General features: G+C 45.0%; 40 protein-coding genes and 6 tRNA genes. 31 read left to right on the top strand and 15 right to left on the bottom strand.

Translation table 11 applies throughout. The annotated features are described in order from the left end of the window. Window positions 1–573, bottom strand: a 573-nt coding sequence (locus ACRBG0_RS12530) for an alpha/beta hydrolase (protein WP_431487218.1), incomplete at its 3' end; no start/stop codon positions are given. A gap of 131 nt (window positions 574–704) precedes the next feature. On the opposite strand from ACRBG0_RS12530, the gene ACRBG0_RS12525 reads away from it, so the two are divergent. Then, window positions 705–1,997 carry an aspartate aminotransferase family protein gene (locus tag ACRBG0_RS12525; RefSeq protein WP_431487217.1) on the top strand — a complete coding sequence of 431 codons (1,293 nt, stop codon included), beginning with the start codon at window positions 705–707 and terminating at the stop codon, window positions 1,995–1,997. Window positions 1,998–2,055: 58 nt separating this feature from the next. On the opposite strand, the gene ACRBG0_RS12520 is transcribed toward ACRBG0_RS12525, so the two are convergent. The 8 genes from ACRBG0_RS12520 to ACRBG0_RS12485 all read right to left on the bottom strand — a co-directional run bounded on the left by ACRBG0_RS12520 (window position 2,056) and on the right by ACRBG0_RS12485 (window position 11,241). Then, on the bottom strand, window positions 2,056–3,417 hold the full coding sequence (locus tag ACRBG0_RS12520) for a foldase protein PrsA (RefSeq protein WP_431487216.1): 1,362 nt from the start codon (window positions 3,415–3,417) through the stop codon (window positions 2,056–2,058). A 74-nt stretch (window positions 3,418–3,491) separates the two neighbouring features. After that, complete coding sequence (locus ACRBG0_RS12515) at window positions 3,492–4,358, bottom strand: hypothetical protein (RefSeq protein ID WP_431487215.1); 867 nt, start codon at window positions 4,356–4,358, stop codon at window positions 3,492–3,494. 79 nt (window positions 4,359–4,437) lie between these two features. Then, the gene (locus tag ACRBG0_RS12510; protein WP_431487214.1) at window positions 4,438–6,408 is read right to left on the bottom strand and encodes a peptidylprolyl isomerase; all 1,971 of its coding nucleotides are present in this window, start codon (window positions 6,406–6,408) and stop codon (window positions 4,438–4,440) included. Between the two features lie 408 nt (window positions 6,409–6,816). Next, window positions 6,817–7,365: a hypothetical protein gene (locus tag ACRBG0_RS12505; RefSeq protein WP_431487213.1), complete on the bottom strand. Its 549-nt coding sequence runs from the start codon at window positions 7,363–7,365 to the stop codon at window positions 6,817–6,819. Between the two features lie 151 nt (window positions 7,366–7,516). After that, window positions 7,517–8,527: a S41 family peptidase gene (locus ACRBG0_RS12500; protein ID WP_431487212.1), complete on the bottom strand. Its 1,011-nt coding sequence runs from the start codon at window positions 8,525–8,527 to the stop codon at window positions 7,517–7,519. A gap of 145 nt (window positions 8,528–8,672) precedes the next feature. After that, entirely contained in the window at window positions 8,673–9,479 is an 807-nt protein-coding gene (locus ACRBG0_RS12495; RefSeq protein WP_431487211.1) for a hypothetical protein, read from the bottom strand. Between the two features lie 157 nt (window positions 9,480–9,636). Beyond that, window positions 9,637–10,761 carry a helix-turn-helix domain-containing protein gene (locus tag ACRBG0_RS12490; protein ID WP_431487210.1) on the bottom strand — a complete coding sequence of 375 codons (1,125 nt, stop codon included), beginning with the start codon at window positions 10,759–10,761 and terminating at the stop codon, window positions 9,637–9,639. A 36-nt stretch (window positions 10,762–10,797) separates the two neighbouring features. Then, window positions 10,798–11,241 carry a nucleoside deaminase gene (locus ACRBG0_RS12485; protein ID WP_431487209.1) on the bottom strand — a complete coding sequence of 148 codons (444 nt, stop codon included), beginning with the start codon at window positions 11,239–11,241 and terminating at the stop codon, window positions 10,798–10,800. A 106-nt stretch (window positions 11,242–11,347) separates the two neighbouring features. Here ACRBG0_RS12485 and ACRBG0_RS12480 point away from each other — a divergent pair, with 106 nt between their 5' ends. Both ACRBG0_RS12480 and ACRBG0_RS12475 read left to right on the top strand, forming a co-directional pair. Continuing rightward, window positions 11,348–14,107 carry a CotH kinase family protein gene (locus ACRBG0_RS12480; RefSeq protein ID WP_431487208.1) on the top strand — a complete coding sequence of 920 codons (2,760 nt, stop codon included), beginning with the start codon at window positions 11,348–11,350 and terminating at the stop codon, window positions 14,105–14,107. A gap of 164 nt (window positions 14,108–14,271) precedes the next feature. Continuing rightward, on the top strand, window positions 14,272–14,799 hold the full coding sequence (locus tag ACRBG0_RS12475) for a DinB family protein (protein ID WP_431487207.1): 528 nt from the start codon (window positions 14,272–14,274) through the stop codon (window positions 14,797–14,799). Window positions 14,800–14,814: 15 nt separating this feature from the next. Here the strand turns inward: ACRBG0_RS12475 and ACRBG0_RS12470 are convergent, their stop codons facing one another. Further along, on the bottom strand, window positions 14,815–17,517 hold the full coding sequence (locus tag ACRBG0_RS12470) for a hybrid sensor histidine kinase/response regulator transcription factor (protein ID WP_431487206.1): 2,703 nt from the start codon (window positions 17,515–17,517) through the stop codon (window positions 14,815–14,817). 357 nt (window positions 17,518–17,874) lie between these two features. Here ACRBG0_RS12470 and ACRBG0_RS12465 point away from each other — a divergent pair, with 357 nt between their 5' ends. Together ACRBG0_RS12465 and ACRBG0_RS12460 are read left to right on the top strand one after the other, a co-directional pair. Then, window positions 17,875–20,676, top strand: coding sequence for a tail fiber domain-containing protein (locus tag ACRBG0_RS12465; RefSeq protein WP_431487205.1), 2,802 nt, complete (start codon window positions 17,875–17,877; stop codon window positions 20,674–20,676). A 488-nt stretch (window positions 20,677–21,164) separates the two neighbouring features. Next, window positions 21,165–21,656, top strand: a complete 492-nt coding sequence (locus ACRBG0_RS12460; RefSeq protein ID WP_431487204.1) for a T9SS type A sorting domain-containing protein — start codon at window positions 21,165–21,167, stop codon at window positions 21,654–21,656. 55 nt (window positions 21,657–21,711) lie between these two features. Here ACRBG0_RS12460 and ACRBG0_RS12455 read toward each other — a convergent pair whose 3' ends face one another. After that, entirely contained in the window at window positions 21,712–23,664 is a 1,953-nt protein-coding gene (locus ACRBG0_RS12455; RefSeq protein WP_431487203.1) for a caspase family protein, read from the bottom strand. Between the two features lie 151 nt (window positions 23,665–23,815). Next, window positions 23,816–25,450 carry a caspase family protein gene (locus ACRBG0_RS12450; RefSeq protein WP_431487202.1) on the bottom strand — a complete coding sequence of 545 codons (1,635 nt, stop codon included), beginning with the start codon at window positions 25,448–25,450 and terminating at the stop codon, window positions 23,816–23,818. A gap of 245 nt (window positions 25,451–25,695) precedes the next feature. On the opposite strand from ACRBG0_RS12450, the gene ACRBG0_RS12445 reads away from it, so the two are divergent. From ACRBG0_RS12445 to ACRBG0_RS12435, 3 genes are all read left to right on the top strand, one after another. Further along, complete coding sequence (locus tag ACRBG0_RS12445; RefSeq protein ID WP_431487201.1) at window positions 25,696–26,205, top strand: DUF4920 domain-containing protein; 510 nt, start codon at window positions 25,696–25,698, stop codon at window positions 26,203–26,205. 142 nt (window positions 26,206–26,347) lie between these two features. Then, complete coding sequence (locus ACRBG0_RS12440; RefSeq protein ID WP_431487200.1) at window positions 26,348–26,935, top strand: HD domain-containing protein; 588 nt, start codon at window positions 26,348–26,350, stop codon at window positions 26,933–26,935. A gap of 225 nt (window positions 26,936–27,160) precedes the next feature. Continuing rightward, the gene (locus tag ACRBG0_RS12435) at window positions 27,161–29,044 is read left to right on the top strand and encodes a S8 family serine peptidase (protein WP_431487199.1); all 1,884 of its coding nucleotides are present in this window, start codon (window positions 27,161–27,163) and stop codon (window positions 29,042–29,044) included. Window positions 29,045–29,063: 19 nt separating this feature from the next. Here ACRBG0_RS12435 and ACRBG0_RS12430 read toward each other — a convergent pair whose 3' ends face one another. Continuing rightward, entirely contained in the window at window positions 29,064–29,744 is a 681-nt protein-coding gene (locus ACRBG0_RS12430; protein ID WP_020534589.1) for a rhomboid family intramembrane serine protease, read from the bottom strand. A 134-nt stretch (window positions 29,745–29,878) separates the two neighbouring features. Beyond that, window positions 29,879–30,508 (bottom strand): viroplasmin family protein, encoded by a 630-nt coding sequence (locus tag ACRBG0_RS12425; RefSeq protein WP_431487198.1) that lies wholly within the window; start codon window positions 30,506–30,508, stop codon window positions 29,879–29,881. Window positions 30,509–30,601: 93 nt separating this feature from the next. Here ACRBG0_RS12425 and ACRBG0_RS12420 point away from each other — a divergent pair, with 93 nt between their 5' ends. The 6 genes from ACRBG0_RS12420 to ACRBG0_RS12395 all read left to right on the top strand — a co-directional run bounded on the left by ACRBG0_RS12420 (window position 30,602) and on the right by ACRBG0_RS12395 (window position 34,150). Then, window positions 30,602–31,375, top strand: coding sequence for a TatD family hydrolase (locus ACRBG0_RS12420; protein WP_431487197.1), 774 nt, complete (start codon window positions 30,602–30,604; stop codon window positions 31,373–31,375). A 154-nt stretch (window positions 31,376–31,529) separates the two neighbouring features. Beyond that, window positions 31,530–31,617: transfer RNA gene (locus ACRBG0_RS12415), tRNA-Ser, on the top strand. 52 nt (window positions 31,618–31,669) lie between these two features. Continuing rightward, window positions 31,670–32,500: a MotA/TolQ/ExbB proton channel family protein gene (locus ACRBG0_RS12410; protein WP_431487196.1), complete on the top strand. Its 831-nt coding sequence runs from the start codon at window positions 31,670–31,672 to the stop codon at window positions 32,498–32,500. Window positions 32,501–32,522: 22 nt separating this feature from the next. Further along, window positions 32,523–33,035 carry a hypothetical protein gene (locus ACRBG0_RS12405; protein ID WP_020534585.1) on the top strand — a complete coding sequence of 171 codons (513 nt, stop codon included), beginning with the start codon at window positions 32,523–32,525 and terminating at the stop codon, window positions 33,033–33,035. 8 nt (window positions 33,036–33,043) lie between these two features. Next, the gene (locus ACRBG0_RS12400; protein WP_020534584.1) at window positions 33,044–33,598 is read left to right on the top strand and encodes an ExbD/TolR family protein; all 555 of its coding nucleotides are present in this window, start codon (window positions 33,044–33,046) and stop codon (window positions 33,596–33,598) included. Between the two features lie 84 nt (window positions 33,599–33,682). Next, window positions 33,683–34,150 carry an ExbD/TolR family protein gene (locus tag ACRBG0_RS12395; RefSeq protein ID WP_020534583.1) on the top strand — a complete coding sequence of 156 codons (468 nt, stop codon included), beginning with the start codon at window positions 33,683–33,685 and terminating at the stop codon, window positions 34,148–34,150. Between the two features lie 195 nt (window positions 34,151–34,345). Here ACRBG0_RS12395 and ACRBG0_RS12390 read toward each other — a convergent pair whose 3' ends face one another. Continuing rightward, a complete protein-coding gene (locus tag ACRBG0_RS12390) occupies window positions 34,346–34,795 on the bottom strand; it encodes an energy transducer TonB (RefSeq protein ID WP_431487195.1) in 450 nt (149 codons plus the stop codon). A gap of 78 nt (window positions 34,796–34,873) precedes the next feature. Here ACRBG0_RS12390 and ACRBG0_RS12385 point away from each other — a divergent pair, with 78 nt between their 5' ends. From ACRBG0_RS12385 to ACRBG0_RS12305, 17 genes are all read left to right on the top strand, one after another. Then, entirely contained in the window at window positions 34,874–35,764 is an 891-nt protein-coding gene (locus ACRBG0_RS12385) for a tyrosine-type recombinase/integrase (protein WP_431487194.1), read from the top strand. Window positions 35,765–35,832: 68 nt separating this feature from the next. Then, window positions 35,833–36,135 carry a ribosome hibernation-promoting factor, HPF/YfiA family gene (gene hpf, locus ACRBG0_RS12380; protein WP_431487193.1) on the top strand — a complete coding sequence of 101 codons (303 nt, stop codon included), beginning with the start codon at window positions 35,833–35,835 and terminating at the stop codon, window positions 36,133–36,135. Window positions 36,136–36,510: 375 nt separating this feature from the next. Next, a tRNA-Thr gene (locus ACRBG0_RS12375) sits at window positions 36,511–36,584 on the top strand. 23 nt (window positions 36,585–36,607) lie between these two features. Then, a tRNA-Tyr gene (locus ACRBG0_RS12370) sits at window positions 36,608–36,692 on the top strand. 6 nt (window positions 36,693–36,698) lie between these two features. Then, a tRNA-Gly gene (locus ACRBG0_RS12365) sits at window positions 36,699–36,771 on the top strand. A gap of 35 nt (window positions 36,772–36,806) precedes the next feature. Then, window positions 36,807–36,878 (top strand) — tRNA-Thr (locus ACRBG0_RS12360). Window positions 36,879–36,974: 96 nt separating this feature from the next. Beyond that, window positions 36,975–38,177 carry an elongation factor Tu gene (tuf, locus tag ACRBG0_RS12355; RefSeq protein ID WP_431487192.1) on the top strand — a complete coding sequence of 401 codons (1,203 nt, stop codon included), beginning with the start codon at window positions 36,975–36,977 and terminating at the stop codon, window positions 38,175–38,177. Between the two features lie 143 nt (window positions 38,178–38,320). After that, window positions 38,321–38,393: transfer RNA gene (locus ACRBG0_RS12350), tRNA-Trp, on the top strand. Between the two features lie 106 nt (window positions 38,394–38,499). Beyond that, entirely contained in the window at window positions 38,500–38,688 is a 189-nt protein-coding gene (gene secE, locus ACRBG0_RS12345) for a preprotein translocase subunit SecE (protein ID WP_431487191.1), read from the top strand. A 36-nt stretch (window positions 38,689–38,724) separates the two neighbouring features. Further along, complete coding sequence (gene nusG, locus ACRBG0_RS12340) at window positions 38,725–39,273, top strand: transcription termination/antitermination protein NusG (protein WP_431487190.1); 549 nt, start codon at window positions 38,725–38,727, stop codon at window positions 39,271–39,273. A gap of 114 nt (window positions 39,274–39,387) precedes the next feature. Then, a complete protein-coding gene (rplK, locus tag ACRBG0_RS12335; RefSeq protein WP_020534576.1) occupies window positions 39,388–39,828 on the top strand; it encodes a 50S ribosomal protein L11 in 441 nt (146 codons plus the stop codon). Window positions 39,829–39,899: 71 nt separating this feature from the next. Beyond that, on the top strand, window positions 39,900–40,592 hold the full coding sequence (gene rplA, locus ACRBG0_RS12330) for a 50S ribosomal protein L1 (protein WP_431487189.1): 693 nt from the start codon (window positions 39,900–39,902) through the stop codon (window positions 40,590–40,592). A 19-nt stretch (window positions 40,593–40,611) separates the two neighbouring features. Continuing rightward, complete coding sequence (gene rplJ, locus ACRBG0_RS12325; protein WP_020534574.1) at window positions 40,612–41,139, top strand: 50S ribosomal protein L10; 528 nt, start codon at window positions 40,612–40,614, stop codon at window positions 41,137–41,139. Between the two features lie 82 nt (window positions 41,140–41,221). Further along, window positions 41,222–41,599, top strand: a complete 378-nt coding sequence (gene rplL, locus ACRBG0_RS12320; protein WP_431487188.1) for a 50S ribosomal protein L7/L12 — start codon at window positions 41,222–41,224, stop codon at window positions 41,597–41,599. 318 nt (window positions 41,600–41,917) lie between these two features. Then, window positions 41,918–45,739: a DNA-directed RNA polymerase subunit beta gene (gene rpoB, locus ACRBG0_RS12315; RefSeq protein WP_431487187.1), complete on the top strand. Its 3,822-nt coding sequence runs from the start codon at window positions 41,918–41,920 to the stop codon at window positions 45,737–45,739. 99 nt (window positions 45,740–45,838) lie between these two features. Next, entirely contained in the window at window positions 45,839–50,146 is a 4,308-nt protein-coding gene (rpoC, locus tag ACRBG0_RS12310; protein ID WP_431487186.1) for a DNA-directed RNA polymerase subunit beta', read from the top strand. A 117-nt stretch (window positions 50,147–50,263) separates the two neighbouring features. Further along, window positions 50,264–51,340, top strand: a complete 1,077-nt coding sequence (locus tag ACRBG0_RS12305) for a hypothetical protein (RefSeq protein WP_431487185.1) — start codon at window positions 50,264–50,266, stop codon at window positions 51,338–51,340. Window positions 51,341–51,615: the final 275 nt, after the last annotated feature.

The raw sequence follows: 51,615 nt of genomic DNA, 5'->3' as shown, positions 1-51,615 counted from the left end.
TAAATCAACAACACCACTCATGCTCCCTGCTACACCAAACCAATCAGGATGCTTAAGTGCAATACTTAGAGCACCATGGCCACCCATACTCAAGCCCGTAATTCCACGATAGCGGGCATCTTGATAAGAACGAAAATGCTCGTCTATATACTGTGGAACTTCTTGGCTGATATAGGCATAAAAGAGTTGAGTGGAATCGACATAACTGTTGAGGTACCAACTGTTGAAATTACCATCTGGCGTGACGATAATCATATCATGCTCACTGGAAAGCTCTTTGAGGCCTGGAACGCGATCGTACCAGTTGGCATAATTACCGGAATACCCGTGTAGCAAATAAATGACCGGATAAAAATTAACATTAGAGTCAAGGAAGTAGCTTTCTGGGAGGATCACATTGGCATTAAATACCTTACCCATTACCTGACTTGGGATAGCGACTCTCCTTACTAGTGAATCCAGCGCAATGCCGACCTCCGGGCGTTCGCCGTTGTCTTGAGGTGCTTTATTACAGTTCTGCATTAAGATAGAGCAGAGTAAAAGTGACAAAAGAAAGGTCGTGATTCGTTGCATAGAAAAGAGAATTAGAGATGGGCTACAACCCCTAAAGTACTTGTTTTAGCGTAAAACTACTTATTTTCGAAAATTAATGATTGCTTTTCACATTCATCGAACGGCTGGATATTACATTAAAAACAAGACCTATGAACGAGGATTGGCAAAAAAATGCAGAGGAAGTACTCATCCGTTATTGTGGTACTTTTTCACCCCTTTTGATAGCGTCAGCAAAAGGCAGTTATGTTTATACGGAGGATGGAAGAGCTATCCTGGATTTTACTTCGGGGCAAATGTGCTCCGTTTTTGGCCACAATCACCCGGATATCTTGGCCGCTATGGAGCAGGCTGGTACACGAGCTATTCACCTCCTAAGTACGATGCTCTCCCCCGAATTGATAGCCTTAGGAAAAACACTGAGTGAGCTTCTTCCTAAAGGGCTGGATCGGAGTATTTTTTTGAACACGGGATCAGAGTCTAATGAAGTGGCTTTAAGAATGGCCAAACTGCATACCGGCGGTTTTGAAATTGTGGGTTTTGCGGGGTCCTGGCATGGTATGACTGCGGGAGCACAATCACATACTTATTCCCTTACTCGAAGAGGTTATGGCCCTGCTATGCCTGGAAGCCTGATGCTGCCAGCGCCCTATGCTTATCGTTGCCCTATTCAGCACTGCCAAGGTACTTGCGATAATAGTTGTCTGGAATTCGGCATGAAAATGGTTGATCAGCAATCGGTAGGTGCTTATGCTGCAATGATTGCGGAACCGGTGCTCAGCGCGGCGGGGATTATTGAATTGCCCCCTGCTTATTTAAAAAGACTAAAAGAGCTTTGTGATGAACGTGGCCTACTGCTTATTTTTGATGAAGCTCAAACAGGGTTGGGACGTTTAGGGCAAAACTTTGCACTTGAAGGATATGAATTGACTCCGGATTTCCTTACGCTGTCAAAGACTCTTGGGGGGGGCTTACCTTTGGCGGCAGCTGTATGTAGTGCCGAGATGGAAGAATCTTGTTATGAAAAAGGCTTTATTTATGTCACTTCCCATGTATCTGATCCACTTTGTGCGGCAGTAGGGTTAGCGACGCTCGAAATTTTGACAAGGGATAACATGGCCTCTCGTGCAAACGAAATGGGAACTTACCTCAAAGAGCAGTTAACAGCCTTAATGAACCTGCACGAGTGCATTGGTGATGTACGTGGAAAAGGGCTATTACTGGGCATGGAAATCGTAAAAGAGCGGAAAAGCAAGCAGCCTGATCCTGAATTGGGCCATAGGATATCAGAGGAATGTTTACGGCTGGGGCTCAGTATGAATATCGTAAGAGTGAAGGGTTTTGGTGGGGTATTTCGAATTGCACCTCCACTAACGGTGACACGAGATGAAATTGATTTAGGCGTAAGTATTTTGAATCAGGCGATCCGTAATTGTACGCAATAAAAAAAAGAAGTTAGTCTGAATGACTAACTTCTTTTTGAAAAGCGACTTGGTACTAATACTAAGGCTTTGCAATTCCATCCTCTTTCCATTTTGCCAAGTTAGGGCAAGTCTGAAAACGGCTATCAATTTGGATATAGGTGGATGCTACCCGTTTTTGAATCCACTCACTAAGGAATTCGTTTTGCTTAGATTCTTTAGTTGCCAGCATAATTTTATTGTAATCCTGCTGGAGGTTCGCCCGGTGTGGTAGGGTTCTTGATTGCAACTGAACGATCCGGTAAAAAGTTTCGCCTGAAGGGCTGGCAAAAGGAAAGGGCGCAGTAATGCCACCAATTTTCATCGTATCAACTGCGAAATAGACATCGGGGTCAAGGTCTGCAACTTCGTAGAACGTATTCCCAGTAGCGGGGTTCATCATCCGGCCGTCGTTATTGAAACTCTGGACATCTTCATTGCCAAAACGCTTGACGCCAATCGAGAAAGTAATCGAGTCATTGACAATCAGTGTACGTACAGAGTCCAGGTGTTGTTTAGCTAGCTCCAGGTCATTGTCCGTAATTTCTGGACGAACGAGAATATGGCGGACGCGAATGGTATTTCCCCGACGTTCCAACAATTGAATAAGGTGGAAGCCAAATTCTGTTTCAATAACCTGACTAATCTCTCCGGGCTCAAGTTGGTAAGCTGCTGCTTCAAATTCTGGTACGAATTTTCCTCGCTTAGCCCACCCGAGGTCACCACCAATCCTTGCAGAACCATCATCGCTAAAGCGTTTGGCAGCTTCTTCAAAAGTGGTTGCACTGGTCGTTATTTGCTCTCGTAGGCCTTCCAGTTTAGTAATAGATTTTTGCCGTTCTTCCGCATTAACGGGCGGAACGTAGACGATTTCACCTACTTCTACTTCTGAGCTAAAGTAAGGAAGGCTATCGATAGGAATCTGGTTAAAGAAGTTTTTTACTTCCGAAGGGGTTACATTTACACCACTCAACACCTGCGATCGCATTCTTTCAGAAAGAAGTTGGGAGCGCAAATCCTCGCGGAATTGCTCTTTTACTTGGGTAACAGTCTGGCCATAGTAAGCTTCAAACTGCTCAAGATCGCCATTCATGTAAGATAAAATTCTGTCAATCCGGGCATTGAGCTGCTCTTCCAGTTCTTCATCTGCAACGAGAATACTATCCAGCTTGGCCTGATTAACCAATAACTTGCTGGACAATAACTGGTCCATAATGTCACAACGCAAACCTTCACCAAGGTTGGGGTTCTGAGCCTTGAGTAGAGAGTTTTGCTCTTCTACCTCTGATAATAGCACGATCTCACCTCCTACCATTGCGACGACCTTATCGATCACCTCCCGCTGGGCAAAACTCATTTGGACACAAAAGAGTGCGGCGATCAAAAAACAGATTTGCTTATTCATAAACCAAAACTTGTACATTGTTAACTAAAAATAAGGAACAGCACGAAAATCGTAATCAATTTTCTGCGCAATAATCAGTAAAAGGTCTCCACATTCTTTTCCCGCAGTTCCCGTTGGTAAATGTCTTCTTTTACTTCTTCCACCAATTGTAACTTACGCTTGTGCAAGATCACCTTGCGGGCCTGCTCTTCTACGTAAGACAAAGGGGCGATTTCTTTACGGTTTTTTAATTCAAAAAGCCTAAAGTAGTATTGATGGTGCTCATCTCTCTGAGTGAATTCCCGCTTGGAACCAATATTTCCAGCGGTTAGTGTACCCGTGGGTAATTGTTCAGCAACCTCTTCTACGGCATACCACAAATCCTCTTTCAGCAATGCTACTTCGGCGTATTGATCACAATAAGCCCGTAGAGCTGCCAGATCTCCTTCCTCCGCCTTGTTCCAGAGATTGCGTAAGCGATCTCCTTCCGGGGTCGGTATCGGTACTTTTATAAACAGGCAGCGAGCAATAGGCTTCTGTAGTTCGTAGAGCATCTGGTTTTCTTCGTAGAACTCTTCCAGCTTTTGCTTAGTGACGACCGAGTCGAGTAGTTGTTCTACCAAAATTTTCTCGTAACTAGAACGCACTAAAGAAGCACGATAATCCCTCACCATCTTATTGATGTTAAGATCAGCTGGAATATTACGCTCTGCTTCGTTCAAAATAGCAGCTTCACGTACCCAACGCCCTACGTAGGATTCAATAACCAACAGACTGTCTTGCCCCGAAAGGCCTTCTGGAAACATACCTTCCATTTCTGAAATGTAAAGGGATTTGCTTCCTACTTGAGCCAATAATCGATCTTTCTCACTTTCCTCAGTCGTTCCTAGTTCACAGGAAGCTAAGCTTCCTAGAAGAAGGAATAGAATGACTGATGGTATCCACTTATTCAACTCCTGCATCAATCGTTTTTGAACCGTTTTTTGCAATAATATTAGGAGCAGCAAGAAAACAAAATCGCATTTTATTTTCTGCGCAATATTACCGAATCAGACTTTTGAAAACTTTCTGGTTGATTTTTACTTCGTAGCTTTTACGAAGTTCCTCTACCCATTCTTTTTCCAATTGGTCCTGGTAATCGGCAATTACATAACCACGGGCTTCACTTAGGCTTTTATTTCCTTCCGGGATAATCTCCTCAATCTTGAAAAACTTCAGGCTGCGGCTGCGGTCATTCTCAATTAAGTTGGTTACAGCACCAGCTTTCCAGTCAGCATCAGAAAGGTCGGTATTACGGAATTTTTCATAAGTCGCTTCCTCGGTAACCACTTTCACACTGCCATCCACGTTGAAATGAGCTTTTACTTCATCGGCGGTATGGTTCATGGCATAAGTACGGATTTCCGGAGCCAAGTCTTTATTATTCGTACCGATACGATAAACGGTCGTTTTAGCACGGGGTGCCCAACGGTATTTACCCTGGACGCCCGTAAAGAATTTCTCGAGCCCGGTGCTATCCTGAGCCGCTTTGTCCCAAACTTCCATTTTGGTAGCTTCGAACAAGAGTATGCCTTCTTCGTATTCCCGCATCAAACTGCGGAATTCAGGATATCTCTTTTCTAACTGAGACTCTTCATATTTCAATAACTGATCATCCACAAATTGAGCATACAAGCGGTGAGCAACCGATGCTTTATTGCCTTCCCGGCCATAAGTAACCCGCTCGCGAGTAGCTTTACCCAAGTAGCTTTCAAAGTCACCAAGGGTTGCCTGGTATCCACCGTCTAGACTGAACAACACCTTAGGCGATGCCATTGCAGGTGCTTTCCAGCGGAAAGTAGTAAAGGTATCGGGTAAGCTGCCAATGTAGCCATCCAGTAGTACTGTATTCTCCGTGAAATTGTTCTGGCTGCGGATGTTCCGAAGCAAAGCTTTCTTCGCTTCTTCAAAACGAGGGTCTTTTCTGACATCTCCTTCTAAACGAGGTTTCTCAGCGGGAAATGGTTGTATCTCCTTACGACTAATTCTTTTGATAACGTGCCAGCCGAGGCTTGTTTTAACCGGCTTGCTATAGCCATCATCTTCGGATATAGCAAAGGCTGCATCTTCGAATGCTTTTTCATAACGAGAAATGCCAAAGAAACCAAGGTAACCGTTGTTGGTAGCGGTACGCTTGTCTTCACTGGCTGTGCGGGCAAGCTGATCAAAATTAGCGCCTCCTTGGAGGGCTTGGTAGATACTGTCAATCTTTGTCTTAGCTACAGCTTCACCCAGTGGCTCTTCGCGGACAAGAATGTGGGCTACTTCCATTTCTCCTCGTGCCGGGCGGCGCTCGTGCACATACAAGAGGTGGTAACCGGCATTGGTGCGGATAGGCATCGTGACGGTTTTGAGCGGTGCGTCGTAAGCAGCATATTCTAAATTGTGCAAACCAGCAGGGTAGAGGGCTGTAGTAAAGCCGATCCGGCCACCCTTGTCCTTGCTATAGCGATCTGCAGATACTTCTTTTGCGACCTCCTCAAAGGAAGCACCATCTTTGATCCGGTTATAAGCAGCCATGATCTGTTGGTAGGCTGCCAGTGTATCTGAAGGGGCAGCATCAATTTTGAGATTCACCAGGATGTGGCTGATATCTACATCTTCCTGTAGGTGCTCATAGGCTTCCATAATGAGTTTGTCACCTATGGCACGGTCGATCAGGTAACTGTCAGCCAACTGACGGCGATAACCAGCTAATTCTTCTTGTAGTACTACAATGGTATCAAGCCGCATTTCTTTAGCTCGCTGTACTTTGAGTTTGAATTTTACGTAGAGGTCTAGGTATTCTTGTAGAGAAGCTTCGGAAAAATCAGCGTTCTCACCGTTGGTTTTACTGTAAATGTAGTCGAATTCTTCTACCGTAACGGGTACGTCTTCAACAGTGAATAAAACGCGTTGGTCATTATTTTGGGCAAATAATCCCGCAATGGTCAGGCTGAATAGGGTCAGCAACAACGTCCATTGTTTTGTCATGAGTAGCCAGTTTTTGTATTAACAAAGAAAAAGTCCTTGAACCAGAAAGAAGATCATCTCCTTTCTGGCTGAAAAACGACGCAAAATTAGAAAAATTACCCCAGTAAAAGGGATAAATCTTTGTTATTGAACTGGCAAAGGTTTTGAAAGCCGGAACTGGGAATTAGGAATAGAGAAATTTCAAGCTGGACTTTCGGCATTTTGCAGAAAGCAGTAAAGGGGGGCGCGGCGATTGTATCGCCACTTTGAGTAGAACATAGAGGGGTTTTAAGAACGCTAGCAGAAATCAACTTGAAATTTATCAACATCAGCTTTTCTAATTGAAGTTGGTAATTGATTCCCAGCCGCTGATTACCCCTCTATGCTCTATCTTAAGGGCGCGAAGCAGCCCGCATCTTTCTACGGACTTTAGCCTCCAATCTTCCGGCCGCCAGCAACTCTGGTGTTGACATCAACCTGTTGTAGGCGCTCTAAATCAACCATTAGTGCGGTATAGGCATCATTGGCATCAACCGTCCATTGCTGGCCAGCGTAAGTGACGACGCCCTGCTGACGGTTCCAGTCGCTGGCTAATAGAACATAACGGTTGGCAACCTTAGGATTTGGACCAAAAATAAGGTAACGGTCATCGCCGCCGTCTTCAAAACTCACGGCAAAACGATTGCTCTTAGGGCTAAATAAAAATACCCCTGGCGTGCCTCGACGGAAAGTGATCTGGTCACGTTTGCGGCCATTGACGACTTTAATTTCTCCTTCAATGATTTGGGAATTGCCTCCGGTAAGTTCGCGGTAGAGTACAATATCATCGGAGAGGTAGAACTGGATTTTACGAAGATCACCTTCCGTCCAGTTATTGTCTTCGTAAAGATTTTGAGTAAAAGGACTCAGTGTTGGGCTACAGGAAGTGAGCATGGTTACGAACCCCAATAGCAACAGGCAGTATTTGATCATTTTCATGGTTGTTAATTTTTGTCCCAATATAGGGGCGTTGTCAACTACCTGGCTGCGCTTTAAGAGTCTTTAACGTGCAGTGTTAAGAGGGTTTAACTTAAAAGAGAAATAAAAATGGGGTGTTGGTGAACAGATAACCAACAGCCCCTACTTTTTACTAAAAAGACGCAATAGCAGCCTCCAGTACCTTGTCTTGCCCTGAGTGTAATTCAGTAGCTTTGTTTTGGATGACAACAGTTGGCGGAATCCCCTTTCCTTCATAACTCGTGCCATCAGCAGCCCGCCAGTCGCCAATACTCATACTGTATAACCAACCGTTGGGTAATTCGCGATTAACAGCATTGGAAAAAGCACCTGTAGTCGTATCTCCCAGCATAGTCAACTGAGGTAAACTACGCATGGCGAGGGTCAGTGTTTCTGCGGCACTAACGGTAGCCCGATTGGTGAGAAGAACCAGCGGTTGCAAAAGGTGCTTGTCTTGTGGTGTGATGTACCACTCTTGAAGAGGCGTAAAGTCATCAGGCCCAGGCCCATTTTTGATGGAGGTAGTCATATACAAACGGGTCTGATCTGTGAAGTAAGAAGCAAATGCCTGTCCTCCGCGATCTTCGCCGCCAGTGTTGCTACGGATGTCGATGATGATTCCTTTCGCATCGCGGAAATGATCGACGATGGTGGGCATTTCTTTATGAATAGATTTCTCCTCAGGTTCCCAGGCAACATAGAGGTAGCCGATGCTATCGTTGACAAATCCGTAGGTGAAGGGGTCTGTTTCGATAGGAAAGGGGAGATAGTTTTCTCTTACCAAGTCAAGATTAAAATCACGGATAGTGTCGATGCGCCCGCCAATGCCCCCTTGGAATTGGGGTAGGTTACTGTTGGTGGGAAGCAAGCCTACGTGGCTGTCATTAAGAAGAGTGAGCATACTTACGAGTACTTCGTACAGCTCACTATCATCCATGTTGTTATTAACCTGAGGGCGATAGACTTGATAGACACTGTCCCAGTCGAGGTTGCGGACCTTAAATAAACCGTACAATTGATCAAATTCGGTCCACATAGATTCGAAATTATCTACAGGTTTGTTGCTATAGGGGAGGTCGAAAATGACTTTTTCGCAAGCACTGGAAAAGAGGATTAGTAAGACTAATAAGATATTGTTTTTCATAATGTTTTTTTTGCGTGAGGTGCCTGGAAGGTGGCCCTGTCAGGGGCCAGCCCGCAGGGCTGAGGCGAAGGCCGAACCTGGAAGGGCCCGACCCCGCCAGGAATGAAAAAATAAGGAGGGTATACTACGATGGCGGGGGCACGCCCTACCAATAATACTGGAGCTGTAGGCCCTGCTCGAACATGCGTAGCGGACGAGGCAAGGCATACGACAACCAGGCGATGTGATAGGCAACGCCAAGGGTTTTGCCATTGGGTAAGGGATACTGGTAGCTGAATTGACCACGAGGGTTGAACAAGTGATGAAGGCTGGTAATGCTGCTGCCCGTGCGGAGGTACCCCTTGAAATAATTGGTCTCATCGGGCAATGACGGGTCGACCGCCCAGTTGGGGCGAACAATACCACCGATGATAGGCAAACTGAAACGAGCTTGTAACTGCCCTGCAAATAAAGGACGTTGATACTGGTACTCAGGAGCGAGATCGGCCTGTGCATACTGCCAAGTGTCGCCGCTCATGCCAGCCATGTCGTAGCGGATGTTGATAGAAGCCCCCAGCCTGGAGTGATCTGAAAGCTCCCAGAGGATGCGGGAGTTGAAAAATCCGCTGATACGCGACAAAAAAGGGTTGACGACAAAGTCATAAGACTCTTGGTTGCCGAAAAGGTCGGGCGTTTCGTTGAAGGTGCCGGATCGTTTGCCAAGACGCTGGGCCTGATGATTGCCGACTTGAAACAGGAGAGAAAGTTCTAAAAAACTTTTGGCCTGCCGCTGGTAGCTGCCTCCGATGGCAAGTAGGTCGGAACGGTAAAGTAGGGGGGAGGTATGCTGATCTGCTACGTAGGCTTCTGACCAACCCATAGTGATGCCCCAGTGATTTTCAGCTTGGGCAAAAAGCAGATGGCAGGGTAACAGTATCGTTAAAAGCAAAGCAATGTACAGTGGTGATTTCATGTTGTCATTTGTTTTTTTGTTGCTGCCACAAACATGAGATCTCTGGCGGTAAAAGGCGTCCGAAATTGTTAACTACAGGTCTGAAAGACTCAGCTTATCCTAAAAAAGGGAAAATTAGTTGGCAAAATTCCCCAACGCGCCTTAACAGCCTTATACGCTAGGTTTGCGAAATACGAGTAGATTGGGCCTGGTATGCGCTGGGAGAAAGCCCTGTTGCTTTTTTGAAGGTGGCGTAAAAAGTAGACTTGGAATTGAAACCGGCTTCGTAACCAATGGCGAGTAAGCTGTATGTTTTAAAGGTAGGGTCAAGGAGTAGCCGTTTTACTTCCGCTACTCGGTATTGGTTGATGTATTCAGAAAAATTAATACCGCTACAGGCATTTAATTGTTGGGAAAGATAGCCGCTACTGATCCCCAGCTTTTCTGCGACTATATCGCGATTGAGTTGGGGGTCACGGTAGAGGTGGTCTCTTTGCATGAGTTGCTCCAGGCGATGGACATAAATGTTTGGAGGAAGGCTTGTTTCTATAGGTGCCGGTTCCTCTTCTTTTCTGTTTTGTTGATGTGCAGCTAGAATTTTACGGATTTCAAATTTTTCTTCGGCCAGCTTGAATTGGAGTACCCCCCGATAGGTGACCCAGGAAAAAAGAATGCTTACCGCTGCGAAGATATACCCTTCGTAATCTTTCTCACCTACCTCGTAGAGTAGCCATAGCCCGATCCAAAGTAGCATTACTCCTGTAGACCACCACCAGAATTCCTGGAACCAGGGGGTTGGAAATTTTGGAGGATAGTTTTTAATAATTCGCCAAGACCAGCTAAAGGTGAGTATTGCAAAAATAAGCGTACCGGCGTCTTCGATAAAATAGTAGCCTTGAATAAAAGGATCATTATGGAGAAGGGAGAGGTGATAAAGATGGAAATCAACATCTAAATCAATTATAACATTGATGAGTAGGGTGATAAAAAAAGGCAAATAAAGCCAGTATTGTTTGTTTGATCTGGAGAGAGGGTGATCAAGAGCATAGGCAAAATAAAGGAGTAGGGTAGTAGGAAAAAGATACTCCCACATGATATCATTTGCCAATATCAGCCAATTGTTTTCAATGCCAGACATGAGGAGGCTGTAGTTGACACCCAGGACTGCCGTCGTCCAAAAAGTGTAACTCAGAAATTGATTGGCCCGACTACGAAAATAGGGAGAAACAATAAAGATGAATCCAAGGATAATACCTTGCGAAACGCCAACAAGAATGGTAAGATAGCTGAGAGGAATTTGCAAATCTACAGAGGGTGTTTAAAAGAAAGATGCGAAAAATTAGCGCTTACCCTTAAAAAAACTCGACATTAAAATACCGCACTCCTCATGCAGCACTCCGTACTCTATTTTGGTTTTAGGATGGAGAAGCTCTTTGCCAAAACGCATGAAACCCCGCTTGTCGTCGCCAGCGCCATAGACGAGGCGGTCGAGTTGAGCCCAAGCCAGTGCACCTGCACACATGACACAAGGCTCAAGCGTGACGTAAAGGGTGCAGCCCTGGAGGTACTTTCCACCCAGATAATTGGCAGCGGCAGTGAGGGCGATGATCTCTGCGTGAGCGGTCACATCGGTAAGTTGTTCTGTCTGGTTATGCCCGCGGGCGATGATGTGCTGATTGGCAACAACAACAGCCCCTACAGGGATTTCTCCTGCTTCAGCAGCAAGTTGAGCTTGTTTGAGTGCCTGACGCATGTAGTGTTCGTCACTGTTGACCGATAGCATGGACTTGTTGTGTTGAATTAATTGTCAAAGGTAATACAGAATGCAAATTACACTGTGTAATCCCTTGTTAAAAAACTACCTTTCCTCATGAAAACATGCTCCAGTTATGAATTATAAGTACTATTTCCCTTTTGTTCTCTTTGCGCTCATGGCTTCCGGTTTGTCGGGCCAAGTGGTGATTAATGAATTTTCAGCAGGTAACTACCGACAGTTTTTTGACGCTTTTGGCGGTGATGAAGACTGGATAGAACTGTATAATCCTGCTAATGTAGCGGTTGATATTAGTGGTTATTACCTTAGTGATAAACTGGATAATCCCACCAAATGGGAGATTCCAGCGGGTACGATTATTCCGGCCAATGGCTATTTTCAGGTATGGGCCTCTAGCTTAGATCAGTTTGATGGAACGAACTGGCATACCAATTTTAAAATTACCCAAACTCAGAACAGTGAAGCTGTTGTGTTGGCCAATGCTGCAGGGAATATTTTGGACAGCCACGAATTAGATATCCCCAACCAAGCGGGCCATTCGCGTGGGCGTTTCCCGGATGGGGGGAGCGAGTGGTTTGTATTTGTAAGTCCAAGCCCGGATGCTGGTAACAGTGATCCTCGGCCAGAATATGCTGCGAAACCTTCGATACAGCCTGCCGCAGGATTTTACGCAGCAGGGACAGAAATAAGTATTATAGTAGGTGACCCTAGTGCAGATGTGTATTACACCCTGGATGGTTCGAGGCCATCCGACGCAAGTACACCTTATACGGGGCCATTTACGATCAATGCAACAACAGTAGTGAAAGCTATTGCTTATGGTGAAGATGCAGATGCACCACCGAGCTTTGTGGACTACCAGACCTTTTTTATTGATGAAACTTTTACTGTGCCCACAATTTCGATTGCGGGGGATGAGGTAGAGGTGCTTATCAACGGTGCTACTTTTTTGGAGCCTATCGGTACCTTGGAATTGTTTACTGCAGAAGGGGATAGAGTCGCTGATGCCAGCGGAGATTTTAATAAGCATGGCAATGACTCCTGGAATTTTTACGACCAGCGGGGAATCGACTTCGTTACCCGTGACCAAATGGGAGACGACTATGCTGTGAAACACGAAATATTTCCTGGAAAAACGGATAGAGACAAGTTTCAACGGCTTATTCTAAAAGCTGCCGCTAACGATAACTACTCCTTTGAAGATGGAGGAGCACATATCCGTGATGCCTTTGTGCATACGCTTTCACAGGAAGCCAACCTCCATATGGACGAGCGTACTTACGAACCTTGCATTCTTTTCGTCAACGGGCAATACTGGGGCGTATACGAAATCCGGGAGAAGGTAGACGACCATGATTTTACCAGTTATTATTATGATCAGAATCGCTTTGAAATTGATTTTCTCAAGACGTGGGGGAACACCTGGGAAGAATACGGCAGCATAGATGATTGGAACGCATTGACCGCCTATATTGGAGCTAACGATATGGCTGATCCTGCTAACTATGCTTACGTTTCTGAGCGCTTGGATGTGGAGAGTCTATTGGATTACATTATTCTGCATTCCCATAATGTCTCCGCTGACTGGCTCAATTGGAATACGGCCTGGTGGCGAGGGCGCGACCCTGATGGTGGTGCCCAACGCTGGCGTTACATTCTTTGGGATGAAGATGCTACCTATGGTCACTATATCAACTATACCTTCATTCCTGACCAAGGCCCGTTTGCTGATCCTTGTAACGTAGAGCTTATTTCTCCAGCGACGGACTTTGAAGGGCACTTGACGATTTTTTCTCGCCTGTTCGAAAATCCAGACTTCTTTGCTTTGTACATCAACCGCTATGCGGATTTGACGAATACGTATCTGGGCTGTGATTTTATGTTGGAGTTATTGGATAGTATGATCGACAGGATTCGTCCAGAGATGCCCCGCCAGATAGATAGGTGGGGAGGAACCATGCAAGGATGGGAAGATAATGTAGTAAATCTGCGCAACTATATATTGACTCGCTGTACTGTCATTGCCGATGGGATGATAGACTGCTATGAAGAAGATGGGATTACCGGCCCCTTTGAATTGACGATTAATGTAGAACCCGAAGGAGCCGGCAGGGTGCGTGCCAATACCGTTGAAGGGCTGGTGTATCCTTGGGCGGCCACTTATTATGGCGGCATTGAAATTGAATTGGAAGCGCTGGCTAACCCCAATCACGAATTTGCTTATTGGGAGGTGGCTAATAACATCTTTGCTCCTGACCAATTTGAAGAAGCCATCCAGATGAGTTTGGAAAGCAATGATGACATCACCGCCTATTTTTCTGGGTTTATTCCTTGTCCTGAAGCTACGGAAGTACAAATTGAAGAAAACTATACCAGTGCTGGTCTTAATTGGGAAATCAATGGTGACCCCTTGGCATACATTGTGCGTTACCGCCCGTTGGGCGAGGCGACGTGGGAATCGGAGGCTACCCAGGATACAGCCTTGGTTTTGCAAGGACTGGAATTCTGCACCACCTACGAACTACAAATACAAACAGTCTGTAACAGCTCTACCAGCGAAACTACCGTTTACTACTTTGAAACGGATTGTACCAATAGCACAGAAGATTTAGATCCTATCGTGGATGTACAGGCTTACCCCAACCCATTTCAGGAAGCATTTCGTGTGGATTTAATCCTGGATGAAGGCGGTGCGTTGGATTGGCAATTGTTTAATGCTCAAGGGCAGTTGGTGCACCAGGAATTAGGTGTTTATTTCCCTTCCGGGCAAAACCGAATTGAGGTAAGTGACCTCGACCGGTTGAGTAGTGGTGTCTATTGGTTACGTCTAGCGCATGAAGGCGATTTTCGACAAATAAGAATGATTAAAATCTAATTCCCCAGTAGAGACGTTGTGATACGACGTCTCTACTGGCCGGTTTCCGCATAAATGATTACCTTAGGGGAGTGAAAAATACGCTAAAATGGCTTTGTCTTGGATAGCTTGTTCTAGGCAAGCTTGTCAGTAGAACAAGTCTATTATATAAAATAATCATAATCATGCGAGCTGCGATCCTGGATCAATTAGCCGTTATGGATAAAGAACTGGACCAACTCTTTACGGAATTGGATCATTATTCTTCCGAACAGCTAAATCGGTCACCCGCACCCGAAAGTTGGAGTGTTACCCAAGTTTTAAATCATTTATTGTTGTCGGAAAAATATTCGCTACAGTATTGTGAAAAAAAATTAAGCTTTGAGCCAAATTTACCAAAAGCAGGGCTTGCTGCTGCTGCAAGAGCGCTATTTGTAAATTGGTATCTATTTTTACCTTTAAAGGTGAAAGCACCGGCGCTCATCAGTACCTCTGCCTTGCCAAAGGAAGATGATTTGGCCAATATTAAGACCCAGTATCAAACACAACGCCAGTTATTACGAGCATTTTTAGAGCAATTGGAAGAAAGTTACCTGGATAGAGAAGTTTACAAGCACCCCTTTGCCGGTCGCTTGTCTTTTCCTGGGATGTTTAGTTTTATGACAGCACATTTTCGCCATCATAGAAAGCAGATATACCGAGCTTTAGCATAAGCCCTCAATAGCTTTTCAATAAGCTTTCAAATAATCCTTTGGGTTTTTCCCAAATCGTTCCGTGAATTTTCGGGTGAAGTAAGAAGTGCTACGAATTCCCACCGCAAACTGAGCTTCCAGCACGGTAGCGCATTGCCGCTGCGCCAGAAGGGTACGGGCTTTTTGCAAACGTACCTCTAGAATAAATTGTACAGAAGAAAGGCCAGTGTGTTTTTTAATCAATCGGCCCATTTGTTTAGTGCTGTAATGAATAGCTTCCGCCAGGTCGTCTACTTTAAAATCCTCCTCTTCCAGTCGACTCAATAAGGTATCCTCTAACGTCTTAAGGAGATTCTGATCTACGGACAGTACAGCTTTATCTGGTTCTTTGGCAACAAATTTATCACGTTCCTCTTTGTTTCTAACAAGATTGTTGATCCGGGCGAGTAGCTCTTTAGTACTGAAGGGTTTGGTGATGTAGTCATCAATGCCAAGTTGAAAACCTCGTATTTTATCTTCTTCAAGATGGCGGGCGGTTAGTAAAAGAAAGGGGATCTGTCGCCACTCTTCTTTTTGATTGATGGTCTCTCGTAGCTGAAAACCATCCATATTCGGCATCATCACATCGGAGGTGATGGCGGAAAAGGAAGACAAGCGTAGTTGTTTCAGCGCCTGTTGGCCATCTTGGGCTAAAACACATTGATAATGTTCAGAAAGGACTTCAAGAAGGTACTTGCCCATTTCGGGATGATCCTCTACAATTAAGAGTCGTGCTTTATCTCCCTGAATACCAAGGGGCGCGTAATTAGGAACACGCTTGGGGTGGGTGGGTAGCACCAGTCTGCCAGGAGATATGAGTGCTGTGACTTTGGTTTGGGGAACTTCTTTTAATGGTAAAATCAATTGAAAAGTACTTCCTTTACCCCATTCACTGCTTACCGTTATTTGTCCATTAAGAATTTGGCTGAGCTCCTTCGCTAAAGCGAGGCCAATGCCCGTACCGCCCCGTAAGTGGTCGCTTTTGTCTGATTGATAGAAGCGGTCGAAAATCCGGGCTTGGTCATCCGGGTGAATGCCTTGGCCAGTATCTTTAATGGTGAAGGTATAATTGCCGCTGCTGTGACCAACATCCAAATGTACACTTCCTTGCGCAGCGGTAAACTTTAGTGCATTCGTAAGCAAGTTGTTTAGGATTTTTTCAAACTTATCTATATCAACTTCTACCATTACATCTTGACATTGTATGGATAGATCATAGTTAATGTCCCGAAGTGCAGCCAAAGATTCGTAAGAAGAGAAAATTCTTTTTACCAAGTGTTGCAGAGAAATTGAGCTGGAATAAATGGTCAGTTTTCCTACCTCTGCCTTGGATAGATCCATAATCTCATTCACGAGGTTGAGTAATTGCTGCGCATTTCGATGCACAATCCCCAGTTTGGTCTGTAATGGCTTAGCTTTTATGCGCTCTAATACATCAGCGAGAGGGCTCAGGATCAAGGTGAGAGGAGTACGTAATTCGTGAGAGATATTGGTGAAGAAGTTAGATTTTAACTCATTAAGGGCCCTTAGCCTTTCTGCTTCTCTGGATTGAAAGCCTAAGGCCAGTTCAGCTTTGTCTTTGTTTCTTTTTTGACGATGATAAACAATTTGAAAAGCAATCAGGGCCAGCAGTAAAACAAACCCCATTGTGGCAAGTATTCGGTTGCGGAGTTCTTTTTGTTTTATTATTTCCAATTCGCGTTCCGCGATGGATTTTTCCAATTGCTCATTCTCATAGCGGGCATTACTTTCTGCCATCTGCCGATTGAGTGTTTCATAAAAGGTAGAGTCCTTATACGCACTATTCTGTTCGAGATATTTGTAGGCTTGGTCAAATTTACCAATAGTAGCATAGGCTTCTGCTAGTGCTGCTGTGGCATCCCTGATATTTGGGAATAAAGGAATACTTTGAGCCAAAGCGAGGCTTTCGGTGAGCGGAGCAATTGCCATCTGTGGTTTTTGTTGGGCTAAATGTACCCAGCCGATCTCGAGCAAAACATCAGCGACGCCACCTTTTAAATCGTTTTTGCGGTGGAGGGTTAAGGCTTCTTCTAATGCCTGAAGTGCAGGTGTTAGTGCTTGTTGATTGCGGTAAAAACTGGCTAGATTATAATAAGCCCAACCCAAGCTTATTTCATCTTTTTGATTTCTATAAAGTTCAATAGCTGCTTGAAGATAATTTTCGGCCTTAACCTTATCCTTGGTGTAGCGAGCAATCCTGCGCATGGCAGGAGCCATCATCTTTAAATCTCCCTTTCGGGTAAAAATACCAAGCGCGTTTTCCAGGTATTGCATGCCGGTTTCGTCATCCAGTTTATTGTAATAGAGAATGAAGTAGCCCGTGGAATAATAAGCTTTCGCTAAAAGAAGAGAGTCGTTTAATTCAGTCGCTAAGATTTGGCACTCTTGTAAAATCGGCCAGGATTCTTCCGGGCGATCAGTGGAGTTGAGAATCTCCTGCTGGAATAATAAAGACTGGAACAGTAATTCTTTTCGGTTTTGGCTTCTAGCAAAATCTATAGCTGGCAGGATAGTTCGTTCCGCTTCCCAGGGCTGTCCCAGGTCGTAATAGTTGCGGGCCAAGGCAAAGCGGCATTGGAAATGAAGATCAGGAGATATTGTTGGATCACTTTGCTCAATACACTTTCGCGCGGCTTGTATTGCGGTTGGCAGGTCTCCAGGTGCAGGGTTAGTCGCCATATAGAGATATTGCTGCAAGGAATCCTGGCTATGGGTTGTTAGAGCCCCTAAAAAAAGTAGATACAATAGTAAGCTTTTTCGCATCATCCCGATTTCAACAAGTTTAGCCGCTGGTGATTGTTCGTTACGAAGTTAATGTATTCCCACCTAATGATGTTACCAAGGCCAAGGTTATAGAATTACTGCTTTATTTTTTCTGCTGATTATCAGTTGTTTATGAAAATGGGCAAGTTCTTGTCCGAAATGAGCAATTCGGTCAGGGAAAGAGAGGAGACTTTTGTGATAACTAAAAATAATCCCACTGGTCCAAAACCTAGTAAGGGTTTCTTCCTTAAATAAAGTCTAATTCCCGTACGTATGAAACGATTAATCTTATTTGCGCTTTTGTTATTAGCCTGCGCCAGCAGTGCCTATAGTCAAGCACCAGAAAAATTTAAATTCCAGGCAGTTGCTCGTGATGCCGGAGGTAGCCCTTACCTGAGCGAAAATTTGGCGGTCAGGGTGAGCTTGGTTCGTGATGGTGTCTCTGGCCTAGTTGACTATGCCGAGCGGCACGAAATAACAACTTCTCCACTGGGAGTTTTCGACCTGGAAATTGGCGGCGGCTCTCCGTTATCAGGAGATATGAATAACCTCGATTGGGGGGCACACGCCTATTATTTGAAAATAGACATGGACCCCAACAGTGGAACCAATTACACAAATTTAGGTACCAGCCAGCTGTTGTCAGTACCCTACGCCATTTATGCCAGAGAAGCTGCAAATGGCTCCGGCGGTGGTGACCCTACCGATGAATTACAAAACTTACTCTACGATCCCAATACACAAACCCTAACCCTGACAGATGGAAATGCTGTTACCCTTTCATTTCCTGGGGGGACAGATAGCCAAACCTTGGTATACGATTCCAATACAGGTAATCTGATGATTAGCAATGGGAATACCGTTACTATTCCTGCGGGGGCTACTGGTCCTCAGGGAGAAGCTGGCCCTCCCGGTGCACCAGGGGCAACGGGCCCGCAAGGTCCTACCGGCCCGGTTGGTCCACAGGGCCCTGCCGGGCAAGATGGCACCGGCGTTCAAATCGTTGGAACTGTTGCCACGGTAGGGAATTTACCTGCAAGTGGTAATGCAGGAGACCTGTATATCGTCCAAGCCGATGGTGATGGTTACGTTTGGGATGGCAGTATGTGGGTGAATGTAGGTCAGATACAAGGCCCACAAGGTGCCCCAGGCCCTATTGGGCCGCAAGGAAACCCCGGCCCACAAGGTGAACAAGGGGTAGCTGGCCCGCAAGGAAGCCAAGGCCCAACTGGTCCCGCTGGTGTTGCTGGCCCACAAGGTGAGCAAGGCCCCATTGGGCCCCAAGGTCCTGCCGGACAAGATGGCACTGGTGTTCAAATTATAGGAACAGTTGCTACGGTAGCTGATTTGCCTGCAACAAGTATGCAAGGTGACCTCTATATCGTCCAAACCAATGGTGATGGCTACGTTTGGGATGGCAGTATGTGGGTAAATGTAGGTCAGATACAAGGCCCTCAAGGTCCCCAAGGTGCAATGGGGGCTACTGGTCCACAAGGAATACAGGGAAACCAAGGTTTGCAGGGCGAACCCGGCCCTGCTGGCCCAACAGGTGCAATGGGCCCTGCTGGTTCTATTGGTGCTACTGGCCCCGTAGGCCCTGCTGGAGTACAAGGCCCTCAAGGCGAACCCGGCCCGGTTGGTCCGCAGGGAGCCACTGGTTCAATAGGAGCAACAGGCCCTCAGGGCGCGCAAGGCGAAGCGGGCCCTATAGGCCCACAAGGTTTACAGGGCGAACAGGGGCCTGCGGGCCCAATGGGAGCAGCAGGCCCGCAAGGCCCACAAGGAGACGCCGGCCCGGCTGGAATACAGGGTCCACAAGGTGATCCCGGTGCTACTGGTCCAATGGGCGCTACTGGCCCGCAAGGTGCTCAGGGCGATCCCGGCCCTGCTGGTGCGCAAGGCCCGCAAGGAACTCCAGGCGCGACAGGCCCTGTTGGCCCGGCAGGAACCTATACTGCTGGCGCTGGAATTCAAATCAGCGGTGGGGTACTCTCTGCTACAGATGCCAGCACGACCAACGAACTACAAAGCCTCAGTCTGAGTGGAAACGATCTACAGATTTCAGGTGGAAATAGCGTCAATCTTTCTGGCCTCGGCGGTAGCTCTCCCTGGAGCACCAGTGGCTCCACTGTTTACTACAATGGCGGCAATGTGGGCATTGGTACGGCTAGCCCTGGCAATAAACTGCACCTATTGGGCGATTTCAGAATTGATGACGAGACACCTTCCGTTCAGTTTTATGATGGCAATAGCTGGTATGGTTACATGTACCATGATGGAGCAGATATGCAGATAGGTAATCTGGTAAATAGCGTTATTCGGCTACAGATTCTCGGTAGCGATATTGCCACTTTTGACGACGAAGGGCTGGAATTGATAAGCGGTAGTAGTTCTCTTCTCCTGAAGGCGGTCGACGGTATTCCTGCGCCCGCCATTACCGCTAGCAGTGGCGGCGGGGTAGATGCGCTGCGACTGATTACTAGCGGTGTGTCCATTTCAGAAACAGGATCAGTGACGGCCACGCCTTATGTTTTACGAATAGTAGAGTCTGATGTCTATGGCTTTAATATTTACAATGGTACGACCGAAGCCGATTGGGAGCAGTATGTAACAAACGCCGGAGATCTGTCGCTCTATGCAGATAACAGTTTCCGTGGTTCTTTTGATGGCACTACTGGTGCTTATACCTCTGCCTCCGACCGGCGCTTAAAGAAAGACATCCGCCCATTGGAGACGAGCCTCGCCAAAGTATTGGCATTGCAACCATCTCGTTATGTGTACCGCGATAACAACCCGGATGGAAAAACCTCCATTGGCTTTGTTGCCCAAGACGTGCAGGCACTATTCCCTGAGTTGGTTTTGGAGCAAAAAGGCGAACGAGACAATGGCCTACTTTCTGTGAATTATGCAGGCTTTAGCGTATTGGCGATCCAGGCGATTCAAGAACAGCAAGGCCAGATCGAACAATTGGAAGATGCTTTGGAGAAAGCGGAAACCCAGCAAGCTGCTCAACAATCGCTGATCGAAGCAATGGAGCAACGTTTATTACGGTTAGAAGCTGCACTAAAAGAATAATTTGGCACCCCCGCCAGCCCTTTCGGGCGGCGGCCGGGTCGTCCGCCGCTATTTTTCTGATTTAAATCAGAAAAATAGCGGCTACCACCCCTGGTTGTGCTCGCTCCGCTGCGCCGTGCTCCCCTGTTCGGTCCGCACCTAAAACGCTGCTGCTTTAAACTAAAAGGACGGAACCCGGTGGCTGGTCCATTCGCTACTAGTAGTAACAAATGTACCCCGCTGGCTGGGTCGACTTGAAAAGTCGGGGGTGGCTGCCCTGTTGGCGGGATCAATTCGCAGAATTGAGGGTAGTTGCCAATCGTAGGTAGACAGCCTCTCCGTTAGGGCGGAGCGCAGCGCGCGTAGCCCGGCGGATCCCGATTTATCGGGAAGCAGGACCAAGGATGGTAGGAGCGGCTTAGCGACGGACAGCCTGGTGCCAAGGCCAGCACGATTTAGTGCTGGAACGCTGGCAGGGCCCCTATTAATTGACCTTCAAATAAGAGGAAATGAAAAAATATTTGCCAATTTTATTGGGTTTGAATTGCTTAGTACTCACTGCTGTTACGGCGCAGGATATGCCGCGAACGGTAGTAAGTAGTGCCGGTGATTATTATCAAAACATACTGGTAGGTAACCTGCATTGGACGGTAGGTGAAATAGCGGTTAGCCGCTACCAAAATGGTCTTGAACTAGGAGAAGGCTTTCATCAGGTGTACTATGATTTGCTGGTACAATCAGAAGAAGAGCTACCCGCAGATTGGGAGGTGAATGTTTATCCCAACCCAACGACGGACTGGCTGCAAGTTCGTTTCCCTGAGACGGAAACCCTGGCACTGAAGTTATTCGACCTCCAGGGCCGTTTGCTAGCTGATTGGGGTGAAGTCAATGGAACAGCGACGCTGGATGTTGACTTTTACCCGGAAGGAACCTACCTGTTGCAATTGCAAGCAGCAGATGGCCGCCAGCGAACATTAAAAGTGTTGAAAGTTGCGCTATAATGAGGCGATGAAGGTGCGGAGGGTGGTTTTATTAAGCCTTGTTGTGCACCTTGTTTCATCGCAGTACCGCCACGGGCATTCTTTGGTCATAACTGCCCTGAATAACGGGGCTTTGTTGGAAACGGGTATAGGCAGTAACCTGTTCGTCGATGTAGTGATAGAGTTCTTGTACTCTAACCACGCCGTCACCGTCCTGGTCGGCTTCTCCTTTGAGGCCGCGGAGCAAGAAATGGCTGAATACCCCCTGCCGTAAGCCACTTGACTCCAGGGACGTTTCTTCTGCTTTGGAAGACATGATCAAGGCCGTTCCACGTTGGGCATCGGCCAGGTTTTCATAGTAACGGCTCAGTACATCGGGTAGTTGGCCTCCTCTGGCGGCAAGGAGCCCTCCGGAGTGGCAAGCATCGGCCAGGCAGAGTTTGTAGCCGGCGGCGCTTCGGTCTAGCATTTGTTTAATTTCCTGGTGCGTGAGTAAGTTGTCTGCTCCATTGTAATCGATAGGCAAAAACGCGCCTGGAATTCCATGCCCGGAGAAATAGAGGACCAATAAATCATCAGGCCCCGCTTGAAGGAAGAGCCGTTGCATGGCTTCCAATATGTTTTTTCTAGAAGCATCTTCGTCGATCAACACCTGTATGCGTTGATCTGGGATAGCTCCCCCTTGAGGGCTTTTTAGGAAAGCGAATAAGCGATAGGCATCATCATCAGGAAACCGAAGAGCAGGCATGTGCTGGTAAGAGGATACCCCAATAATGAGCGCCCAGGTTTTTCCTTGTTTAGGGCTAATTTGCGGTTGGGGACTTGCATTTGTGATGCGGGTATTGCCTAGGTATTTGCCTGCTGCCCAGAGGCCCTCAAAGATCTGCCCACTTTTTTCGTAATAAGTACCATATCCGGAGAAAGCACCTGCTTCCATCTCTCCTTCATAACGGTCACCGTTTTGATATTGTACCAGTCCGTGGCCGTGTGGTTTACTATTTAGGAAGCTACCTTCGTAGCGGTCACCCTGCTGGAAGCGATAGGTGCCGTAGCCGTTTTGGCAATTGCCACTTAGGCATCCTCGCTCTTGATCGGCCGTTCGAGCAGGTAGAAATCCTCCCTCTAGCCAGTCTCCTTGAAGTACTTTGCCGTCAGTGAATACCCTACGGCCTTGGCCATGTGGTAAACCATAGGCAAATTGTCCGTGATAATAATCTCCATTAGGATAAAAAAAAGCTCCTTGTCCGTGAGGTTGCCCGGCAAGAAATTGTCCTTCGTAACGGCTACCGTCAGCGTAAGCATAAATGCCTTGTCCGTTTTGGCAATTACCTTGCAAGCAACCAGATTGAAGTACAAGAGTGCCATCTAGAGAAGTAAACGCTTGGCCTTGTTGTTGGTAAAGGCCATTTTGGGTGATGGGTTGCCCTCGTCGCCATTGTCCACTGAATTGTTGGCCATTGGCCCAAACTTTGGTGCCATACCCTTCGGGGTAGCGGTGTTGCCATTGGCCTTCGTAGCGGCTACCATCCGCATAGGTACAAATGCCCTGGCCGTGAATTTCTCCATGAAGAAACTGGCCTACATAGATGGCACCACCAGGAGTGAGATAGGTGCCTGTGCCATTGGTGCAATCACCAGCTACACAACCTGCCTGGGAAGGCCCTTTTTGTTGCCAATCGGCAGGATGATCCTGCCCTTGGACTAACCTCCCATTGCGCCAATGCCCTTGGCGAAAACTCCCGTCGGCGTACCAGTAGATGCCTTGACCATGGGGTTTCCCCGCTTGAAACTGCCCGAGATATCGTTCTCCGTTCAGGTGGTATAATGCTCCTTCACCAGCAGGTTGAGATTGCTGAAAGGTGCCGCTGTAGCGTTTCCCGTCAGGATAACGAAAAATCCCTTCTCCGTTGAAGCAGTTTCCTTCCAGACATTGGGCGTTTAGGTTAAAACCAAGTCCTAATGAGAGAACAAGGCAGAGCTGTAAGGTTGGCCAGGATACGTGAGTATAGACTTTTTGGAATAGTTGCATGGGTAGTTTTTGGGCCCGGGATGAATTAACGAGTCATCAGTTGTTTTTTTGGAGGTTAATAGCGTTAAGGAACAGCTCAATTTATTTTGGCCATTACTCAAAGTGTATACGCTTTGAGCAGTTTTTTGTAAGTTTTAGTTTGCACACGAGTTTACCGAATTACGGAAACGGGCATGTTGTCATCAAAGGTGCCCGTGAGGGTTGGTGTCTGTACATTACCGGTATATTGTCTTGTCCGTTGGTGTACAAAGTTAAACAACTCACGGATGGTGATCAAGTTGTCTGTATTGGTATTGGCTTCTCCTTTTAAACCTCGAATGAGGAAGTGGCTAAAAATACCTGAGCGAAGTCCACGATCTTCCAGGGAATACTCTTCACCTTTAGAGGAAAGTAATAAAGCGGTACCTCCACTGCTGGCATTCAATGCGTCATAATATTCTTGTAGTGCGATATGGACAGGTGCACGTGCAGCCAAAAGACTTCCAGCATGACAAGCGTCAGCCAAAACGAGTTTATGCTTGGCCCGACTTTGACGGAGTAAGTCTCGAATTTCTTCGTGTTCCAGGCGGTTGGCGAAACCATCATAATCTACGGGGAGAAAAGCACCCTGTAGGCCGTGTCCGGAAAAGTAAAAAAGAATCATATCATTATCATCAGCACGTAGGAATACAGAACGCATGGCGTTCAGGATACCTTGGTGGGTGGCATCTTCATCAATCAAAAGTTGTATTTGATGGTCAGGCAAGGCGCCACCTTCGGGGCTTTTCAGGAAGGCGTACAATTGGTAGGCATCATCATCGGTATACCGCAAAACAGGCATGTGCGTATAGCGTGCTGCACCAACGACAACGGCCCATATTTTTACTTCGTCACTACGCTCAACCCTTACTGTTGCTGGCGCATCTTGCTGAGATGTGAAGAGTTGACGAACGGGAACACCGTGTTCCCAAATTGCACCAACGACCTTACCATTGGCGTAATACATGACTCCTTTCCCGTGTGGTGCATGCCGGTTCCAGCCTCCTTCGTAACGATCACCGGAAAAATAATAAACGGACCCGATCCCCTCAGGAATACCTTGACTAAAGTCTCCATAATATTGAGAGCCATCCTGATAGCGGAACTTGCCTTTACCTGAATCACAATTCTGGGTGTTACAATTCCGTAAGCTGGTCGTGTCACCGGAGTAAGCCATTCGCCCCCAATCGGCCAAGTACTGGTTGTTTTCCCACTGGCCATTGATCTGTTCTCCATTATTATGGTAAAGTGTCCCTAGTCCTTGGCGTTTGTTTTCTTGCCACTCCCCCTCGTAGCGGCTGCCATCTGCATAGTACATGGTGCCTGTACCATTGAAGAGGCCATTTTTTAATTGACCTTCATAACGATCATTGCTTTGAAAACTATAGGAGCCCTGGCCATTGGGGTGGCCGTTGCGCCACTCTCCATCATAAGTATTACCATTGGCATATTTCATATTGCCTTGGCCATGAAATTTTCCGGCTTTGAACATGCCGAAATAGACATCTCCATTGGCGAAAGTCATTCGCCCTTTTCCTTCCCGTTCCTGTTCTTGCCAGTTACCGATATATTTAGAACCATCTACGTAGTAGAGGATACCTTCACCGTGCATTTTACCATCTTTAAAATCTCCCATATAGCGAGCTCCACCAGGAAAGGTGTAATTACCGTAGCCATTTAGGCAGTTGCCTTTGGAACAGCCTACTTGGGCGGAAAGTGAAAAGCCAGTGATAACAGAGAGTATTACAAGGATGAGCGACTTGGCCATGATAAGATTGTTTTAGGGACAATTGGATTTGCGATAAAGTAGGGGAGTAGAGGATTGAATCGAGGTGACTTAAAAACCATATTTAGGGCTTACTTATTGCACTCAATTTTAGGAATTAATAGTTTATTAAGGCTGTTCTTAGTGACCTTAATAGGGAACGGTGCGTTTGAGTGAGAATCCGGTTTGATCTATTTCGGATTTTAACATTATTTATTGGCAATTACTTATTTTTGCAGAAAAAAAACATGAAGTACTTTTTTCAATTATTAGCTTTAGTATTATTCGTTGGTTTTGCAACAGCTTGCGGGTCAACAGGAGAAGCTGCTACGGAGGGCGATTCGCAGACAGAAGAACAGATAGGTGACGAGTCATTTGGTGCTGAATTTACGCCGGAAGCAGTAATTGCTTATCAAGATTTATCTGCTAAAGTGACGGATGCTGATAGTATGGCGATCACCGTAAGAGGTAAAGTCTCTGAAGTTTGTCAAAGCAAAGGTTGCTGGATGAGTATTACTAATGGCGATGGAGAAGACATGATGGTCCGTTTTAAGGATTACGGATTTTTTATGCCGAAGGATATCGCTGGGCGGGAAGTTATTATGAATGGTAAGGCTTTTTACCAGACAACGCCCGTAGATGAGCTACGCCATTACGCAGAAGATGCTGGCAAATCACAAGAAGAAATTGATGCTATTACGGAACCTAAGCGGGAGTTAAGTTTCCTCGCTGATGGTGTAATTTTGGTGAAGGAATAATATTTTTTTGATATTGAGAATAGCGTATCCAGTGAAAATTGGATACGCTATTCCCTTATTTTATGTAGATTGATCCGCAATTAATGCAACACCTGACGGGAGACTGTCGTTTATGGACGAAGAATTACTACAGCAATAAAGTATGAATTATCTGGGTGCTAAGGCTTTTATTCTAGGAAAACTCACCAGTGAGTTACCTAAAGAGCTTTATTACCATGGCCTTCACCATACTTTGGATGTATTAAAAGTCGCGGAGGAGTTGTGTAGCTTGATGCATGTCACTGCTTATGAGACAATGCTTTTAAAAACGGCAGTACTCTTTCATGATGCTGGCTTTATGGTATCAAGTCAAGAACACGAAGTGCGGGGCTGCAAAATTGCCCGTGAGAACTTGCCTGGTTTTGGTTATAACGACCAGGAGATTGAGCGAATTTGTGGAATGATTCTAGCGACAAAGATTCCTCAAAGTCCAACAAATAAGCTAGAAGAAATTATCTGTGATGCCGATTTAGATTATTTAGGTCGCCCCGATTTTTATTCCATAGGAACTACGCTTTTTAAAGAGCTACAAGCAGCCGGGGTATTAAAATCGGAGGAAGAATGGAACCGCATACAGGTTCGGTTTTTAGAAAACCATGGTTTTTTTACATCGGTGAATAAAGAGCGCCGCCGCCCGGAGAAGCTACTCCATCTGGCTAATTTGAAGGCCTTAGTTGCTACTTACTCTTAGTTAACTACCTTTCCTTTTTTTGAAAAGTATAAAAAAAATGTACGTCACTGGCAGCGTTGTCAGTAGGCGGTGCGTTTCTAATGCAGTTTGATGATATAGGCGTTGAAATTTTAAGGAAGAGCAGTCCCAACTTTATACTCACTAGTTATTCCAACACGAAGTAGGGCCTGCTTTTCTTATTTCCTTTTCTTATCTTTCGGATTCATCCATAATCCAAGAACACCTATGTCAGAAATTTCAGTAAAAAGCGGTAAGGGAGAGTTAAAACTGCACAAGAGTAAGCAACTTGTGGGACTGAAGTCTGTAGCTGCAAGAAGTCTAGAGAAGCAGCCCTTTGTAGATAAAGAAATACTGGTAAATTTAGGCGGCTTTCAGGTTGTTACCCTAGAAGGGGAAGTCAAGGATGTAGATACTCAATTGGATAAAGTACGGGAAGAAGAAACCGTAGCAGTAGGGACCCATGTGTATTTCGCAGAAGGGAGCAATCGCCCTATGATTCCAACAGGAGAGATTTACATCACTTTTGAAGATGGTGTAGGCCCTGATGAACAACAAATAGTACTGGATGAATATCACTTGAAGATCGCTGATCGGCGCTCTGCTTCATTTATGGTTGCAAAAGTTACGGCAAAGTCACCCAATCCGCTAAAAGCTGCTGCGGCCCTGCAAGCGCTTTCTCTGGTGTCTACAGCAGAACCAGATATGGATATGCCAATGGACGAATATGCCTTTTCTGTTCCTAATGATTCATTAATCTCCCATGAGTGGCACCTTGATAACCCCGGTTTTGTCATTGATGCTAACTTCCAGCTCAAGAAAGGAGCGGACTCCCGTGTGGTAAGCGCTTGGAACCGTTTGGGGAATACAGGGAGTTCTGGAATAACGGTAGCGGTGATTGATAATGGTTTTGATACCAATCACCCTGATCTGCGAGGAAAGACGCATAAGCCTTATGATTTATGGACACGTACATCACAGTTGCCACAAGGAGATGCGCGCTTTACACACGGCACCCCCTGTGCTAGTGTAGCTATAGCAGCGAGTAACGGGCAGGGGATTGTAGGTGCAGCGCCAGGTGTGCGTTTTATGCCCATTCATGGTACGTCCTTTAGCGCAGCCACAACGGAAGAGATGTTTGACTACTGTGTGCGGAACGGTGCTGATGTGATCAGTTGCTCCTGGGGAACGACGGATGCTCGTTACAGCCTGAATGCAGTCAAAGAACAAGCTATTGCTCGTGCAGCTCAACAGGGGAGAGGAGGAAAGGGATGTGTAATTCTCTACGCCGTAGGCAATGATGATCTTAATTATGTCAACTATTACGCAGCTCACCCGGATGTTATAGCGGTGGCAGCGAGCACTAGTCAGGATGCTCACGCGAGCTATTCTAATCGAGGGCGAGAAGTAACGATTTGTGCCCCTTCTAATGGCGACTGGCCAATTATTGCTGCCCGAGCATCCTGGGATCAGGGTTTGACCTGGGAAACTGGTAACTACAAATTCTGGCGGGATGGTCGCAGCCGTGGTGATAATTATAAGCATTTTGGAGGCACCTCTAGTGCTACGCCATTGGTCGCAGGAATTTGCGCGCTTATTTTATCGGCTAACCCTGATTTAACGAGTAGAGAAGTTAAGTCTATTTTACAGCGTACTGCTGATAAGATTGGTCATCCTTCAGAATATGATAATAGTGGTCATTCCCTCAAGTATGGTTATGGCCGAGTGAATGCAGATAAAGCTGTTGCAGAAGCCCTTCGGCTGAAAGATGCAGCACAAACTTCGCCTCCTGCCCCGGTACCAGAGGTGACAGACAATATCAGTAGTGGCCGCGGGTTGTTTCGTTTTGATGTACGCAAGCAAGAAGCGAAAGGATGGGGGGTACAGATTGGTGCCTTTTACGAATATGGTAATGTATTGATTCAAGCAGAAAAATTGCAGAAGCAATTTAATGTACCTGTCGTTGTAAGTATCAATGAATTAAACAGTAAAACGGTCTATAAAGTCACTATAGGAGCATACGATTCTCAGGCAGCGGCCCGTGAATTACTGAAGCGCGTGAAAGACGCGGGTATCAGTTGTTTCTTGCGTAATTTGGCTGATTTGGCCTAAGGAACAGCACGAATATAAATTATTCCTTTTTTCTGTTGAAGATGTCCCGAGGAAAGAAGTACTGTTCTTCTTCCTGTTCCAGCTCATAGCTGGGCTTTCTGCGTATTTCAGCTTCTTCAATGCGTTGACGAAACCAGTAAGCTGTAAATACGCCTACTAATGCCCCTAAAAGGTGCCCTTCCCAGGAAACTCCTTCCTGAGTAGGCAGTACTCCCCATATCATTCCTCCATAGTAAAAGACAATGACCAGAGATATCGCTATCGCTCGAATGTTTCGCCGGAAAAATCCGGTAAAAGCGAGAAAACTTGCCATCCCGTAGACGACCCCACTGGCACCAATGTGATAATTAGCGCGATTAAAGGCAGAAAAGAGTGCTTCGGGGTCTGCAAAAAGCCACATGGTTATTCCCGTTCCCAGATAGATAAGAAGGAGCACAGAAAAAGCAACACGTGGATAGAAGAAGATAATCATAGCCATTAAGACCAGGAAGGGTGCTGAGTTGGATAAAAGATGCGCCCAGCTACCGTGTAGAAATGGCGTAGTTAGGATACCACGTAAGGCGTAAGTTTTACGTGGAGCAATACCATAAATAAACCATTCTGAGGCAGTTGCCTGTTCTAATAGGAAAACTAACCAGATAATGGCGAGTAAAGCGAGCGGCCAGCCTATTGAATGCTTAAGTCGTTGGGTAAAAGCCATCTTTATGGATAGAATTAAAAAAAGAAATCAGGATCGTAATAAAGATAACAACTAATTCCCCTTTTCTGTCGAGATTACCTACGGATTCCACTGCTTTTTCTACGAAACGTTTAAAGTCTTGGTATTAGTCTCTATTATTTTCTGCCAAAATCAGCGGGTATTTCTCCCCAGCTATCGGTATCCCATTTCAGAATGGGATTGGTGAAAGTATTGGTCTTTAACCAGTTCTCTCCTCTTATAATCAATTCGTGCAAGGTAGCCGTACGGCTGTCGTTAACGAGATTTGTTTTTACTTTTTTCTTCCTTACCCAGGCCATTGCTGTAGCTGAATCGGTGTAAATAGGTAGGTGGGGGAGATTTTGTTTTTGTAAAAGTGCCAATCCATGTACGATGGCTAAAAATTCGCCAATATTATTGGTACCCATGGGGAAAGCCTGGTGAAAAACCTGATCTTTACTCTTGGTGTCCACACCTTGGTATTCCATGGGGCCAGGGTTACCACTACAGGCCGCATCTACGGACAAGCTTTGCCATACTATCTGAGAGCGTGGTGTTTTGCCAGAGGGCTTAGCCTTAGAGGTACCACCACTTAAATAAGACTTTGGACCAACCTTAAGTGCTTTTTCTGCTTCATTAATAGAGGGGAAACTCTTGAATAGTGCTCCTTGGAAACCCTTGATCTGAGCTTGGGCTTTGGCCCAGTCATCATAAATACCGGGCATGTGCCCTTTCCAGATGACATAATATTTTTTCTTTTTTGTCATCGCGCTAAGTTAATGTAAACATTGCTCACGTCCACCAAAAAACATCCAAATAGAATCTATACCTTTGCGGCCCAGAAAAATATTGAAATAAATATGTTGATTGATACTCACGCTCATCTGTACGCTAAAGCTTTTGAAAATGATCGGGCAGCGATGATAGAACGTGCTCAGCAAGTTGGCGTTCAGCAGTTTTTGCTGCCAAATATTGATGAATCTTCAATTGCTGGGATGCTGGAATTGGAGGAGGAGTACCCTGGCCGTTGTTTTCCGATGATGGGGTTGCACCCTTGTTCTGTAAAAGAAAATTACCTTTCAGACCTGGCTTGGGTTCGAAAATGGTTGGATCAGCGTGACTTTATTGCGATTGGTGAAATAGGCATTGATCTTTACTGGGATAAAACCTTTGTAGAACAGCAGAAAGCAGCTTTTTTGCAGCAAGTGGAATGGGCATTGGAGTTTGATCGTCCGATTGTTGTCCATGCCAGAGAGTCACTTGATCTGTTGATTGAACTAGTCAAAGAAGTTGGCGATTCTAATTTGAGGGGTGTTTTTCATTGTTTTACTGGAAATGTAGCACAAGCCGAGGCAATTATGGAATTAGGCCTATATTTAGGTATCGGTGGTGTAGTGACCTTCAAGAACGGTGGGGTGGATAAAACTTTAGCAGAAATTTCTTTGGATCGAATAATATTAGAAACTGATGCCCCTTATTTGGCTCCCGTTCCTCATCGTGGAAAACGTAACGAAAGTGCTTACGTTCAGGAGGTAGCAGATAAATTAGCTTCGATCAAGGGATTGCCAACTGGAAAGGTTGCGGAAATTACCAGTGAAAATGCCCAGAAATTGTTTAACTTACCGATCTTATAGGGAAAAAGGTGAGTAGTGTCTGATAAAATAATTGAGGCTTAATTGAAGGGCCATTTTGGACTAGAGCCGAAAAAAATTTTGATTATTAGCTTCTTTTTACAATTTTTGCGAATGATTGTTACATCTTGTGACCCTATTTAAAAGAAATTAATTCGGAGAGGTGCTCGAGTGGTTGAAGAGGCACGCCTGGAAAGCGTGTATACGGTAACCCCGTATCGAGGGTTCGAATCCCTTTCTCTCCGCAGCAAAACAATACAACTTTACTTTAAACAAAATCGTTAAACCTCGTTGGCTATGCGAAAATTATTTGCGCTGCTATTGATATTCAGCTTAGCAGCTTCCACGGTAAATACCGTTAGTGCTCAAGAAGACCAGACTGCTACTGAGCAAATTCAAGAAGCAGCAGAAGATGCTGGAGATGCAATCGAAGAAGTGGTGGAAGAAGCAGCAGCAGCTGCCGAATCGATGACTACTATTGATGAAGGCGAAGCTCCTACAATGTTCCAAGTCCTGAAGAAGAACTTCATCGACGGTGACTGGAAATTCATGTCTTTGGTATTGATTACCCTGATTCTGGGTCTTGCGTTCTGTATTGAACGTATACTGACACTGAATTTGGCTACTACCAATACAGACAAATTACTTGAACGCATCGATGAGCGCTTAGCTGCTAACGATGTAGACGGAGCCATGGAGGTTTGTAAATCTACTGCCGGTCCTACTGCTAGTGTGCTTTACGAAGGCCTACGTCGTTCTGCTGAAGGACCTGAAGCTGTTGAGAAAGCTATCGTTTCTTACGGTAGTGTACAGATGGGCTTATTAGAGCGTGGTCTGGTATGGATTTCTCTTTTCATTGCGATTGCCCCGATGCTTGGTTTCATGGGTACGGTAATCGGTATGATTGAGGCCTTTAACCGGATTGAAGCTGTTGGTGACCTTTCTCCTGCTGTAGTTGCAGGTGGTATTAAGGTAGCCCTTTTGACCACAGTATTTGGTCTTGTAGTGGCCATTATCCTACAGATTTTTTACAATTATATCGTTAACAAGATTGACGGTATTGTTAACCGGATGGAAGAAGCTTCTATCACTTTGGTTGACATTATGGCTAAGAACAAAGTATTTTAATCACCCTGTAATTTAATCTTCCATGTATAATTTCTTAAGCAAGAACGGACAGTTAGTTGCTTTTCTAGTGGGAGTGGTTCTGGTTGTGATTTTTCTAGCCATAGCTGTTCCCGGTGCAGGGGATTACTATTTTGATTCGATGGATGATGCCGAAATTTTCGGTGTTAACGTCTTCAATTTTGGTATCCTGGCTGCTATTGCCCTTTCTGTACTTTGTGCAGCGGGTATCGTCCTGTTCGGTTTGTATCACGTTGCCTCCAACCCTAAGGGGTCGATCAAAGGTATCCTTGGTGTGTTAGTTATTGCCGCCCTGATGTTTTTGTTCTATACAATGGCATCTGGTAGTGCAGACCATGACACGATCAAGGGAGCCATCGAAAATTATGAGACATCTGCAGAAGGTCGTTTCATTTCCGAAGGAAACCTTAAATGGATTGGTAGCGCCATCCGAATGGGCTTATTGATGGCTGGTTTAGCTTTCGTAGCTCTAGTGATCATGCCAATCATTTCTCCAATTATTAACCGCGTTAAATAAACTGCATCATGGCAAAGACGAGTACCAGAGATCGTATGAGCAATGAAATCAATGCCGGCTCTATGGCCGATATTGCCTTCTTGCTATTGATCTTCTTCTTGGTAACCACTACGATCGCAGAGGATAAAGGTATCCTCGTGAAATTACCGCCATGGTCGGATGAAGAACCGGATATTACACAATTGAAAACCCGTAACGTATACTCTGTTCTGGTAAATGCCCAGAACATGTTACTCGTTCGCGGGGAGGAAATGGATATTGATGATTTGCGGGAAAAGACCATTGAGTTTATCTCCAATCCACAGCGGAGAGAAGACTTGGCCGAGGCCCCCAATAAAGCAATTATTTCTCTTAAAAATGACCGAGGTACCAGTTATGCTACCTACCTGGAAGTCTATAATGAGTTGAAAGCAGCTTATTATGAACTCTGGGATGATTTGAGTCGGCAAAAATTCGGTGTAGCTTACAGCGATGACATGCCTGTTGCTCAGCAAAAGGTGATTAAAGGAGAAATTCCATTTGTAATTTCCGAGGCGGAGCCCACCAATTTTGGTGAAGAATAAGCACGTATCGTCTTAAACTTCCAGTTTATTCGTTAACGGTTATTGCCTTGTATAATATCAGGGTAATAAAAAAACAACGCAAGAATGTCTAAATTTCAAAAAAAGAGGGGAAAAGCCAAACCGGCTATCTCTACTGCTTCCTTACCGGACATTATCTTTATGTTGTTATTCTTCTTCATGGTGGTAACAGTACTACGTGATGCAGAGTTAAAGGTAAAGGTGACTACTCCTTATGCTACGGAACTTACGAAGCTAGAGGAAAAATCACTTGTAAATTATCTTTATATCGGACGTCCGGAGAAAAAGTATCAACCAATTTATGGTACACGACCACGTCTCCAGCTCGGAGATGCATTCGCTACCGTAGATGATATTCCACTCTTTTTAGAGAAGCATAAAGTGAAAGTACCTGAAAACAAGCGGGCACGGATCACTTCTTCTCTTCGAGTAGATGGAGAAGTAACAATGGGAATTGTGCAGGATGTGAAAATCAAACTGCGTAAATCCGGTCAGTTGAAGGTAAATTACTCGGCTAAGAAAAAGCCACAGTAAAATTATCTTCTAAAGAAAAGGCCCTGTCAATATCATGTTGACAGGGCTTTTTAGTTTACATCTGGCACTAAATAGTTTAGCAAGTTTACATGCATAAGGCGTGCCGAATTTTGGTTAAGGTCAAAATACAGCCTGCCGGTAATTTAGAAGAGCTTATTAAGCAACTAAAAAAAGTGACTTGTATTCGTCTCGTCTTTAGAAAGAAATAGTGTAGTTATAAGTATCCCCTTGGTCCTTTTCCTCCTCTTGCTGGTCTTTGGCAGGAGTCTTTGGGGTAATAGAATAATTCACCTGCTGGGAAGGTGGAATTGTAGATTTTGCTTTAGGATAATGGAAATGAATATTGATGGTTTTGTGAAACGTAGCTCGAATCTTTCGCAACTTGGGGATTTGAAACTTCAACAGTTTTACTATCCGCTGGGCTTCTTCGTCACAGCCATACCCCAAGCCGGTTAATACTTTAGTGCCAATAACATGCCCGTGAAAGTCAATATCCATTCTGACTCTAACTGTCCCCTCAATTTTTTCTGCCTTTGCAGCTTCAGGGTAGCGTATCTGTTCAGAAAGAAACTTACGCAAGGCTTTAGGCCCTCCAGGGTAACTGGGTTTTTGTAAAAAGCTTTCCGGTTTACGTTCTTTTTTCATAGAAATCTTCCGTCTAATAATTGCTTTTTTGATGGAATAGGATTACCTTAATCCTAGTGTTAAAGATAGAGAGAATATATGGATGTGAGAGGGTTTATAAAACATTTGGAATACGAGAAGCGCTTTTCTGAGCACACCTTGAAAGCTTATCAAAATGATTTAATTCAGTTTCAAAGTTTTGTTACTCAAATTTATGGGAGCTGCTGCTGGCCTAATATAGAAGCTAGCCAAGTAAGATCCTGGATGGCGATCTTATTAGAGCAGGAACATGCCCCTGCGAGTATTCGTCGTAAATTATCGAGTTTAAAAGCATTTTATCGCTACTCCCGCCGTCAGCAACCTGACCTTAAAGACCCGACAACGGCAATTCAAACGCCAAAACTCAAGAAGCGATTACCTGTAACAGCAGATTCAACGGCATTGGCTCGTTTATTGGCTTCTTTTCCGAAGGATCCTTGTTTCTCTGATGCTAGAGATAAACTTTTATTGGAATTACTTTATGGAACAGGATTGCGGCGTTCGGAATTGTTGACCCTTAAGGAGAGAGATGTTTTGCGAGCAGAAAAGCGCTTGAGAATATCAGGAAAAGGAGGAAAAGAGCGTTTAGTTCCTTATGGAGGAGCCGTAGATCAGGCGCTGAAGGTTTACAAGGAACGTAAGGAAGAGTTATTCCCAGACTGTGAAATACTAATTTTAACAGATAAAGGAAAACCACCTTACCCCAAATGGGTTTATAATAGAGTAAAGCAATATTTGGGAACATTACCTTATCTTGAACGTGCCAGCCCCCATGTATTGAGGCATTCATTTGCTACTCATTTGTCAGATGCAGGAGCAGACCTCAATGCGATTAAGGAACTATTGGGGCATAGCAGTCTGGCTGCAACCCAGATTTACACCCATAATTCTATTGAAAAGCTCAAGAGGTCTTATGAACAGGCCCATCCAAAAGCAAAAACAAACAAATAGGGGAGAAGAAAGACTCCTCGGTTTTATAGGAAAGAATCGAGTACCCTTGATTCACAAAATGTAACTACATGAAAGTATACACAGAAGCAGTTCATTTCACAGCTGACCAGAAATTAATCGAATTTATCGAAAAGAAACTGGGGAAATTAGACACCTTTTTTGATCGAATTATTGAAGCCCGTGTAAATCTTAAGTTGGAGAACTCTGGGCAGGTTAAAGACAAAATTGCGGAAGTACGAATTTCTGTTCCCGGCGATATATTGATAGCCAAGCATACGGACAAAACTTTTGAAGCCTCAATTGATAAAATAACGGATGTTCTCAAAAGGCAATTAGTGAAGTATAAAGAACGAATGCGCGAAACTATTTAATGTTTAGTTGCGTTAAATAGGGCAGCGTCGATGAGAGTAGATCATCGGCGCTGTTTTTTTATACCTTTTGGCATAAATAATGAGAAGAGAGAGTGATCTAATTTATAAGGAGTTGAGGGGTGATTGAGAAAACAATTTTCAACCTTGAGAAAAAAATCTCAGCAAAAGTTTTTTCTTTTACCGAATAGATATATCTTTGCAATCGCTTTGAGAAAATGATCTCAGGGTTACTTCCAAAGGGAAGATAAAAGCATTGAATTTTGCCGCTTTAGTTAAGTTAGACAAACTTATATCCATCTTAGGATGTATCCTTCAGCAAAAGTGTTTCTTTAGAAAGTTTGAAGAAGGTGTTTGACTTGGAAAAATGGTAATGATGCCAGCATAGCTCAGTTGGCCAGAGCAGCTGATTTGTAATCAGCGGGTCGGGGGTTCGAATCCCTCTGCTGGCTCTTTTTTTGCTCTTTGAAAGTATGGGGGTGCGCCGCAGTTGGAGAGGCGGGCTGGACTGTAAATCCAGTGCTTCGGCTGAGTAGGTTCGAGTCCTACCACCCCCACCATTTTAAGCGGAAGTAGCTCAGTTGGTAGAGCATCAGCCTTCCAAGCTGAGGGTCGCGGGTTCGAGTCTCGTCTTCCGCTCTTTATTTTAGCGCAGGAGCTAAACAATAGTTCTTGCCAATGTAGCTCAGGGGTAGAGCACTTCCATGGTAAGGAAGGGGTCGGGAGTTCAAATCTCCCCATTGGCTCTATTGCCGCCACGTTTTCTCGTGGCACCGGTATTCGGTAAATTCCCGAACAACTGTTATTTATTGTTAAACTTTGTTTCCAAAAATAAACAACTGATGGCTAAGGAAACTTTTGAGAGGTCGAAACCTCACGTAAACATTGGTACTATTGGTCACGTTGACCACGGCAAGACAACACTCACCGCGGCAATTAGCAAAGTACTTCACGAAGCGCATGGAGGTGCAGGAAAAGTTCAAGACTATTCTAGTATTGACTCTGCTCCAGAAGAAAAAGAGCGTGGTATTACGATCAACACTGCTCACGTAGAATATGAGACAGCAGACCGTCACTACGGTCACGTTGACTGTCCTGGTCACGCCGATTATGTGAAGAACATGGTAACGGGTGCTGCTCAGATGGACGGTGCTATTCTTGTTGTTGCTGCTACTGATGGTCCTATGCCTCAGACACGTGAGCACATTCTATTGGCTCGCCAGGTAGGTGTACCAGCAATTGTAGTATTCATGAACAAGGCTGACCTTGTTGATGATGAAGAAATGTTGGAATTGGTAGACATGGAGGTTCGTGAACTTCTTTCTACTTACGAGTACGATGGCGACAACGCTGCTGTAATCACTGGTTCTGCTTTGAAAGCAATCGAAGGTGATGCTGAAGGTGTAGCTCAGATTAAAGAGCTGATGGATGCTGTTGATAAGCACATTCCTCTTCCTGAGCGTGATGTAGACAAGCCTTTCTTGATGCCTGTAGAGGACGTATTCTCGATCACTGGTCGTGGTACTGTTGCTACTGGTTCTATTGAGCGTGGTGTTATCAACTCTGGTGATCCAGTTGAGATCATTGGTTTGATGAAAGAAGGTGAGAAGAACCTTACTTCTACAATCACAGGAGTAGAAATGTTCCGTAAGATTCTTAGCCGCGGTCAAGCTGGTGATAACGCAGGTCTTCTCCTTCGTGGTATTGAAAAGAACCAAGTTAAGCGTGGTCAGGTAATTTGTAAGCCTGGTTCAATTACTCCACACAAGAAATTCAAGTGTGAGGTATACGTTCTAGGTAAGGATGAAGGTGGTCGTCACACACCATTCTTCAACGGTTACCGTCCTCAGTTTTACTTCCGTACCACTGACGTAACTGGTGATGTTGTATTGCCAGAAAACGTTGAGATGGTAATGCCTGGTGACAACGTTACCTTGGAGGTGAACTTGATTAACTCTATCGCTATGGACAAGGGTCTACGTTTCGCTATCCGTGAGGGTGGTCGTACTGTAGGTGCTGGTCAGGTTACTGAGATCATTGAGTAATCGTCTTAAAACGACGCTTGCTTTAGCATAAAAAGTGGAGTCGGGAGGTGATTTTTTTCGCCTTCCGATTTCTCACGTTTAAAATGGACACGGTGTTATTATCTGATAAAGATTAGAAAAAACACTTTGCTATTATATTATACACGGGTGTAGCTCAATTGGCAGAGCACTGGTCTCCAAAACCAGGGGCTGGGAGTTCGAGTCTCTCCACCCGTGCAAGATTACTTTTCGTAGAACCCTAAATGGGTGGAGCTAGGGAAAGTTTATTCCGATTTTTCGGAAAGTCTCTCCACCTATGTAATTTATACTTTACTTCATAGCAATGGATAAGATCAAGCTGTATTTGCGGGAGAGCTACAACGAACTGGTACACAAGGTAACTTGGCCATCTTGGGCTAGCCTACAAAGTAATACCATATTAGTAATTGTTGCTTCTATTATTTTTGCACTGTTGATCCTCGTGATGGATGCTATCTCGAAACTTGGCACTGGTTGGGTTTACGGAGTTTAATAGTTTAAAGAGGGTAAACAGTAAGTACAAGACATTATGTCCGAGGATAAAAGATGGTATTCATTAAGGGTTATTAGCGGTAAAGAGCGCAAAATCAAAGAGCGTATTGAGCTTGAGATTTCTCGTTCAAAATGGGGTGAAGCCGTTACTCAAATACTTGTACCAACGGAGAAAGTATACAAAATCCGTAATGGTAAAAAAGTTATTTCCGAGCGCAACATCTTGCCTGGCTATATTTTAGTGGAGGCAGTACCGGGACGATTCTCAGGAGAAATCGTACAAGCCATTGCTAACATTCCTAATGTTATCCATTTTTTAGGCAAAACTAATCCTATTCCCATGCGTGAATCCGAAGCTAATCGGATGTTGGGTAAAGTGGATGAGTCTCAGGATATGGGTGAATCTTTGATTGAGCCATTTATCGTTGGCGAAACAGTAAAGATTATCGACGGACCTTTCAGCGAGTTTATTGGAGATATCCAAGAAGTGAACGAAGAGAAGAAGAAGCTAAAGGTTATCGTAAAAATATTCGGTCGTGGTACCGAAGTTGAATTGAATTTCATGCAGGTTGATAAGACCTCTTAAGTATTTTAATTACTGAGGTAGGAAGGAATGACTTAGGTTAGCTTTGGTTCTGAACTTGTTTAGAAACGCTTCCCCGAAACATACCGGTGATAAACTTCCGAAAAGAAAATTGCAATGGCAAAAGAACTCGAAACTTTTATAAAACTACAGGTACGTGGTGGCTCTGCCAACCCGGCTCCTCCTGTAGGTCCTGCCTTGGGTGCCAAGGGGGTTAACATTATGGAGTTTTGTAAGCGCTTCAACGCAGCAACAGATGATTCCCGTGGTAAGTTATTACCCGTGGTAATTTCTGTTTACAAGGATAAGTCTTTTGATTTCATTATCAAGACAACTCCTGCTGCAACACAGTTGATGGAAGCTGCTAACCTCAAAAAGGGAAGCCCAGAATCTAATCGTAACAAAGTAGGCTCTGTAACCTGGGATCAGGTGAAGGCAATTGCGGAAGATAAGATGGCGGATTTAAACGCTATGACGATCGAGTCAGCAATGAAAATGATTGCGGGCACAGCTCGTAGCATGGGTGTTACCGTTAGTGGCACTCCTCCCTGGGAGTAAGACAATTAATATTTTTCAATAGTAGGGAGTTCCGGTGATTTCCGGAACGTTACTACCTCAATTATTTATTCATGGCTAAGATCAGCAAAAAAAGAGCAGCGGCAAACGCTAAGGTGGACTCCACCAAGCTCTATGATTTGCCTGAAGCAATGGAACTGGTAAAAGATGTAAATCTTACCAAGTTTGATGCTTCGGTAGACGTGCATGTTCGTCTTGGTATCGATCCGCGTAAAGCAGACCAAGCCCTACGGGGAACGGTTACTTTACCTCACGGTACTGGTAAAACAAAGCGCGTAGTGGTTTTTTGTACTCCTGACAAGGAGGACGAAGCCAGAGAAGCGGGTGCCGACCACGTTGGCCTCGACGATCTGATTCAAAAGGTGAGCGGTGGCTGGACCGATTTCGACGTAGTGGTAGCAATGCCACAAGTAATGGCCAAAATTGGTCGTTTAGGTCGTATTCTGGGCCCACGTGGCTTGATGCCTAACCCTAAAACGGGTACAGTAACACCTAATGTTGGTGCTGCTGTCAGTGATGTGAAAGGAGGTAAGATTTCTTTCCGTGTTGATAAGTTTGGTATCATTCATTCTTCTATCGGTCGTGTTTCTTTCTCTGCGGAGAAATTAACAGATAATGCTAACGAGTTGTTAGGAACAATTGTTCGCATGAAACCTTCTACAGCTAAAGGCAATTACATGAAAAGTGTAACGGTTGTTAGTACGATGAGCCCCGGTATCAAGATTGAGCCAAAATCTATTCGTTAACTTCTAAAATTGTCAAACAATGACCAGAACAGAAAAAGTAGCTGCCGTTGAAGTACTGAAGGAGAAGTTTTCGAATACTGAATTCTTCTATCTTACAGATGCTTCTGCATTATCGGTAGAAAAGATCAACAACTTGCGTGCTGAACTCTTTAGTAAAGGGATCGAGATGCAGGTGGTTAAAAATACATTGGCACGTAAAGCGATGGAAGCTTTACCGAATGCCAGTAATTACGAAGGTCTCTTCGATGCACTCAAAGGGCCTACAGCAATTATGTTCACTTCGGTAGCAAATGCTCCCGCTCGTGTGATCAAGGAATTTCGTGGAAAAGCAGAGCGTCCTTTTATTAAGGCTGCTTATATCGATACCGCAATCTATCAAGGTGATGATCAAATTAAAGTATTAGCTGAACTCAAGTCTAAGGAAGAACTTCTTGGCGACTTGTTAGGCTTGCTACAATCACCTATCCAGAATGTTATGGGTGCCCTCCAATCAGGTGGCAACAACATTATGGGACTTTTGAAAGCCCTCGAAGAGAAAGAAGGCTAATCGTTTTTAAATTAATTAATTGGCTTCCAAGCTGTTTGCGCACGATTAATTTTAATCGTCCAACACTACAAATATTTTTACAATGGCAGATCTTAAAGAAATTGCAGAACAACTAGTTAATCTTTCAGTTAAAGAAGTTAGCGAGTTGGCTACTATTATGGAGGAAGAGTATGGCATCAAGCCTGCTGCTGCGGCAGTAGCTGTTGCTGGCCCTGCTGCTGGCGGAGACGCTGGTGCAGAAGCTGAGCAGACAGAATTTGATGTAGTTCTTACTTCTGGTGGTGCTGCAAAACTCAAAGTAGTAAAAGAAGTGAAGAACCTTCTCGGATTAGGCTTGAAAGAGGCTAAGGAGTTGGTAGACGGAGCTCCTTCTACGATCAAGGAGAAAATTGCTAAAGAAGAAGCAGAAAGCATCAAATCTGCTTTGGAAGAAGCAGGTGCTTCTGTAGAACTGAAGTAATTTTTCCTACTTTTGTACAGTAGCCAGGCTTTCTTTCGGGAAAGTCTGGCCACTAAGTACTACGAGGCTTAGCTAATGGTGTATACCGATGGCTAAGCCTATCGTCGTATAAAAATGTAGCCTCTTTGACAACAATTTAGCCCACTAAATTGTATTGTTAAGTTGGCCCTGATACAATCAATGGATTGAATCATAGAATTTGCCTGGTAATTGTCGATATACAATTTTTTTGGTGAGTTCTTTAGTCATAAGACTGTATAGCAAAATCATCCCGCCCCGACCAGTCATCGGATAGGGAATAAAAAACGCAATTTGCACATGACGTCAAACGGCAAGCTGCTAAAAGCTGAAGAAGCACGCGTAAACTTCGGCAAAATCAAACTAGGCTCTCCTTCTCCCGATTTACTCGAGATCCAGCTACGTTCCTTTCAGGAGTTTTTCCAGTTAGAAACGACGCCGGAAAATCGGATGAATGAAGGCCTTTACAAAGTATTTCAGGAGAATTTTCCAATTACGGATGCCCGAAATATTTTCGTGCTCGAATTCTTAGATTATTTCGTTGACCCTCCTCGTTACACCATCGATGAATGTATTCAGCGTGGTCTTACTTACAGCGTACCGCTGAAGGCTAAGCTGAAGCTTTCTTGTAATGATGAGGAACACGTTGACTTCCAGACCATCGTCCAAGACGTATTTCTGGGGAATATTCCCTACATGACTCCTAAAGGCACCTTTGTCATAAATGGAGCAGAACGGGTAATCGTTTCTCAGTTGCACCGCTCACCTGGCGTTTTCTTTGGTCAGTCTTTCCACCCCAACGGTACTAAGATTTATTCTGCCCGGGTTATTCCTTTCAAAGGTGCCTGGATGGAATTTGCAACGGACATCAACACGGTAATGTACGCTTACATTGATCGTAAGAAGAAGTTCCCTGTGACGACGTTGCTACGTGCTATCGGTTTCGATACCGACAAGGCTATCCTCGATATCTTTGATCTCGCTGATGAGGTGTCTGCTTCTCGCGAGAGTTTGGAGGTTTCTCTGGGCCGTAAACTCGCTGCTCGAGTGTTACGTTCTTGGACGGAAGACTTTGTTGACGAAGATACTGGTGAAGTAGTAACCATTGAGCGTAACGAAATCATTCTTGAACGTGATATTGTTCTGGATGAAAGTAATATCGAATTGATTCTGAATGCAGAGATGGATACCATCATCTTGCAGAAGGATGAAATTGATATGGATTACTCCATTATCTACAATACGCTGCAAAAAGACCCTTCTAGTTCAGAATTAGAAGCGGTACAGTATATTTATAAGCAACTTCGTGGTACCGACCCGCCGGATGAAGAAACGGCTCGTGGTATTATTGATAAGTTGTTCTTCTCTGATAAGCGTTATAACCTAGGTGAGGTTGGTCGTTACAAGATCAACAGAAAACTGGAGTTGGAAACGCCTACCGAAGTATTGGTACTTACGAAGGAGGATATTATTGCAATTGTAACCTACTTGGTAGCCCTGATGAACCAAAAGGCAGAGATCGATGATATTGATCACTTGTCTAATCGTCGGGTACGTACTGTAGGTGAGCAGTTGTACGCCCAGTTTGGTGTTGGTTTGGCACGGATGGCTCGTACGATCCGCGAGCGGATGAACGTACGTGACAACGAAGTCTTTACTCCTGTTGATTTGATCAACGCCCGGACATTGTCTAGCGTAATCAACTCATTCTTTGGTACCAGCCAGCTGTCTCAGTTTCTCGATCAAACGAACCCACTCTCGGAAATTACCCACAAACGGCGGATTTCAGCACTTGGGCCTGGTGGTCTTAGTCGTGAACGGGCAGGTTTTGAGGTGCGAGATGTACACTATAGTCACTATGGGCGTCTGTGTACTATTGAGACACCGGAAGGACCGAACATTGGTTTGATTTCTACCCTTTGTGTACATGCAAAGGTGAATAAAATGGGATTCCTAGAAACCCCTTACCGCGCTGTTGACGAAGGTAATGTGGTAATGGCTGGTGAGCCTATCTACCTTTCTGCTGAAGGGGAAGATTATAAAAGAATTGCACAGGCTAATGCACCGGTAACGGAGCAGGGGGCTTTTGAAAGTGATCGTGTTAAATGTCGTGAGCACGGTGATTTCCCCGTGTTGACACCTGCAGAGATCGAATATATGGATGTTGCACCTAACCAGATTGTTGGGGTATCGGCATCGATGATTCCGTTCTTGGAAAATGATGATGCCAACCGAGCCCTGATGGGATCGAACATGCAGCGTCAGGCAGTTCCATTGATTCGTCCAAGTTCTCCGGTAGTAGGTACTGGATTGGAAGGAAAAGTGGCACGTGACTCGCGGATGTTGATCAACGCTGAAGGCGATGGTGTGGTTGATTATGTGGATGCGAATGAAATCGTTATTCGCTATGATCGTACCGATGAAGAGAAGCTTGTTTCTTTCGAAGACAACCGCAAAACCTACAAGTTGACCAAGTTCCTGCGTACTAACCAAGGAACCTGTGTGAATTTGAAGCCGATTGTACGGCGCGGTATGCGGGTAGTAAAAGGCCAGATCTTGTGTGACGGTTATGCTACAGAAAAAGGTGAGTTGGCTTTAGGGCAAAACCTGAAAGTGGCATTTATGCCTTGGAAAGGTTACAACTTTGAGGATGCGATCGTACTTTCTGAACGCGTTGTTCGGGAAGATATCTTTACCTCTTTACATATTGAGCACTTCGAAATGGATGTGCGTGATACGAAGTTGGGGGAAGAAGAATTGACCAACGATATTCCTAACGTCAGTGAAGAAGCTACCAAAGATCTGGACGAAAACGGTATTATCCGTGTTGGTGCCTGGGTTAAGGAAGGGGACATCCTGATTGGTAAGATTACGCCGAAAGGAGAAAGTGATCCTACACCGGAAGAGAAACTCTTGCGTGCTATCTTTGGTGACAAAGCCGGGGATGTTAAAGATGCTTCGATGAAAGCACCTCCTTCTTTGAAAGGTGTTATTATTGATAAGCAGTTGTTTGCACGTGCTAAGAAGGACCAGAAGCAGAAGGAGCAGGAGAAAATTCAGCTTTCTAAGCTGGAGGATCAGCACAAGATTGCGCTGAACGAGCTCAAGACGATTTTGGTAGATAAACTCAACGTTCTAGTTGCTGACATGACTTCTAAAGGTGTAAAAACCATTTACGGAGAAATGTTGATTCCAGCAGGACAGAAGTTATCACCGTCGATCCTCCGTGATCTTGACTACACTACAGTAGACTATACGCGTTGGACTGATGATAAGGAAAAGAATGTACTGATTGCTCGCTTGTTGCACAACTACAGCATCAAGGTTAACGAGGAAATCGGTCGGCATAAGCGGGAGAAATTCAACATCTCTATTGGTGATGAATTACCAGCAGGTGTATTGAAGCTGGCTAAAGTTTATCTAGCTAAGAAGCGGAAGCTGAAAGTAGGGGATAAGCTTGCTGGTCGCCACGGTAACAAGGGGATTGTATCAAGAATCGTACGGATGGAAGATATGCCATTCCTCGAAGACGGAACACCTGTAGATATCGTACTGAACCCGCTGGGTGTACCTTCACGGATGAACCTTGGACAGATTTTTGAGACAGTACTGGGATGGGCCGGTGAAAAACTGGGAGTGAAGTTCGCTACCCCGATTTTCGATGGTGCTAGCCAGGATGAAATCGAATCTTATATCCAAAAAGCAGGTTTACCATCCTTGGGACAAACGTACCTGTATGACGGTGAAACGGGCGACCGTTTCCACCAGCAAGCAACGGTTGGTGTGATTTACATGCTGAAGTTGTCTCATATGGTAGATGATAAGATGCACGCACGTTCGATTGGACCTTACTCGCTTATTACTCAGCAGCCGTTGGGTGGTAAAGCACAGTTTGGTGGTCAGCGTTTTGGTGAGATGGAAGTATGGGCACTGGAAGCCTTTGGTGCCAGTAACATTCTTCAGGAATTACTGACACTGAAGTCGGATGATATTCAGGGACGGGCGAAAGCTTACGAAGCTATCGTGAAGGGTGACAACCTTCCGACACCGAACATTCCTGAATCATTCAACGTATTGATGCACGAATTACGTGGTCTGGCGTTGGATATCAAGTTCGACTAAGAACGTGCCCCTCGTTAAGGGTTTTCGGATCTCTTCGGAGTATTACGAAAACCCTTAACCTCAGAAATAAATTTGCATTGGTTTTTCAAAATAGTTGATATGCCATTTAGAAAAGATAATCCTATCCAAAACCAGAACTTTAGTAACATCACCATTTGCCTGACGTCGCCTGACGACATCCTGGAGCGCTCTTATGGTGAAGTATTGAAGCCTGAGACAATCAACTACCGGTCGTACAAGCCGGAGCGTGATGGTCTTTTCTGTGAGCGGATTTTCGGCCCTGTAAAGGACTACGAGTGTTACTGTGGTAAGTACAAGCGTATTCGTTACAAGGGCATCGTTTGTGACCGTTGTGGTGTTGAGGTGACAGAGAAGAAAGTACGGCGCGAGCGGATGGGACACATCAAGTTGGTGGTTCCTGTTGTTCATATTTGGTTTTTTAAATCTTTACCTAATAAGATTGGTTACCTCTTAGGTTTTTCTTCTAAGAAACTGGAGTCTATCATCTACTACGAGCGTTATGTAGTGATTCAGCCCGGTATCAAAGGTGAAGAAGGAATTGAGGTTAGCCAATTGTTGACAGAGGAAGAATACCTGGATATTTTAGATACGCTACCGGCAGAAAACCAAATGCTGGAAGAAGGTGATCCGAACAAATTCATCGCCAAAATGGGTGCTGATGCTGTGCGTGATATGCTCATGCGTATTGATTTAGACCAGCAATCTTTTGATTTACGTCACCAGGCTAATACAGAAACTAGCCAGCAGCGTAAGTCAGAAGCACTGAAGCGTCTGCGGGTAGTAGAAGCTTTCCGCGATGCTCAGACGCGGGTGGAGAATCGCCCTGAATGGACGATCATCCAGTACTTACCAGTTGTTCCTCCTGAATTGCGTCCGCTAGTACCATTAGATGGTGGCCGTTTCGCAAGTTCTGATTTGAATGACCTTTACCGTCGGGTAATCATCCGTAACAACCGTCTTAAGCGATTGTTGGAAATCAAAGCGCCAGAAGTAATTCTGCGTAATGAGAAGCGGATGCTACAGGAGGCTGTCGACTCTTTATTTGACAACTCACGTAAGTCCAATGCAGTGAAAGCTGAAGGCGGACGTGCGCTGAAGTCATTGAGTGATATCCTAAAGGGTAAGCAAGGTCGATTCCGTCAGAACCTTTTGGGTAAGCGTGTTGATTACTCTGGTCGTTCTGTAATTGTTGTAGGGCCTACATTGCACCTGCACGAATGTGGTATTCCTAAGGGAATGGCGGCAGAGTTATTCAAGCCATTTATCATTCGTAAGTTGATCGAACGCGGTATCGTTAAGACCGTTAAGTCAGCTAAGAAATTGGTAGATCGCAAAGAGCCTATTATTTGGGAGATTCTCGAAAATATACTAAAAGGCCATCCGGTGCTTCTAAACCGGGCGCCAACGCTTCACCGCCTTTCAATTCAGGCTTTCCAGCCTAAGTTGATTGAAGGTAAGGCAATTCAGTTACACCCACTGGTCTGTGGAGCCTTCAACGCCGACTTTGACGGTGATCAGATGGCTGTTCACGTACCATTGAGTCAGGCTGCTATTCTAGAAGCTCAGGTGTTGATGCTTTCTGCACACAACATGCTGAACCCTCAGAACGGTACGCCGGTGACTCTACCTTCTCAGGATATGGTACTTGGTTTGTACTATATTACCAAGGAGCGTCACTCTACCGAGGAGATCAAGGTTAAAGGCGAAGGCCAGGCTTTCTACTCTGCGGAAGAAGTAATGATTGCTTATAATGAAGGCCAGTTGGACCTTCACGCAGCTATCAAGGTGCGAGCACGCGTTGAGGATGAGGACAATAACATGGTTATCAAGCTGATTCAAACGACTACCGGACGGGTACTCTTTAATCAGGCAGTTCCAGAAATGGTTCCTTATATCAACGTCCTTTTGACTAAGAAGAACCTTAAGAAGGTTATTGCAGATATCCTAGAACGTACTGACTTTGGTGTTACGGCTACCTTCCTTGATAAGATCAAGGATATGGGCTTTAGCTGGGCCTTCAAAGGTGGTTTGTCCTTTAACTTGGGTGATTTGATCAACCCATCCATTAAACTGAGCATGCTTGAGCAGGCGCAGGCAGAAGTGGACGAAGTGTGGGATAACTACAATATGGGTCTGATCACCAATAATGAGCGTTACAACCAAATCATTGATAAGTGGACGTATGCGGATAATCGTATTACGGATACCTTGATGAAAGAGTTGTCGATTCACAAGCAAGGGTTCAACTCTGTTTACATGATGCTTGACTCCGGCGCACGTGGTTCGAAGCAGCAGATTAAGCAGTTGTGTGGATTACGTGGACTGATGGCTAAGCCGAAAAAATCTGGTGATAGCGGCGGTGCCGTTATTGAAAACCCGATCCTTTCGAACTTCGTCGATGGTCTGTCGGTACTTGAGTACTTTATCTCTACTCACGGTGCTCGTAAAGGTTTGGCCGATACGGCATTGAAGACGGCGGATGCAGGTTACCTGACACGTCGTTTGGTAGATGTTTCTCAGGATGTTGTCATCATGGAAGAAGATTGTACTACCCTACGTGGTTTGGAAACAACGGCATTGAAAGATAACGAAAAGGTTATTGAGCCATTGGTTTCTCGGATCGAGGGACGTTATACATTACATGATATTGTTCATCCGATCTCGGATGAGATGATCCTGGAAGCAGGAGAATATATTGATGCATCTACGGCACGCTATATAGAAGAAGAAGGTGTAGAAACGGTATACATCCGTTCTGTACTTACCTGTGAAACTAAGCGTGGTGTTTGTGCCAAGTGTTATGGTAAAAACCTGGCTACCGGTCGGATTACTGAAAAAGGTGATGCCGTAGGTATTATAGCTGCTCAGTCGATTGGTGAACCGGGGACACAGCTTACTTTACGTACTTTCCACGTTGGTGGTATTGCGAGTGTAAACAAGACGGAGTCAGAATTGACCTCTAAATTTGCTTGTAAACTGGAATTTGATGGTATCCGTTTCACGGAGTCTGTTGATGATTCTGGTAAGAAAGTAAAAGTAGTACTATCACGGACGGGTGAGATTCGCTTTATTGATCCAGAAACTGGGCGTCAATATGGTTCTAATCACATTCCTTATGGTGCAACATTGAAGGTTAAGGATGGTCAAACCGTAGAAAAAGGTGATGCACTTTGTGAGTGGGATCCTTTCAACGCGGTGATCATTTCTGAATTTGGTGGTGTTGCTAAATTCGATGATGTAGAAGAAGGTATTACTTTCCGGGTGGAACGTGATGATCAGACCGGCTATGCTGAGAAGGTTATCATCGACTCAAAGAAGAGCCGTAAGATTCCTACGATCCGGATTTTGTCTAAGGCAGGTGAAGAGCTACGTTCTTACAACTTACCTGTAGGTTCTTATATCTCTATAGAAGAGGGACAGGAAGTAAAGCCTGGTGATAAAATCGTTAAGATTCCTCGCCAGATGGGTAAGATTGCGGATATTACCGGTGGTTTACCACGGGTAACAGAGCTCTTCGAAGCACGTAATCCATCCAACCCTGCAGTTACTTCTGAAATTGACGGTATTGTAAGCTTTAGTCCGAAAATCAAGCGTGGTAACCGCGAAGTGATTGTAACGGCTAAAGATGAGCAGCGCCGCAAGTACCTGATCAATCTTTCTAAGCACATCCTGGTACAGGAAGGTGACTTTGTAAGAGCTGGTACCCAGTTGTCAGATGGTGCAATTGCTCCTCGTGATATTCTGAATATCAAAGGCCCATTTGCTGTACAAACTTACCTTGTAAATGGAGTACAGGAAGTATACCGTTCACAGGGTATCACCATCAATAACAAACATATTGAGGTGATCGTACGCCAGATGATGCGTCGTTTACAGATTGAAGATTCAGGTGATACGCCATTCCTTGAAGGGGAAGCGGTAGAACGCTATGACTTCCTGGAAACGAATGACTGGATTTTCGATAAGAAAGTTATTCTGGATGCTGGTGAGTCAATCAAGTTGAAAGCTGGACAGTTGGTAACAGTACGTCAATTACGGGAAGAGAATTCTTACCTCAAGCGTAATGACAAAAATATTGTACAGTACCGCGATGCTCAGCCTGCGACATCGAAGCCTATCCTACAGGGTATTACCAAGTCTTCTTTGGGCACCGTAAGCTGGATTTCAGCTGCATCGTTCCAGGAAACGACTAAAGTATTGAGTACTGCAGCGATTGGTGCTAAGCGCGATGGCCTGATGGGACTTAAAGAGAACGTTATTGTCGGTAAGCAGATCCCTGCTGGTACTGGTTTACGTGAATACAACCGCCTTTTCGTAACGACGAAAGAAGCTCAGGAAGCCTGGGAAACTCGCCGTGCGGAAATGGAGGAAATGGAAGACTATTAGCAGGTTACAGTTGGAAAACTGTTAATCGATTAATAAAGAAAATCCCGGATCTTGCTTTGGCAGGATTCGGGATTTTGGTTTTAGGATTTTGAATGATTTTTTATTTATCTTTCTGAGATGAAACGTCTTGAAATTTCTCGAACTAACTTTGAGCTGGCCATCAGCTATCGCTGGCGGAACCCAATTGCTTACTTTCTTATTTTCTTTTGCCTGTTCTGGGATGGATTTCTGATTATGTGGTACGGCATCGGCCTTTCTCAAGGAGGGGGAATGCCTGCAATGTTTTTCCTTTTCCCATTGATTCATGTGGCGGTAGGTGTTGGACTTACTTACTATACTATTTGTTTGTTTGTGAACAAGACCCTTATCCGGGCTGATCAACGAACGCTTTCAGTGAAACATGGTCCACTTCCTTGGCCGAAAGGCAATAAGGAAATAGGAGTCCGGGATTTGCAACAGCTATTTGTCCGGGAAAAAACAGGGAATAAGGGGCATAAATATCATGTTCTGAGTGCCCAACTTATGGATGGGAAAATTGTAACCTTACTCCCGAATGTGAGTTCGACGCCAGAAGAATTACTCCACCTGGAGCGGTCAATAGAGGACTACTTGGGTATTCCAGATCAACCCGTGATAGGAGAGATGACAGGGCAGACTAAAGCTTCCGGAGAACTACCGGGCACTCGCCGCAGAAGTCCGAACCTAGCACCAGGCTTTTCGGGTAGAGTAGGAGTAGAGGTTGCTGAAGTAGGCGATTTTATCACTTATGGAAGCCGTACTTTTGAAGTATCTCACTTGAGTATTCATCAATGGAATGATGGTAATACAGATCGACAGCTTCAACTAGCAGCCGTAGATGGCCAGCACGCATTGCTTTACATTATACAAGACAAAGGGTTGTTCTACTTGTTTTTAGAGGTAGAATTCACCAAGGCTCAGCAGCTGGCACTAGACTTTGATACGACGCCCACACCCGCAGAAATAACCTATCAAAGGGTTGATTACGAACTTTATACTCAGGACGTTGGTCAGCAATTTTTGTCTGGACAAACGGCAGGTATATCAGCTTCACAATGGATTTACCGTACTGCCAAAGGTGATGAGCAGCTACGTATTCTCGATCATAGAGGGATGCAAACGGTCTATTTTGGTCAGAAGGAGATTTCGGCAGCTTTTGAGGTGCTCAAGCCTTAAGAGTTTGTCTAAGTATTGCGCAGAAAATAAACTGCGATTTAGCTTCGCTGCTTCTGCGAGGTTTCTCAGGTTTTTCAAATAGTTAAAACGCTTTAAATGAATCGCTTATTCAACTANNATTTTCGTGCTGTTCCTAAGTTCTTCTCAAAAGGAAAACAATTAAGTCCTGTTGATAAGCGTATGTAACAACCTTTCGTTTGTTGCACTGTTACGGTATTGATTAACAAGAAGTCAAAAAGCTCTGATCTAATGAGCGGACTCTTTAGTTTACCTGC

The sequence above is a fragment of the Lewinella sp. genome, from assembly GCF_050633125.1.
Classification (GTDB): Bacteria; Bacteroidota; Bacteroidia; order Chitinophagales; family Saprospiraceae; genus Lewinella.
The sequence above is the reverse complement of the archived record's forward strand: the minus strand, read 5'-3'. Positions and strand labels throughout refer to the sequence as shown.

Bases quoted from the DNA above. Each gene is read 5' to 3' on its own strand.
- ACRBG0_RS12525 (WP_431487217.1), top strand. From the start codon at position 705: ATGAACGAGGATTGGCAAAAAAATGCAGAGGAAGTACTCATCCGTTAT.
- ACRBG0_RS12520 (WP_431487216.1), bottom strand. From the start codon at position 3,417: ATGAATAAGCAAATCTGTTTTTTGATCGCCGCACTCTTTTGTGTCCAA.
- ACRBG0_RS12515 (WP_431487215.1), bottom strand. From the start codon at position 4,358: ATGCAGGAGTTGAATAAGTGGATACCATCAGTCATTCTATTCCTTCTT.
- ACRBG0_RS12510 (WP_431487214.1), bottom strand. From the start codon at position 6,408: ATGACAAAACAATGGACGTTGTTGCTGACCCTATTCAGCCTGACCATT.
- ACRBG0_RS12505 (WP_431487213.1), bottom strand. From the start codon at position 7,365: ATGAAAATGATCAAATACTGCCTGTTGCTATTGGGGTTCGTAACCATG.
- ACRBG0_RS12500 (WP_431487212.1), bottom strand. From the start codon at position 8,527: ATGAAAAACAATATCTTATTAGTCTTACTAATCCTCTTTTCCAGTGCT.
- ACRBG0_RS12495 (WP_431487211.1), bottom strand. From the start codon at position 9,479: ATGAAATCACCACTGTACATTGCTTTGCTTTTAACGATACTGTTACCC.
- ACRBG0_RS12485 (WP_431487209.1), bottom strand. From the start codon at position 11,241: ATGCTATCGGTCAACAGTGACGAACACTACATGCGTCAGGCACTCAAA.
- ACRBG0_RS12480 (WP_431487208.1), top strand. From the start codon at position 11,348: ATGAATTATAAGTACTATTTCCCTTTTGTTCTCTTTGCGCTCATGGCT.
- ACRBG0_RS12475 (WP_431487207.1), top strand. From the start codon at position 14,272: ATGCGAGCTGCGATCCTGGATCAATTAGCCGTTATGGATAAAGAACTG.
- ACRBG0_RS12470 (WP_431487206.1), bottom strand. From the start codon at position 17,517: ATGGCGACTAACCCTGCACCTGGAGACCTGCCAACCGCAATACAAGCC.
- ACRBG0_RS12465 (WP_431487205.1), top strand. From the start codon at position 17,875: ATGAAACGATTAATCTTATTTGCGCTTTTGTTATTAGCCTGCGCCAGC.
- ACRBG0_RS12460 (WP_431487204.1), top strand. From the start codon at position 21,165: ATGAAAAAATATTTGCCAATTTTATTGGGTTTGAATTGCTTAGTACTC.
- ACRBG0_RS12455 (WP_431487203.1), bottom strand. From the start codon at position 23,664: ATGCAACTATTCCAAAAAGTCTATACTCACGTATCCTGGCCAACCTTA.
- ACRBG0_RS12450 (WP_431487202.1), bottom strand. From the start codon at position 25,450: ATGGCCAAGTCGCTCATCCTTGTAATACTCTCTGTTATCACTGGCTTT.
- ACRBG0_RS12445 (WP_431487201.1), top strand. From the start codon at position 25,696: ATGAAGTACTTTTTTCAATTATTAGCTTTAGTATTATTCGTTGGTTTT.
- ACRBG0_RS12440 (WP_431487200.1), top strand. From the start codon at position 26,348: ATGAATTATCTGGGTGCTAAGGCTTTTATTCTAGGAAAACTCACCAGT.
- ACRBG0_RS12435 (WP_431487199.1), top strand. From the start codon at position 27,161: ATGTCAGAAATTTCAGTAAAAAGCGGTAAGGGAGAGTTAAAACTGCAC.
- ACRBG0_RS12430 (WP_020534589.1), bottom strand. From the start codon at position 29,744: ATGGCTTTTACCCAACGACTTAAGCATTCAATAGGCTGGCCGCTCGCT.
- ACRBG0_RS12425 (WP_431487198.1), bottom strand. From the start codon at position 30,508: ATGACAAAAAAGAAAAAATATTATGTCATCTGGAAAGGGCACATGCCC.
- ACRBG0_RS12420 (WP_431487197.1), top strand. From the start codon at position 30,602: ATGTTGATTGATACTCACGCTCATCTGTACGCTAAAGCTTTTGAAAAT.
- ACRBG0_RS12410 (WP_431487196.1), top strand. From the start codon at position 31,670: ATGCGAAAATTATTTGCGCTGCTATTGATATTCAGCTTAGCAGCTTCC.
- ACRBG0_RS12405 (WP_020534585.1), top strand. From the start codon at position 32,523: ATGTATAATTTCTTAAGCAAGAACGGACAGTTAGTTGCTTTTCTAGTG.
- ACRBG0_RS12400 (WP_020534584.1), top strand. From the start codon at position 33,044: ATGGCAAAGACGAGTACCAGAGATCGTATGAGCAATGAAATCAATGCC.
- ACRBG0_RS12395 (WP_020534583.1), top strand. From the start codon at position 33,683: ATGTCTAAATTTCAAAAAAAGAGGGGAAAAGCCAAACCGGCTATCTCT.
- ACRBG0_RS12390 (WP_431487195.1), bottom strand. From the start codon at position 34,795: ATGAAAAAAGAACGTAAACCGGAAAGCTTTTTACAAAAACCCAGTTAC.
- ACRBG0_RS12385 (WP_431487194.1), top strand. From the start codon at position 34,874: ATGGATGTGAGAGGGTTTATAAAACATTTGGAATACGAGAAGCGCTTT.
- hpf (WP_431487193.1), top strand. From the start codon at position 35,833: ATGAAAGTATACACAGAAGCAGTTCATTTCACAGCTGACCAGAAATTA.
- tuf (WP_431487192.1), top strand. From the start codon at position 36,975: ATGGCTAAGGAAACTTTTGAGAGGTCGAAACCTCACGTAAACATTGGT.
- secE (WP_431487191.1), top strand. From the start codon at position 38,500: ATGGATAAGATCAAGCTGTATTTGCGGGAGAGCTACAACGAACTGGTA.
- nusG (WP_431487190.1), top strand. From the start codon at position 38,725: ATGTCCGAGGATAAAAGATGGTATTCATTAAGGGTTATTAGCGGTAAA.
- rplK (WP_020534576.1), top strand. From the start codon at position 39,388: ATGGCAAAAGAACTCGAAACTTTTATAAAACTACAGGTACGTGGTGGC.
- rplA (WP_431487189.1), top strand. From the start codon at position 39,900: ATGGCTAAGATCAGCAAAAAAAGAGCAGCGGCAAACGCTAAGGTGGAC.
- rplJ (WP_020534574.1), top strand. From the start codon at position 40,612: ATGACCAGAACAGAAAAAGTAGCTGCCGTTGAAGTACTGAAGGAGAAG.
- rplL (WP_431487188.1), top strand. From the start codon at position 41,222: ATGGCAGATCTTAAAGAAATTGCAGAACAACTAGTTAATCTTTCAGTT.
- rpoB (WP_431487187.1), top strand. From the start codon at position 41,918: ATGACGTCAAACGGCAAGCTGCTAAAAGCTGAAGAAGCACGCGTAAAC.
- rpoC (WP_431487186.1), top strand. From the start codon at position 45,839: ATGCCATTTAGAAAAGATAATCCTATCCAAAACCAGAACTTTAGTAAC.
- ACRBG0_RS12305 (WP_431487185.1), top strand. From the start codon at position 50,264: ATGAAACGTCTTGAAATTTCTCGAACTAACTTTGAGCTGGCCATCAGC.